The organism is Microbacterium sp. X-17, assembly GCF_039615055.1.
Genome location: NZ_JBDHNI010000002.1, coordinates 777,925 through 834,101, shown reverse-complemented (window position 1 = coordinate 834,101; position 56,177 = coordinate 777,925). Strand labels below are relative to the sequence as shown.

55 protein-coding genes (2 of these 55 only partly in view) are annotated in these 56,177 nt (G+C 71.8%); 25 read left to right on the top strand and 30 right to left on the bottom strand.

What is annotated here, in order from left to right; genetic code table 11:
- On the bottom strand, positions 1–73 hold the start of the coding sequence (nucS, locus tag ABCS02_RS12455) for an endonuclease NucS (RefSeq protein WP_345835958.1). It extends 623 nt beyond the left edge of the window; the window shows 73 of its 696 coding nt (coding positions 1–73); its start codon is at positions 71–73; the stop codon falls past the left edge of the window.
- A gap of 19 nt (positions 74–92) precedes the next feature.
- Complete coding sequence (locus ABCS02_RS12450; RefSeq protein ID WP_345835957.1) at positions 93–1,319, bottom strand: MFS transporter; 1,227 nt, start codon at positions 1,317–1,319, stop codon at positions 93–95.
- A gap of 62 nt (positions 1,320–1,381) precedes the next feature.
- On the opposite strand from ABCS02_RS12450, the gene ABCS02_RS12445 reads away from it, so the two are divergent.
- The 7 genes from ABCS02_RS12445 (at position 1,382) to mnhG (ending at position 8,687) form a co-directional block, all read left to right on the top strand.
- Complete coding sequence (locus ABCS02_RS12445; protein ID WP_345835956.1) at positions 1,382–2,470, top strand: substrate-binding domain-containing protein; 1,089 nt, start codon at positions 1,382–1,384, stop codon at positions 2,468–2,470.
- 62 nt (positions 2,471–2,532) lie between these two features.
- A complete protein-coding gene (locus ABCS02_RS12440) occupies positions 2,533–5,460 on the top strand; it encodes a Na+/H+ antiporter subunit A (protein ID WP_345835955.1) in 2,928 nt (975 codons plus the stop codon).
- Positions 5,457–5,921, top strand: coding sequence for a Na(+)/H(+) antiporter subunit C (locus tag ABCS02_RS12435; RefSeq protein WP_345835954.1), 465 nt, complete (start codon positions 5,457–5,459; stop codon positions 5,919–5,921). The genes ABCS02_RS12440 and ABCS02_RS12435 overlap by 4 nt, the downstream gene beginning before the upstream one ends.
- Positions 5,918–7,501, top strand: a complete 1,584-nt coding sequence (locus ABCS02_RS12430; protein ID WP_345835953.1) for a Na+/H+ antiporter subunit D — start codon at positions 5,918–5,920, stop codon at positions 7,499–7,501. The genes ABCS02_RS12435 and ABCS02_RS12430 overlap by 4 nt, the downstream gene beginning before the upstream one ends.
- Positions 7,498–8,064 (top strand): Na+/H+ antiporter subunit E, encoded by a 567-nt coding sequence (locus ABCS02_RS12425; RefSeq protein ID WP_345835952.1) that lies wholly within the window; start codon positions 7,498–7,500, stop codon positions 8,062–8,064. Before ABCS02_RS12430 ends, ABCS02_RS12425 begins: the two co-directional genes overlap by 4 nt.
- Positions 8,061–8,324 carry a monovalent cation/H+ antiporter complex subunit F gene (locus tag ABCS02_RS12420; RefSeq protein WP_345835951.1) on the top strand — a complete coding sequence of 88 codons (264 nt, stop codon included), beginning with the start codon at positions 8,061–8,063 and terminating at the stop codon, positions 8,322–8,324. Before ABCS02_RS12425 ends, ABCS02_RS12420 begins: the two co-directional genes overlap by 4 nt.
- On the top strand, positions 8,325–8,687 hold the full coding sequence (mnhG, locus tag ABCS02_RS12415) for a monovalent cation/H(+) antiporter subunit G (protein ID WP_345835950.1): 363 nt from the start codon (positions 8,325–8,327) through the stop codon (positions 8,685–8,687). It begins immediately after the preceding gene.
- Between the two features lie 125 nt (positions 8,688–8,812).
- On the opposite strand, the gene ABCS02_RS12410 is transcribed toward mnhG, so the two are convergent.
- The 3 genes from ABCS02_RS12410 to argG form a co-directional block, all read right to left on the bottom strand.
- The gene (locus tag ABCS02_RS12410; RefSeq protein WP_345835949.1) at positions 8,813–10,636 is read right to left on the bottom strand and encodes a YhgE/Pip domain-containing protein; all 1,824 of its coding nucleotides are present in this window, start codon (positions 10,634–10,636) and stop codon (positions 8,813–8,815) included.
- A complete protein-coding gene (locus ABCS02_RS12405; protein WP_345835948.1) occupies positions 10,633–11,241 on the bottom strand; it encodes a hypothetical protein in 609 nt (202 codons plus the stop codon). The genes ABCS02_RS12410 and ABCS02_RS12405 overlap by 4 nt, the downstream gene beginning before the upstream one ends.
- 112 nt (positions 11,242–11,353) lie before the next feature.
- Complete coding sequence (gene argG / locus ABCS02_RS12400) at positions 11,354–12,796, bottom strand: argininosuccinate synthase (protein WP_345835947.1); 1,443 nt, start codon at positions 12,794–12,796, stop codon at positions 11,354–11,356.
- A gap of 59 nt (positions 12,797–12,855) precedes the next feature.
- On the opposite strand from argG, the gene ABCS02_RS12395 reads away from it, so the two are divergent.
- Positions 12,856–13,557, top strand: coding sequence for a hypothetical protein (locus tag ABCS02_RS12395; protein ID WP_345835946.1), 702 nt, complete (start codon positions 12,856–12,858; stop codon positions 13,555–13,557).
- Here ABCS02_RS12395 and ABCS02_RS12390 read toward each other — a convergent pair whose 3' ends face one another.
- A complete protein-coding gene (locus ABCS02_RS12390; protein ID WP_345835945.1) occupies positions 13,558–14,307 on the bottom strand; it encodes a Pr6Pr family membrane protein in 750 nt (249 codons plus the stop codon).
- Positions 14,308–14,395: 88 nt separating this feature from the next.
- Here ABCS02_RS12390 and ABCS02_RS12385 point away from each other — a divergent pair, with 88 nt between their 5' ends.
- Both ABCS02_RS12385 and ABCS02_RS12380 read left to right on the top strand, forming a co-directional pair.
- Entirely contained in the window at positions 14,396–15,682 is a 1,287-nt protein-coding gene (locus tag ABCS02_RS12385) for an adenylosuccinate synthase (RefSeq protein WP_345835944.1), read from the top strand.
- Positions 15,682–16,755 carry a beta-propeller fold lactonase family protein gene (locus tag ABCS02_RS12380; protein WP_345835943.1) on the top strand — a complete coding sequence of 358 codons (1,074 nt, stop codon included), beginning with the start codon at positions 15,682–15,684 and terminating at the stop codon, positions 16,753–16,755. Before ABCS02_RS12385 ends, ABCS02_RS12380 begins: the two co-directional genes overlap by 1 nt.
- A gap of 46 nt (positions 16,756–16,801) precedes the next feature.
- Here ABCS02_RS12380 and ABCS02_RS12375 read toward each other — a convergent pair whose 3' ends face one another.
- On the bottom strand, positions 16,802–17,956 hold the full coding sequence (locus ABCS02_RS12375) for an AI-2E family transporter (RefSeq protein ID WP_345835942.1): 1,155 nt from the start codon (positions 17,954–17,956) through the stop codon (positions 16,802–16,804).
- 9 nt (positions 17,957–17,965) lie between these two features.
- The gene (locus tag ABCS02_RS12370) at positions 17,966–18,943 is read right to left on the bottom strand and encodes an arsenic resistance protein (protein WP_345835941.1); all 978 of its coding nucleotides are present in this window, start codon (positions 18,941–18,943) and stop codon (positions 17,966–17,968) included.
- A 55-nt stretch (positions 18,944–18,998) separates the two neighbouring features.
- Between ABCS02_RS12370 and ABCS02_RS12365 the strand changes: the two genes are divergently transcribed.
- Complete coding sequence (locus ABCS02_RS12365; RefSeq protein WP_345835940.1) at positions 18,999–19,292, top strand: chorismate mutase; 294 nt, start codon at positions 18,999–19,001, stop codon at positions 19,290–19,292.
- A gap of 12 nt (positions 19,293–19,304) precedes the next feature.
- Here ABCS02_RS12365 and ABCS02_RS12360 read toward each other — a convergent pair whose 3' ends face one another.
- From ABCS02_RS12360 to kdpF, 9 genes are all read right to left on the bottom strand, one after another.
- Positions 19,305–20,240, bottom strand: a complete 936-nt coding sequence (locus ABCS02_RS12360) for a hypothetical protein (protein ID WP_345835939.1) — start codon at positions 20,238–20,240, stop codon at positions 19,305–19,307.
- Between the two features lie 22 nt (positions 20,241–20,262).
- On the bottom strand, positions 20,263–20,397 hold the full coding sequence (locus tag ABCS02_RS12355) for a hypothetical protein (RefSeq protein WP_345835938.1): 135 nt from the start codon (positions 20,395–20,397) through the stop codon (positions 20,263–20,265).
- Positions 20,398–20,490: 93 nt separating this feature from the next.
- Positions 20,491–22,809, bottom strand: a complete 2,319-nt coding sequence (purL, locus tag ABCS02_RS12350) for a phosphoribosylformylglycinamidine synthase subunit PurL (protein WP_345835937.1) — start codon at positions 22,807–22,809, stop codon at positions 20,491–20,493.
- Between the two features lie 86 nt (positions 22,810–22,895).
- Positions 22,896–23,576, bottom strand: a complete 681-nt coding sequence (locus tag ABCS02_RS12345; protein WP_345835936.1) for a response regulator transcription factor — start codon at positions 23,574–23,576, stop codon at positions 22,896–22,898.
- Positions 23,573–26,077, bottom strand: coding sequence for a DUF4118 domain-containing protein (locus tag ABCS02_RS12340; RefSeq protein ID WP_345835935.1), 2,505 nt, complete (start codon positions 26,075–26,077; stop codon positions 23,573–23,575). The genes ABCS02_RS12345 and ABCS02_RS12340 overlap by 4 nt, the downstream gene beginning before the upstream one ends.
- A gap of 92 nt (positions 26,078–26,169) precedes the next feature.
- The gene (gene kdpC / locus ABCS02_RS12335) at positions 26,170–26,775 is read right to left on the bottom strand and encodes a K(+)-transporting ATPase subunit C (protein WP_345835934.1); all 606 of its coding nucleotides are present in this window, start codon (positions 26,773–26,775) and stop codon (positions 26,170–26,172) included.
- Between the two features lie 12 nt (positions 26,776–26,787).
- Complete coding sequence (kdpB, locus tag ABCS02_RS12330; RefSeq protein ID WP_345835933.1) at positions 26,788–28,965, bottom strand: potassium-transporting ATPase subunit KdpB; 2,178 nt, start codon at positions 28,963–28,965, stop codon at positions 26,788–26,790.
- A 1-nt stretch (position 28,966) separates the two neighbouring features.
- The gene (kdpA, locus tag ABCS02_RS12325) at positions 28,967–30,649 is read right to left on the bottom strand and encodes a potassium-transporting ATPase subunit KdpA (protein ID WP_345835932.1); all 1,683 of its coding nucleotides are present in this window, start codon (positions 30,647–30,649) and stop codon (positions 28,967–28,969) included.
- Complete coding sequence (kdpF, locus tag ABCS02_RS12320) at positions 30,649–30,738, bottom strand: K(+)-transporting ATPase subunit F (RefSeq protein ID WP_345835931.1); 90 nt, start codon at positions 30,736–30,738, stop codon at positions 30,649–30,651. Before kdpF ends, kdpA begins: the two co-directional genes overlap by 1 nt.
- A gap of 215 nt (positions 30,739–30,953) precedes the next feature.
- On the opposite strand from kdpF, the gene ABCS02_RS12315 reads away from it, so the two are divergent.
- The gene (locus ABCS02_RS12315; RefSeq protein WP_345835930.1) at positions 30,954–31,316 is read left to right on the top strand and encodes a helix-turn-helix domain-containing protein; all 363 of its coding nucleotides are present in this window, start codon (positions 30,954–30,956) and stop codon (positions 31,314–31,316) included.
- A 1-nt stretch (position 31,317) separates the two neighbouring features.
- On the top strand, positions 31,318–32,310 hold the full coding sequence (locus ABCS02_RS12310) for an SRPBCC family protein (protein ID WP_345835929.1): 993 nt from the start codon (positions 31,318–31,320) through the stop codon (positions 32,308–32,310).
- A 278-nt stretch (positions 32,311–32,588) separates the two neighbouring features.
- Here the strand turns inward: ABCS02_RS12310 and sufU are convergent, their stop codons facing one another.
- Genes sufU through ABCS02_RS12290 form a run of 4 tightly spaced genes read right to left on the bottom strand, consistent with a single transcriptional unit; the run spans position 32,589 to position 38,164 of the window.
- On the bottom strand, positions 32,589–33,026 hold the full coding sequence (gene sufU / locus ABCS02_RS12305; RefSeq protein WP_345835928.1) for a Fe-S cluster assembly sulfur transfer protein SufU: 438 nt from the start codon (positions 33,024–33,026) through the stop codon (positions 32,589–32,591).
- The gene (locus tag ABCS02_RS12300; protein ID WP_345835927.1) at positions 33,023–34,309 is read right to left on the bottom strand and encodes a SufS family cysteine desulfurase; all 1,287 of its coding nucleotides are present in this window, start codon (positions 34,307–34,309) and stop codon (positions 33,023–33,025) included. Before ABCS02_RS12300 ends, sufU begins: the two co-directional genes overlap by 4 nt.
- 43 nt (positions 34,310–34,352) lie before the next feature.
- Positions 34,353–36,476 carry an APC family permease gene (locus ABCS02_RS12295; protein ID WP_345835926.1) on the bottom strand — a complete coding sequence of 708 codons (2,124 nt, stop codon included), beginning with the start codon at positions 36,474–36,476 and terminating at the stop codon, positions 34,353–34,355.
- Positions 36,477–36,520: 44 nt separating this feature from the next.
- Positions 36,521–38,164 carry an alpha-amylase family glycosyl hydrolase gene (locus tag ABCS02_RS12290; protein ID WP_345835925.1) on the bottom strand — a complete coding sequence of 548 codons (1,644 nt, stop codon included), beginning with the start codon at positions 38,162–38,164 and terminating at the stop codon, positions 36,521–36,523.
- Between the two features lie 43 nt (positions 38,165–38,207).
- Here ABCS02_RS12290 and ABCS02_RS12285 point away from each other — a divergent pair, with 43 nt between their 5' ends.
- Genes ABCS02_RS12285 through ABCS02_RS12275 form a run of 3 tightly spaced genes read left to right on the top strand, consistent with a single transcriptional unit; the run spans position 38,208 to position 40,310 of the window.
- Entirely contained in the window at positions 38,208–38,738 is a 531-nt protein-coding gene (locus ABCS02_RS12285; RefSeq protein WP_345835924.1) for an adenine phosphoribosyltransferase, read from the top strand.
- Between the two features lie 16 nt (positions 38,739–38,754).
- Positions 38,755–39,840 (top strand): acetamidase/formamidase family protein, encoded by a 1,086-nt coding sequence (locus ABCS02_RS12280; protein ID WP_345835923.1) that lies wholly within the window; start codon positions 38,755–38,757, stop codon positions 39,838–39,840.
- Between the two features lie 5 nt (positions 39,841–39,845).
- Positions 39,846–40,310 (top strand): phage tail protein, encoded by a 465-nt coding sequence (locus ABCS02_RS12275; protein ID WP_345835922.1) that lies wholly within the window; start codon positions 39,846–39,848, stop codon positions 40,308–40,310.
- A 38-nt stretch (positions 40,311–40,348) separates the two neighbouring features.
- On the opposite strand, the gene ABCS02_RS12270 is transcribed toward ABCS02_RS12275, so the two are convergent.
- Genes ABCS02_RS12270 through purS form a run of 3 tightly spaced genes read right to left on the bottom strand, consistent with a single transcriptional unit; the run spans position 40,349 to position 42,230 of the window.
- The gene (locus ABCS02_RS12270; protein WP_345835921.1) at positions 40,349–41,275 is read right to left on the bottom strand and encodes a 2-hydroxyacid dehydrogenase; all 927 of its coding nucleotides are present in this window, start codon (positions 41,273–41,275) and stop codon (positions 40,349–40,351) included.
- A gap of 2 nt (positions 41,276–41,277) precedes the next feature.
- Positions 41,278–41,985 (bottom strand): phosphoribosylformylglycinamidine synthase subunit PurQ, encoded by a 708-nt coding sequence (gene purQ, locus ABCS02_RS12265; RefSeq protein WP_345835920.1) that lies wholly within the window; start codon positions 41,983–41,985, stop codon positions 41,278–41,280.
- Positions 41,982–42,230 carry a phosphoribosylformylglycinamidine synthase subunit PurS gene (gene purS / locus ABCS02_RS12260; protein WP_345835919.1) on the bottom strand — a complete coding sequence of 83 codons (249 nt, stop codon included), beginning with the start codon at positions 42,228–42,230 and terminating at the stop codon, positions 41,982–41,984. The genes purQ and purS overlap by 4 nt, the downstream gene beginning before the upstream one ends.
- 317 nt (positions 42,231–42,547) lie before the next feature.
- Between purS and ABCS02_RS12255 the strand changes: the two genes are divergently transcribed.
- The gene (locus tag ABCS02_RS12255; RefSeq protein ID WP_345835918.1) at positions 42,548–44,008 is read left to right on the top strand and encodes a family 1 glycosylhydrolase; all 1,461 of its coding nucleotides are present in this window, start codon (positions 42,548–42,550) and stop codon (positions 44,006–44,008) included.
- 47 nt (positions 44,009–44,055) lie between these two features.
- Complete coding sequence (locus ABCS02_RS12250) at positions 44,056–45,066, top strand: LacI family DNA-binding transcriptional regulator (protein ID WP_345835917.1); 1,011 nt, start codon at positions 44,056–44,058, stop codon at positions 45,064–45,066.
- Between the two features lie 12 nt (positions 45,067–45,078).
- On the opposite strand, the gene ABCS02_RS12245 is transcribed toward ABCS02_RS12250, so the two are convergent.
- From ABCS02_RS12245 to ABCS02_RS12235, 3 genes are read right to left on the bottom strand one after another with little or no spacing between them, the layout of a single operon-like run.
- Positions 45,079–46,398 carry a solute carrier family 23 protein gene (locus tag ABCS02_RS12245; protein WP_345835916.1) on the bottom strand — a complete coding sequence of 440 codons (1,320 nt, stop codon included), beginning with the start codon at positions 46,396–46,398 and terminating at the stop codon, positions 45,079–45,081.
- 32 nt (positions 46,399–46,430) lie between these two features.
- Positions 46,431–47,339 carry a phosphoribosylaminoimidazolesuccinocarboxamide synthase gene (locus tag ABCS02_RS12240; protein WP_345835915.1) on the bottom strand — a complete coding sequence of 303 codons (909 nt, stop codon included), beginning with the start codon at positions 47,337–47,339 and terminating at the stop codon, positions 46,431–46,433.
- A 24-nt stretch (positions 47,340–47,363) separates the two neighbouring features.
- Positions 47,364–47,723 (bottom strand): TfoX/Sxy family protein, encoded by a 360-nt coding sequence (locus tag ABCS02_RS12235; RefSeq protein ID WP_345835914.1) that lies wholly within the window; start codon positions 47,721–47,723, stop codon positions 47,364–47,366.
- A gap of 86 nt (positions 47,724–47,809) precedes the next feature.
- Here ABCS02_RS12235 and ABCS02_RS12230 point away from each other — a divergent pair, with 86 nt between their 5' ends.
- Positions 47,810–48,433: a PadR family transcriptional regulator gene (locus tag ABCS02_RS12230; protein ID WP_345835913.1), complete on the top strand. Its 624-nt coding sequence runs from the start codon at positions 47,810–47,812 to the stop codon at positions 48,431–48,433.
- Positions 48,430–49,953 carry an MFS transporter gene (locus tag ABCS02_RS12225; protein WP_345835912.1) on the top strand — a complete coding sequence of 508 codons (1,524 nt, stop codon included), beginning with the start codon at positions 48,430–48,432 and terminating at the stop codon, positions 49,951–49,953. Before ABCS02_RS12230 ends, ABCS02_RS12225 begins: the two co-directional genes overlap by 4 nt.
- 7 nt (positions 49,954–49,960) lie before the next feature.
- On the opposite strand, the gene purD is transcribed toward ABCS02_RS12225, so the two are convergent.
- Complete coding sequence (gene purD / locus ABCS02_RS12220) at positions 49,961–51,223, bottom strand: phosphoribosylamine--glycine ligase (RefSeq protein ID WP_345835911.1); 1,263 nt, start codon at positions 51,221–51,223, stop codon at positions 49,961–49,963.
- 69 nt (positions 51,224–51,292) lie between these two features.
- Here purD and ABCS02_RS12215 point away from each other — a divergent pair, with 69 nt between their 5' ends.
- Complete coding sequence (locus ABCS02_RS12215) at positions 51,293–51,646, top strand: sterol carrier family protein (protein ID WP_345835910.1); 354 nt, start codon at positions 51,293–51,295, stop codon at positions 51,644–51,646.
- Positions 51,647–51,725: 79 nt separating this feature from the next.
- A complete protein-coding gene (locus ABCS02_RS12210; RefSeq protein ID WP_345835909.1) occupies positions 51,726–52,061 on the top strand; it encodes a potassium transporter Trk in 336 nt (111 codons plus the stop codon).
- A gap of 3 nt (positions 52,062–52,064) precedes the next feature.
- On the opposite strand, the gene ABCS02_RS12205 is transcribed toward ABCS02_RS12210, so the two are convergent.
- Positions 52,065–52,664: a zinc-binding alcohol dehydrogenase gene (locus tag ABCS02_RS12205; RefSeq protein ID WP_345835908.1), complete on the bottom strand. Its 600-nt coding sequence runs from the start codon at positions 52,662–52,664 to the stop codon at positions 52,065–52,067.
- A 47-nt stretch (positions 52,665–52,711) separates the two neighbouring features.
- Between ABCS02_RS12205 and purM the strand changes: the two genes are divergently transcribed.
- Both purM and purF read left to right on the top strand, forming a co-directional pair.
- Positions 52,712–53,857, top strand: coding sequence for a phosphoribosylformylglycinamidine cyclo-ligase (gene purM, locus ABCS02_RS12200; RefSeq protein WP_345835907.1), 1,146 nt, complete (start codon positions 52,712–52,714; stop codon positions 53,855–53,857).
- Positions 53,858–53,863: 6 nt separating this feature from the next.
- Complete coding sequence (gene purF / locus ABCS02_RS12195) at positions 53,864–55,396, top strand: amidophosphoribosyltransferase (RefSeq protein ID WP_345835906.1); 1,533 nt, start codon at positions 53,864–53,866, stop codon at positions 55,394–55,396.
- Between the two features lie 22 nt (positions 55,397–55,418).
- Here the strand turns inward: purF and ABCS02_RS12190 are convergent, their stop codons facing one another.
- Positions 55,419–55,598: a DUF3073 domain-containing protein gene (locus ABCS02_RS12190; RefSeq protein WP_345835905.1), complete on the bottom strand. Its 180-nt coding sequence runs from the start codon at positions 55,596–55,598 to the stop codon at positions 55,419–55,421.
- A 143-nt stretch (positions 55,599–55,741) separates the two neighbouring features.
- Between ABCS02_RS12190 and ABCS02_RS12185 the strand changes: the two genes are divergently transcribed.
- Positions 55,742–56,177, top strand: partial view of a universal stress protein gene (locus tag ABCS02_RS12185; protein ID WP_345835904.1) — the 5' portion only. The gene runs 92 nt beyond the window's last position; the window shows 436 of its 528 coding nt (coding positions 1–436); the start codon lies at positions 55,742–55,744; its stop codon lies off the right edge, out of view.

The window sequence follows — 56,177 nt, the reverse complement described above, 5'->3', positions numbered from 1 at the left end:
GGGTCGCGAGCGGGAGATGCGCGTTGAGGCGGCCGGTGTAGTCGACGGAGCACCGGGCGATCACGAGACGCACGGCACGAGCCTACCCGCGGTCAGTGGGCGCGGCCCTCGCCGAGGTGCGTGCCGGGGAGCGGGCGGGCGGCGGAGGACGCGAAGCCGGACGCGATCACCAGCGCGACGATGATCAGGAGCGTGTTGAGGAGCCCGATGTGCTCGCTGATCACGCCGAGCAGCGGCGGACCGGCGAGGAACGCGATGTAGCCGATCGTGGATGCCGCGGCGACGCGCGACGCGGCGTGGGCCGGGTCGTCGGCGGCAGCGGACATCCCGAGCGGGAAGCCCATCGAGGCGCCGATCCCCCACAGCAGCGCGCCCGCGAACACGAGCGGGAGGTTCGGCGCGAGCACGAACACGAGGATGCCGGCCGCGGCCGTGCCGGCCAGGACGCGCAGCGTCGCGACGCGGCCGAAGCGGTCCACCATCGGCCCGCCGAAGACGCGCGTCGTGGTCATCGCGACCGAGAACACCGCGAGTGCGGCGGCGCCCAGCGCCTCGCTGGCGCCGTGCCCGTCGACGACGCCGAGCGCGAGCCAGTCGTTCGCGCTGCCCTCCGCGAACGCCATGCCGAGCATGACGACGCCCAGGGTGTAGGTACGGGGCTCACGCCACGCCGACAGCGCGGCGCCCAGCCGCTCGCGCCACGGCCGCGCCGGGGCCTCCGGGTCCATCGTGATCTCCCGCGCGGGGACGTTCGCGAAGGCGATTCCGGCGACCGCGAGGATCACCGCGGCCACGATCGCGGTGTGGGCGAGGACGTTGAGGCCCAGCACGACGGCGAGCGCGCCGAAGCCGGCGCCGATCACGGTGCCCGCGCTGAAGAACGCGTGGAACAGGGGCAGCAGGGTCTTCCCGTACTGCTTCTCGATCGCGGCTCCCTCGACGTTCATCATGACGTCGAGGGAGCCGTTGCCGACCCCGAACAGGAGGAGGCCGCCGAGCACGACCCCGTACGAGTGCGCGGCGTTCGTGCCGACGCCCACGAGCACGACCCCCATGGAGAACACGATCATCGCGCCGAGCATGCTCCGCCGCGCGCCGAAGCGGGCGAGGAGGACCGAGCTCAGCGACAGGCCGGCGATCGACGCGATGCCGGCGAACAGCAGGAGCACGCCGATCTCGGCGTTGCCGACTCCGAGATCCGACTTGATGGCGGGGACGCGCGAGGCCCACGTCGCGATGCTGAGGCCGCTCGCCGCGAAGATCGCGAAGACGGCGATGCGCCAGCGGCCCAGCCGCGCGCGAGCAAGCATCGTCTCCATCGGTCCAGCCTAACGAATCGATTCGGCAGCGGGAACGGGGGCGAGGGCTAGCATCGAGGATCATGAGCTCGCGCCGCCCGACGATCGCGGATGTCGCCCGCCGCGCGGGCGTCGCCCCGTCGACGGCATCGGTCGTCTTCAGCGGGAAGTCCCGGGTCGCGCCGGAGACGCAGGCACGCGTCCGCGAGGCGGCCGCGGAACTCGGCTACACCGGGCCGGACCCGCTGGCGGCGTCGCTCCGCCGCGGACGCTCGGGGATCGTCGCGGTGGTGCTGCACGGCGGCATCGGCAGCGTCTTCCTCGACCCCGTCGCCACGGTCCTCATGGACGGACTCGCGGCGGCCCTCGCCCCGCTCGGCGCGGGCCTGCTCCTGCTGCGGACGGATCCGGCCGACGCACCAGGCGGGAGCGGACCGACCCTCGATTCCGTCCCGATCGACGCCGCCGTCCTGCTGGGCTCGACGCGCCACGCCGCCGTCGACGCGGTGCGCGCTCGCGGCATCCCCGTGGTCGCGATCGAGGGCGAGGCGGAGTCCGACATCCCGACGATCGCGCTCGACAACCGCGAGGCCGAGCGGGAGATCGCGCGTCACCTCGCGGAGTTCGGGCACCGGGACGTCGCGATCGTGACGCTCTCGCTCGGCACCGGGGACGCGCCGGGGTGGATCGCGGCCGGGACCGAGGCGCGGATCGCGATGCCGGTCACAGCGGAGCGTCTCGCCGGAGCGCGCGAGGTCTTCCCCGACGCGCCGGCCTATGCCGCCGGCCTGAGCCTCATCGACGAGGGCCTGCGCGCGGGACGCGCGATCTTCGCCGCGGGGCGGCCGACGGCCGTCATCGCCCAGAGCGACCTGCTGGCCGCCGGCGTCATCCGCGCGGCGGAGGAGGCCGGGCTCCGCGTCCCGCAGGACGTCAGCGTCGCGGGTTTCGACGGCGTCGCCATCGACGGGATCGCGCCCTACCGGTTGACGACCATGGTGCAGCCCGCGGCGGAGCGCGGCCGGGCCGCCGGCGACCTGATCGCCGCTCTCCTGGAGGGCCGGGACGCGCCCTCGATCCGGTTCACGAGCACGTTCCGCGAGGGGAACACGACCGGGCCCGCCCCGCCGGGCGGTGACGAAGCGGAGTCGGCCTCCGAGCCCGGCCGGTAGGATGGACCGGGAAACCCCGATCGCCTGAGCCCGCCCGCGCCCGACGACACCGAGGAGGTCCCGTGCTGGTCCTCCTCGCCGCGTTCGCCCTCCTTCCGCTCCCGCTGCCGTGGCTGTTCCGGTGGCTCGGGCCGCGCGTCTTCTCCCTCGCGGCCGCGCTTCCGGCCCTCGCCTTCGGGTACCTCGCGTGGCAGGGCCCGGCCGTCCTGGCCGGGAACATTCCGTTCGAGTCATACGACTGGATCCCGAGCCTCGGCATCTCGCTCTCGATGCGGATGGGCGACCTGAACTGGATCATGGCGCTCATCGTCACCGGTGTCGGGGCGCTCGTGATGCTCTACTGCCGCTGGTACTTCCGCGGCGCGCGCGACGGCGTCGGCCTGTTCAGCGCCATCCTCCTCGCGTTCGCGGGGGCGATGTACGGGCTGGTGCTCACCGACGACCTCGTCGTGCTGGTCATGTTCTGGGAGATCACGAGCGTCCTCTCGTACCTCCTCATCGGCTACGCGCACACGCGCGGCGCCAGCCGACGAGCGGCGCTCCAGGCGCTCCTGGTCACGAGCCTCGGCGGCCTCGTGATGCTCGTCGGCGTCGTCCTCCTCGTGGTGGTGGTGGGCACGTCGAGCATCTCCGCGATCCTCGCGGCCCCGCCGACCGGGCCCGTCGTGAACGCCGCCCTCGTGCTCCTGCTGGTCGGGGCGCTCAGCAAGTCCGCGATCTTCCCGTTCCACTTCTGGCTGCCCGGCGCCATGGCCGCACCCACGCCGGTGAGCGCGTACCTGCACGCGGCCGCGATGGTGAAGGCCGGGATCTACCTCATCGCGCTCTTCGCGCCGTTCTTCGCGGACGCGGGCGCGTGGCGCCCGATCGTCGTCGTGCTCGGCGGGTTCACGATGCTGCTCGGCGGCATCCAGGCCCTCCGCGAGACCGACCTCAAGCGCCTCCTCGCCTTCGGCACGGTCAGCCAGCTGGGCCTGTTGACCGTCGTGCTCGGGTTCGGCGTCCGCGACACGGCGTTCGCGGGCCTCGCCCTGCTGATCAGCCACGCGCTGTTCAAGTCGGCGCTGTTCCTCGTGGTGGGCGTGATCGACCGCCAGCTCGGGACGCGCGACCTCCGCGAGCTGAGCGGGCTCGGACGCCAGGCGCCCGTCCTCGCGTCGGTCGCCGTCATCTCGGTCGCGTCGATGGCGGGCGTCTTCCCCCTCGTCGGCTTCGTCGCGAAGGAGGGCGTCCTCGCGGCGCTGCTGCACGAGGCCGGGGGCGGCTCGCCGTGGGGGATCGTCGCGTTCGTGGTCGTGGTGGCCGGGTCGGTCCTGACCGTGGCGTACGGCATCCGGTTCCTCTGGGGCGCGTTCTGGACCAAGCGTGACGCGGGCGAGCGGCGTAAGCCGACCCCGTGGCCGAAGCCGGCGGCCGGCTTCCTCGCGGTGCCCGTCGTGCTGGCGTTCGCGACGATCGCGGGCGGCCTCGGGGCCTCGTGGCTCGACACCGCGCTGGCCCCGTACGCGGACGCGGCGCCCGATGCGACGCCGGGCATACCGCCGCCGGCATATCCGTACGACCTCGAGCTCTGGCACGGCCTCGGGGCGGAGCTGTGGATCTCGCTCGGCACCCTTGTCGTCGGTGCGCTCGTGTTCTGGCTCGCGCTCGGCATCCGGTGGGAGGGGCGGCGACGGATCCTGCCGTTCACCGCGGTCGACGCGTACAACGCGGTCGTCCGCGGCCTCGGCCGGCTCGCGGTCGTCACGACGAGCCTCACGCAGCGCGGCTCGCTGCCCCTGTACGTCGGCATCGTCTTCATCGTGTTCGTCGGAGCCGAGGGCACGTCGCTCGTCGCCGGCGGCGAGTGGCGCGCGCAGCTGGACGCCTGGCAGTCGCCCGTCCAGCTCCTCGTGGCGCCCGTCATGATCGTCGCAGGCTGGGTGGCCGTCCGCGCGCGCAAGCGCTACACCGGCGTCGTGCTCGTCTCGGTCACGGGGCTCGGCATGGTCGTGCTGTTCGCGACGAGCGGTGCCCCGGACCTCGCCCTCACCCAGGTGCTCGTCGAGACCGTCACGCTCATCGCGTTCGCGCTCGTGCTGCGGCGCATCCCCTCGCGCCTGGGCGAGCACAACGCTTCCGTGCAGCCGGTCGCGCGCGCCGTGCTCGCGATCGGGGTCGGGATCACGATGGGCTTCATCGCGCTCGTCGCGACGGGCGCGCGCCAGACGGATCCGGTGTCGGTCGACTTCGCGCAGCTCGCGTACGAGTTCGGGTACGGACGCAACGTCGTGAACGTCGCTCTCGTCGATCTCCGGGGGTGGGACACGATGGGCGAGCTCTCCGTCCTCGTCCTCGCCGCCACGGGCGTGGCATCCCTCGTCTTCATCACCGACCGCACCGACTCGCTGTCGCGGCAGACGCGTCCCCTTCCCCGGCAGGGATCGGCGCGCGCCCCCCTCGTCGAGACGGACACGGGCGTCACCCCCCTCTCCGCGCAGAACCGGGAGCGCCCACGCGCGTGGCTCATCGGCGGGCAGCGCGTGCGGCGCGAGGAGCGCTCGATCATCCTCGAGGTGATCGTTCGCGTGCTCTTCCACTCGATCATGCTCGTGTCGCTGTACCTCCTGTTCGCGGGCCACAACCTGCCCGGCGGCGGCTTCGCGGCGGGCCTCGTCGCGGGCATGGGCCTGGTCATGCGGTACATCGCCGGCGGTCGGTACGAGCTCGGGGCGGCGGCGCCGACGGATGCCGGGCGCCTGCTGGGCGTCGGGATGATCCTCGCGGTCGGGTGCGCCGTCGTGCCGCTCTTCTTCGGCGCCGCGCCGCTGACGAGCACGCACCTGGAGGCCGACATTCCGGTGATCGGCCACATCGAGCTCGTGAGCTCGACGATCTTCGACATCGGCGTGTACCTCGTCGTCATCGGCCTGGTCCTCGACGTGCTGCGCACCCTCGGCGCCGAAGTCGACCGGCAGGCCCAGCGCGAGCGCGAGGGGGTGCGCTCGTGACTGTCTCCCTCGTGCTCGTCATCATCATGGCCGTGCTGTTCGCGTGCGGCGTCTACGCGATGCTCGAGCGCAGCCTGACCCGCGTGCTCATCGGCTTCCTGCTCCTGGGGAACGCCGTCAACCTGCTGCTGCTCATCGTGATGGGCGCGCCCGGCAGCGCTCCGTTCTTCGAGGCGCACGGCGCGTCGGACCCGCTGCCGCAGGCGCTCACGCTGACCGCGATCGTCATCACGTTCGCGATCTCCGCGTTCCTCCTCGCGCTCATCTACCGCTCCTGGCAGCTGGGTCGCGCGGACACGGTCGAAGACGACGAGGCCGACCTCGCCGTGCGCGAGCGCGGAATCGAGCCGGAGGAGGTCCTGGAGGGGGAGATCCCGGCGGAGGACGACGACGCCACCACGGACTTCGACGATGTCACCGAGGACGCCTCGGCGGATCGACCCGAGGGGGGTGCCGGATGACGAGTCTCGTCCCCCTGCTGGTCACGCTGCCGCTCCTCGGCGCAGCGGTCGCGCTCGTCGCCGGCCGTCACCGGCGCGCGCAGATCCTCGTGTCCATCGTGACCCTCACGAGCGTGCTCGTGATCTCCGGGATCCTCCTCGCCGCGACCGGCGACGGGCCGCTCGCGGTGTCCGTCGGCGGGTGGCCGATCCCGTTCGGGATCGTCCTGTACGTTGATCGGCTCGCGGCGCTGCTCGTGCTGGTCTCGAGCGTCGTGCTGCTCGCGGTCCTCCTCTTCTCGGTCGGCCAGGGTGCGGCGGACGGCGACGAGGACACGCCGGTGTCGATCTTCCACCCGTCGTACCTGATCCTCGCGGCGGGCATCTTCGACGCGTTCATCGCGGGCGACCTGTTCAACCTCTACGTCGGCTTCGAGATCCTGCTCGTCGCGTCGTACGTCCTCATCACGCTGGGGGCCACGGAGTCGCGGATCCGCGCGGGCGTCGTCTACATCGTCGTGTCGCTCGTGTCGTCGATCCTCTTCCTCGCGGCGATCGCGATGATCTACGGCGCCGTGGGCACCGTGAACATGGCCCAGCTGGCCGAACGCGTCGCCGCGCTGCCCCAGAACGTGCAGCTCGTGCTGCACCTCATGCTGCTGCTGGCGTTCGCGATCAAGGCCGCTGTGTTCCCGCTGTCGTTCTGGCTGCCGGACTCCTACCCGACGGCGCCGGCGCCGGTCACGGCGGTGTTCGCGGGCCTGCTGACGAAAGTCGGCGTCTACGCGATCATCCGGCTGGAGACGCAGATCTTCCCGGACTCCAGCGTCAACACGCTCCTGCTCGTGGTCGGCGGGCTGACCCTCATCGTCGGCGTGCTGGGCGCGCTCGCGCAGGCGGAGCTGAAGCGCATCCTCTCGTTCACGCTCGTGAGCCACGTCGGGTACATGATCTTCGGGCTCGCGATCGCCACCCCGGCTGCGATGGGCGCCACGATCTACTACATGGTCCACCACATCGTGGTGCAGACGACGCTGTTCCTCGTCGTCGGCCTGATCGAGCGAAGAGCGGGGAGCACCTCGATCCTGCGGGTGCGCGGACTCATGCGCGCGGCGCCGGTCATCGCGGTGCTGTACCTCATCGCGGCGCTCAACCTCGGCGGCATCCCGCCGTTCTCCGGCTTCCTCGGCAAGTTCGCGCTCTTCGACGCCGCCGCACAGGTCGGCACGCCGCTCCTCATCGCGCTCATCGTGGCCGGCATCATCACGTCGCTGCTCACCCTGTACGCGCTCATGCGCGCGTGGAACCTCTCGTTCTGGCGCGAGGAGGAGAGCGACCAGGCGGAGAGCGAGACGGAGGCGCGCATCGCGTACCTCGGCGACGCGCCCGCCGCCACCGTCCAGACGCGCCGGCGCGTCATCCCGCGCGTCATGACCGCCGCGACGGCGGGCATGGTCGTGGCCACGGTCGCCCTCACGGTGTTCGCGGGGCCCATCTTCGCCCTGTGCGACGAGATCGGCGCCTCGCTGCTGCAACCGGTGCACCTCGTGCAGCTCGACGACACCGTCGGTGTGACGAACGGCGAGGGGAGCCCGGGATGACCCCGTCGAAGCGCCTCGCCCGGCTGTGGCGGCAGCTCCCGTTCTTCATCTGGCTGGTGCTGCTCTGGATGCTGCTGTGGGGCCAGTTCACGGTGCTCGCGCTCCTCACCGGGGTGGCCGCCGCGATCTTCGTGACGCGTGTGTTCCGCCTGCCGCCGGTCGAGCTATCCGGGCGGGTCAACCTGTGGCACGGCATGCTGTTCGCCGGCGAGTTCGCCGTCGCGCTCGTGCGCGGCTCGCTGACCGTGGCGTGGCAGGTGCTCGACTTCCGGCGCCAGCCTGCGGCGGCGATCATCGCGGTGCCCCTGCGGATCGACGACGACCTGATCATGACGCATACGGCGGTGACGTGCTCCCTCATCCCCGGGTCGCTCGTCCTGGACGCCGACCGGGAGCGGCGCATCCTCTACCTGCACGTGATCGGCGTGCGCTCGGAGCGCGACCTCGACGCGCAGCGGCGCAGTGTGCTGCAGTGGGAACGGCGGGTCGTGCTCGCCGTCGGATCCCGCGCGCAGGTGCGGCAGCTGGCGGAGGACGCCGGCCCGGAGAGGAGCCCGGTATGACCGTCGTGCTCGTGATCATCTACGTCGTCTTCGCCGTGGCGGCTCTCATCACGCTGTGGCGCATCATCGCCGGTCCGTCGATCCTCGATCGCGCCGTCGCCGCCGACGTGCTCCTCACCGAGGTCATGTGCGTGCTCGGGGCGGACATGGTCATCAACCACCACACGCGGACGCTGCCCGTGCTGCTGGTGCTCGCGGCGGTCGCGGTCTTCGGCTCCATCGCGATCGCGCGGTTCGTCGCGCGCAGGGAGGGACGCTAGATGAGCACCGAGAGCTGGCTCGACGGGATCGCCCTCGTCCTCGTGCTGGTGGGCGCGATCCTCTGCCTCACCGCCGCGATCGGGATCGCGCGGTTCCGCGACCTGCCGTCGCGCCTGCACGCGGCGACCAAGCCGCAGGTGCTCGGGTTCATCCTCATCTGCCTCGCCATCGCCCTCGCGCTACGGTCGGCCGAGGTGACCGCGTTCGTCATCCCGATCGTGCTCATCCAGCTCGCGACTGCGCCGCTGTCGGCGCACATGGTGTCGCGACAGGCCTACCGGAACGGGACGCTCGACCGGGACGCGCTGCTCGTCGACGAGCTCGCCGAGGCCCGCGCCCGCGACGAGGCCGCCGGCGACTGACCCGCTCCCCGCCCCGCGAGATCAGGTGATCTCGCGCAATCAGGACGAATGGGGCGGCGATCGTCCTGAATAGGCGAGATCACCTGATCTCGCGCGGTGGTGGGATCTCGCGCGGTGGGGGGCAGTCAGCCGATGAGGCTCGGCTGGAGGTCGCGGAGGGTGCGGTGGCGGGTCATCCGGGCCACGCCGACGGCCGACAGCACCACGGCGGCCAGCGCCCACACGCCCAGCACGATGAGGTCGGGCCAGACGCGGGCGACGCTGCCGCCGTACATGACCTGCCGCAGCGCATCCACGACGAAGCCCATCGGCAGGACGTGATGCAGCCCCGCGAGCGGGGCGGGCAGCGTCTGCCACGGGAAGGTGCCCCCCGCCGTCACGAGCTGCATCACCATGAGCACGAGCCCGAGGAACTGCCCGACCGAGCCCAGCCACACGTTGAGCGCGAGGATGATCGCCGCGTATGTCGCCGAGGCGAGGAGCAGGATGCCCCACGTCGCGAGCGGATGCACGAAGGAGAAGCCCAGGGCGAGCGCGAGCACCCCGAACAGCGCGGTCATCTGCACGCCGCCGAGGAGCGCGGGGGTCGCCCAGCCCGCGAGCGTGACCCGGACGGGCGAGTGGAGCGCGGTCACGGCACGGCGGGAGACCGGCTTCACGATGAGGAAGAGGGCGTAGATGCCGATCCAGCCCGCCAGCGCCGCGAAGAACGGCGCCAGGCCCGCGCCGTAGTTCTGCGCCTGCGTGAGCGCGCTCGCGTTCACGGCGACCGGATCGGCGAGCGTCGTCGCCTGGGCCGCGCGCGTGTCCGCGTCCGTGTTCGGGATGGCGTCGACCCCGGAGTCGAGGCCGTCGCGCAGCTGCGTCGCGCCGGACCGTAGCTGCCCGAGGGCGGAGTTCAGCTGCGCTGCGCCCGAGTCGACCTGAGCGGCGCCGGACGCAGCGGCGGCGGCGCCGTCGGACAGGGATGCCGCGCCGGAGGCGACCTGCTGGGCCCCGGAGTCGAGGGTCGCGATCTGCCCCGCGGCATCCTGGACGCGCCCGTTCACGGCGCGCACGTCGCCGGCTGCCGCATCGAGGCGCGCGAGGACCGTGTCGATCTGCGCCGGACTCAGCCCGGCATCCGTCAGGGCTTGCACGATGTCGGCACGGGCCGTGGGCAGGGCGTCCACGACGGAGGAGGCCGCGGAGGCGATCCGCTGCGCCGCGTCGTCGAGGCGCGCCGTTCCGTCGGCGACCCGCGCGGCCCCGCCCGCGAGCTGGGAGCTGCCGTCGGCGAGCTGCTGCGTGCCGGCGGCGAGCTGCGCGGCGCCCGAGGCGAGCGTGCTGCTGCCGGTCGCGGCCTGGCCGAGGCCGTCGGCGAGCTGTGTCGCGCCGTCGGCGGCGCTCTGCAGCTGGACGCGGATCGTCTGCAGTCCGTTCAGGAGCGTGAGCCCGGCCTGGTTCACGACGGTCTGGGTCACGGTCGTCTGGATCCGCGTGACGGCCTGCGTCCCGATCGTCGAGGCGAGGTAGTTGCTGGCGTCATTCGTGCGCAGGGCGATGTCCGCCTGCCGCGGGCTCGACGTGCCGATCGAGGCGATCGCCGCCGTGAAGTCCGCCGGGATCTCGACGGCGAAGTCGTACGCGCCGGAATCGATGCCGGCTGCCGCGGTGGCGGCATCCACCTCGTTCCAGTCGAACGTGCGGCCCGCGACGAGCTGCTGCGCGACCTCCTGGCCGATGTTGCGCTGCTGGCCATTGAGCTGCGCGCCCTGGTCGTCCACGACGAGCGCGACGGGCACGGCCGACAGGCTCCCGTACGGGTTCTGGTTCGCCCAGAGGTAGAGGCCGCCGTAGAGGACGGGCACCGCCACCAGCGCGACCAGGGCGATGACCGACATGCGCGTCGAGGTGAGCCGTCGCAGCTCGGCCGCGATGATGTGGGGGATCCGGACCGGGAACCTCATGCCTCGACCTCCGCTCCGCCCGCGGCGAGGGCGGACTGCGACGCCCGTCCGGCGATCACGAGCATCGCGAAGCCGCGCTCGGCGAACTCGCCGGCGATGCGCCACCAGACGTCCGGCTCGCCCCCGTGCCGGTCCGGCGAGACCAGGACGAGACCCTGGACCCCCTCGCGCTGTGCCGCGAGCTCGCACAGGAGGCGGATCCGCTGCGCGGGCTCGACCGCGCCGATCGGCGTGCTCGCGACCTCCTCGAGCCCGTGTTCCGTGAGCCAGGTCCGCGAGGCGCGCGGGGTCGGGCGCCGGCCCGCGAACATGAGCTCCTCCGCGACGACGCCCGCCGTGGTGACGTCCGGGTGCGGATCGCACACGTCGGGAGCGTCGATCAGCGCGACGCGGCGGCGCAGGAGCGCGGCATCCGCGGCGTCGTCGATCGTCACGGTGCCGGCATCCGGATGCATCCGCCCCGACGCGATGAGCCCGAGCACGGTCGGCCGCTGCTCGGTCTCCGCGCACGTGAGCGTCGCGCGTCCGGTCTCGTACTCCACGGTGGTCGGGGGGAGCGCGCGCTCGCGTCGCCCCTTGGCCACCGCGGTCAGTCGAACGTGCACGTGACCCTCCTCCTCACCCCTGACGCAGGTATGTCATGAAACCGGGCCTCTTTCGTGACATACGCGCGTTCTCACGGGGAGGGGGCGGGGGCCCGGCGGGATCAGCAGGGGGTCAGTCGGTGCCGGCGTCGAAGGCAGCGCCCTCGGCAGCAGCATCCGTCGCCTCGGCGAGCTCCTCGCCGGCAGCCGACAGGGGCTCCGCGCGCTCGATGATCTCGTCGGACTCGCCCCGTTCGAGGCGGCCCACGAGCGCGCCGGTCGCGCCGCCGATCAGGCCCTTCGCGGCATACTGCTCCAGCCGGGCGCGCGAGTCGGCGATGTCGAGGTTGCGCATCGTGAGCTGCCCGATGCGGTCGGTCGGGCCGAACGCCGCATCGCCGACGCGCTCCATGGAGAGCTTCTCCGGCGCGTAGGAGAGGTTCGCGCTCGTCGTGTCGAGCACCGTGTAGTCCTCGCCGCGACGCAGCCGCAGGGTGACCGAGCCCGAGATCGACGAGCCCACCCACTTCTGGATCGACTCGCGCAGCATGAGCGACTGCGGCTCCAGCCAGCGCCCCTCGTACATGAGGCGGCCGAGCCGGCGGCCCTGCTCGTGATAGGTCGCGAGCGTGTCCTCGTTGAGGATGCCGTTCACGAGCCGCTCGTAGGCGATGAACAGCAGCGCCATGCCGGGCGCCTCGTAGATGCCGCGGCTCTTGGCCTCGATGATGCGGTTCTCGATCTGGTCGCTCATGCCGAGGCCGTGGCGGCCGCCGATCGCGTTCGCGGCGCGGACGAGCTCGACCGGGTCCCCGTATTCGACGCCGTCGATCGCGACCGGGCGACCGGCCTCGAACGTGACGGTGACGTCCTCGGTCGCGATCTCCACCGCCGGATCCCAGAACCGCACGCCCATGATCGGATCGACCGTCTCCAGCGACACGTCGAGGTGCTCGAGCGTCTTCGCCTCGTGCGTCGCGCCCCAGATGTTCGCGTCGGTCGAGTACGCCTTCTCCGCGGCATCCCGGTAGGGGAAGCCGTGTTCGACGAGCCACTGGCTCATCTCGGTGCGGCCGCCGAGCTGCGTCACGAAGTCGCGGTCGAGCCACGGCTTGTAGATGCGCAGGCGCGGGTTGGCGAGCAGGCCGTAGCGGTAGAACCGCTCGATGTCGTTGCCCTTGTAGGTCGAGCCGTCGCCCCAGATGTCGACGCCGTCGTCCTTCATGGCGCGCACGAGCAGCGTGCCGGTGACGGCGCGGCCCAGCGGCGTCGTGTTGAAGTACGTGCGCCCGCCCGAGCGGATGTGGAACGCGCCGCACGCCAGCGCGCCGAAGCCCTCCTCGACGAGCGCCGTCTTGCAGTCCACGAGACGCGAGAGCTCGGCGCCGTACTCGAGCGCGCGCGACGGGATCGAGGCGATGTCGTCCTCGTCGTACTGGCCGAGGTCGCCGGTGTAGGTGCACGGGACGGCGCCCGCGTCGCGCATCCACGCGACGGCCACGGAGGTGTCGAGCCCTCCCGAGAAGGCGATGCCGACGCGCTCGCCGACGGGGAGGGATTCGAGGACTTTGGACATGGCCTCCAGCTTACTGACGCCCCCCTGGCGCCGAACGGCGCCCGCGGGGACGATGAAGCATGAGCACTTCGGGTCATGCCGAGGAGCTCGAGCGATTGCGCGAGCGCCTCTACCGCGACGACGGCCGAGGCCTGACCGCGGCCGAGTTGCGCCGCCTGGAGTCGCTCGAACGGATGGAGCATCCGGATCCGCCGGCGCGGGAGGCGCCGCTCCACCGCCCGGATGCCTCGGCTCGCGCGGCCGCGCGCCGCGCCACCACGGCTCCCGCAGCCCTGGGGCGCGGCGAGCCGGCTGGCGAGACCGGTCCAGCGCGGCGCTGGCGCCGGGCCCGGACCGCGATCGCGGTCGGGCTCGCCGTGGTCGCACTCCTCGCCGCGGGCGTGGGGCTCGGCAACCTGTGGTCCTCGATCCGCGAGGGAGCCGCCTCGGACGCCGCGAGTCTGCCCGAGTTCAGCACGATCCGCACCGACGAAGACCTGATCGCTCCGATCCCCGCAGACCTGTTGCAGCGCATCCAGCCGGCCACGGTCCGATACATCGCGCTGATCGACGGGGTCGCGGTCCGCCTCGCGCTCTCGCCCGACGGGGAGGCGTGTCTGCTCGCGAACGGTCGCGTGCCGGGCGGCTGGGCGCTCGCGTGCGGTGCGAACGGCGTCGTGCTCGACGTCGCCACGCACCACTTCGCCGTGCGTCCCGTGCCGGCCGACGCCGAGATCATCGGATGGCTGAGTCCGAGCGTCGCCCTGATCGCGGGAGGCTGATCAGACGAGCGTCCGGCGTCCGGTCGGCGCCAACGCGCTTCGCGCGCGTGCGGCCCGCCGCCCGCGCCAGCGCCCGACCGCCACGACGATCACACCGAACACCCCGATGAGGATCGCGATCGCGACGACGTAGCCGGACACGCCGAGCGCGCCGCCGGGCACCTTGTCGGGGTACAGGAACGGATACGGGTACCAGGGCGGGATCCCGGTCGTCGGCGAGTAGGTCAACGGCCCGCGGGTCATCGTGTACGCGACCCAGACGAGCGGGAAGACGAGGATGCCGATGACGGTGCCCCACGCCAGCGGGCGGCGCCGCGGCCCGAGAAAGAGGTCGGCGAGCAGGACGAGGGGCGCGACGACGTGCATGATCTCGTTCGCCCACGGCACGATCGCGCCGGCCGGCTCCGGCATGCCCCGCAGAAGCGTGTTGTAGACGACGCCCGTCACGAGCATGTAGGTCGTGACGCACGCGAGCGTCACCGCGAGCGGGCGGGGGTCGTCGCCGTCGCCGTGCCGGCCGACCGTGATCCACCACAGGCCCGCCCACAGCAGGACGACCGCCGCGCCGAGGTTCGACAGGATCGTGAAGTAGCTGAAGAAGTTCCCCGAGGTCACGGCCATGCTGTGGTTCTCGTGCGCGGCGAGGTCGAGGGTGTTCACGAACTGCGTCGTGATGGCGGCGACGATCACGAGCCCCGCGAGAATGCGGAACGACGTCCAGGTCGGCGCCCACCAGCGGGATTGCCTCACGGCCTCACTGTACCCGGGCCCCGGGATGCCTCGCGGCTAGACTGAAAAGCGTCACGGCCGGGTGCCGGGCGCGACCCAGGGAGTGTGCATGCCAGGCATCGTCATCGTGGGCGTCCAGTGGGGCGACGAGGGCAAGGGCAAGGCCACCGACCTCCTGGGCGAGCGCACCGACTGGGTGGTCAAGTTCAACGGCGGCAACAACGCCGGTCACACGGTCGTGATCGGCGACGAGAAGTACGCCTTGCATTTGCTGCCCAGCGGCATCCTGACCCCCGGGGTGAACCCGGTGATCGGCAACGGCGTCGTCATCGACCTCGAGGTGCTGATGTACGAGCTCGACGCGCTGCGCAGCCGCGGGATCGACACGTCGCGCCTGCGCATCAGCGCGAACGCGCACATTATCACGCACTACCACCGGACCCTCGACAAGGTCACCGAGCGCTTCCTCGGAAAGCGTCAGATCGGCACGACCGGGCGCGGCATCGGCCCGGCGTACGCCGACAAGATCAACCGCGTCGGGATCCGTGTGCAGGACCTCTTCGACGAGAACATCCTGCGGCAGAAGATCGAGGGCGCTCTCGACCAGAAGAACCACCTCCTCGTGAAGGTCTACAACCGCCGCGCGATCGCGGTGGAGGAGATCCTCGAGGATCTGCTGTCGTACGTCGAGCGCATCCGCCCGATGGTCTGCGACACCTCCCTCCTGCTGAACGAGGCGCTGGACGCCGGCGACGTGGTCGTGTTCGAGGGTGGTCAGGCGACCATGCTCGACGTGGACCACGGCACGTACCCGTTCGTGACCTCCTCGTCGGCGACCGCGGGCGGCGCGGCGACCGGCTCCGGCGTGGGGCCCCGTCGCCTGGATCGCGTGGTCGGGATCGTCAAGGCATACACGACCCGTGTCGGGTCGGGGCCGTTCCCGACCGAGCTGTTCGACGAGGACGGCGACCGGCTCCGCGCGCGCGGCTTCGAGTTCGGCACCACGACCGGCAGGCCGCGACGCGTCGGCTGGTATGACGCGCCCATCACGCGCTACGCCAACCGCATCAACGGGATCACGGACCTCGTGCTGACGAAGCTCGACATCCTGACGGGCTTCGACCGCATCCCGGTCTGCGTCGCCTACGACGTCGACGGGCGGCGCTTCGACGAGGTCCCGGTCAACCAGTCGGACTTCCACCACGCGCGGCCCATCTACGAGGAGCTTCCCGGCTGGCGGGAGGACATCTCCGGCGCCCGCACGTTCGAGGAGCTGCCGTCGGCGGCGCGCGACTACGTCCTGGCGCTCGAGGAGATGAGCGGGACGCGGATCTCCGTGATCGGGGTCGGCGCCGCCCGCGACGCCGTGATCGTGCGCCACGACCTCGTCGACTGATGCGGTTCTGGGTCGGCGGCTGGACGCCGGAGCTGGAGGGCGGCAGCGCCGACGGCGTCGGCGTGCTCCTGTCCGGGATGCCGGACGAGGAGACCGCGGGCGGCCCGCTCGCCTACGCCGGACTGGCCGCGCCCCGTCGCGAGGGTGAGGCGGACGAGTGGTTCCGCTCGCCGACGTGGCTCGCGGCGCACCCGAGCCTCGACGTCGTGTACGCCTCGCTCGAGAGCTCGGGCCGGGTCGGCGCGTTCCTCCGGACCGGGGAGGGCGTGCTCGAGCCGTTCGGCGAGACGGTCGAGGCCGGCGCGGCCGTGTGCCACCTCCTCGTCGCGCCCGGTGGCGGCTCCCTCGTCGCGTCGTGCTGGGGCGACGGCCGCGTCGTCCGCATCGCGCTCGCGGCGGACGGACGGCCGCTCTCGCCCATCGTCGCCGCGGCCGCGGAGGATCCGCATCCTGGCACGGTCGTTGTGCCCGGCCAGCCGGACCGTATCTCGCGCGCGCACCAGGCTGTGCTGCTCCCGGACGGACGGATCGCGACGACCGACCTCGGCTACGACCTCGTCCGGATCTGGCGCCCGGTCGCCGGCGAGCTCCGGCTCGATCATGAGGTCGTACTGCCCGCGGCATCCGGCCCGCGCCACGCGGTCGTGCACCCGAGCGGGCACCTGCACGTGCTGACGGAGTACACCGGCGAGGTCTTCACGCTCGCACCGGGGCCGGACGGACGATGGTCGGTCATCGGCGGTGTCCCGACCGGCGCGCTGCCCGGCGATACGGCCGCCGAGCTCGCGACCTCTCGCGACGGTGCTTTTCTCTACGCCGGGCTCCGCGGCTCGAACACGCTCGCGGTGCTGCGGGTCCGCGGCGACGGGGCGAGCCTCGAGCCGGCGGCGCTCGTCGACGCCGGCGTCGCCTGGCCCTGGCACCACGTCGTCGTGCGCGACACCCTGCTCGTGTCGGGGCAGCGCTCGAACGAGGTCGTGTCCCTGACCCTCGACCCGCGCACCGGCGTGCCCGGCCGCGTGCGGCACCGGGCCCAGGTGCCGTCGCCGACCTGCGTGCTGCCGGCGCGGTAGCTACGAGATCGCGCGGCGGAGCGTGTCCGCGAGGGCCTCGGCGGGGTTAGAGCTTCGCGTCCTGCCGCGGGATCAGGATCTGCTTGATGATCAGCAGGATCGACGCCGTGATCGGGATCGCGACGAGCGCCCCGAGGAGACCTAGCAGGGTGCCGCCGACGAGCGCGCCGATGATGACGAGCGAGCCCGGCACGGAGATCGTGCGGTTCATGACGCGGGGCGTCAGGACATAGGCCTCGACCTGCATGTAGATCAGGTAGATGATCGCGAAGATCAGGGCCGCCACCGGGTTGGTGAACAGGGCGATCGAGCTCGCGATGATCCAGTACAGCACCGATCCGATGAGGGGGATGAGGGTGATGGCGAACGCCAGGACCGCCATCAGGGCCGGGAACGGCAGACCGAGGAACAGGTGCAGGAAGAACGCGACGACCGAGTTGCAGAACGCCAGGATCACCATGCCCATGAGGTAGCCGCCGACCGAGTCGGTGATCTGCTCCGTCATGGTGCCCACGGTCGGCCGGTTGCGCGCCGGGACGAGCCGCACGAACGACCGCTTGATCGTGGGCAGCGACGCGAGGAAGTAGAGACTCAGGACGAGCACGATGATGATGCCGGAGATCGTCGTGGCGATCGTGGTGCCCACGGCCAGGACGCCGCCGCCGATCGCGGCGATGTTCGACGGGTTGGTCAGGAAGCTCTGAACCTGCGAGAGGATCGTGCCGATCTGGGCGCCGAACGTGCTCTGCGCCCACGCGTAGGTGTCCGAGTGCTGGAAGTCGGAGATCATCGTCGGGATGCCGTTGATGAACTGCGCGATCTGGCTCACGACCGCCGGGATGATGAGCCAGAGGATCGCGACGAGCACGAGCGCGAACGCGGTGTAGACGATCACGATGCCCCACGCGCGCTTCACCTTGCGCCGCTCGAGGAACCGGACCACCGGGTCGAGTCCGAGCGCGGCGAACAGCGCGAAGGCGACGTAGATGATGATGGTCGACAGGTTCGAGAAGGCGATCCCGAGAGCGAAGGCGACGAGGCCGCCGATCGTCAGGAAGAAGCCGACGGAGAAGGGGCTTTCGAGGTTCGCCCAGAACACGCGGCTCTGCGTGCGGGCACCCGCGGCCGCGGGCTCGGAGGCGGCGGTCGCGGGCTCCGGTGCGGCGGCAGATTCCGGCGCAGCGGCGGGCGTGTCGGTCATGGTCACACTCTAGGGGTGGCGGGTCCCGCCGCCGGGGATGATCTTGGGGACGAGCCGTACCAGCGCCACGAGGACCACCAGCTCCACCAGGGTCTGCGTGACCACGACGAGCGGCGCGGGATCGAGGACCGCAGGCAGCGTCAGCACGACCGGCAGCACGACGAGCGAGTTGCGCGTGACGCCCGTGAACACGACGGCCCGGCTCCCCGGGACGTCGACGCGGGCGATCCGTCCGGTCGCCCAGCCGGCGGCGGTCATGACCAGGACGAACGCGACGAAGACGGGGATCACGGCGGCGAGCCGGCCGAGCTGCGCGCCCACCCCGTGGATCTGCGAGCCCACGACGAGAGCGAGCGCCAGCATCGTGAGCGGGACCATCGCGTCGGTCGCGGCCGCGAGGAGGAGCCGTGCGCCGCGCCACCGAGTGGCGGCGACCTGCGTGAGCACCGCCGCGACCAGCGGGACCACGACGATGAGGACGAACGCCTCGAGGAAGGGCGCGGGATCGACCGCCGCGACGAGGTCGGGTCCCGCCATGAGCCACAGCAGCGGCCCGAGGAGCAGGATCTGCAGCACCATGAGCAGCGGCGTCACCGCGAGGAGCCGATCGCGGGCGCCGCCCGCGAGGCCCGTGAACACGATGACGTAGTCGACGCACGGGGTCAGGAGCACGAACAGCACACCCGCAAGGAGCGCGGCATCCGCGGCGACCACGCGCGAGAGCACGAAGACGACGACCGGCGCGACGACGAAGTCGAGCACGAGCACCGCCGCGAGGAAGCGGACGTCCCGAAACGCGGCCGGGAAGCGGCGCGCCGGCACCCCCAGGAATGTCGCGTACAGGACGAGCGCCAGCACGGGGTTCACGGCGCCGGACAGGGCCGGCCCGATCCCCGGCAGCAGGAGCCCCGCGACCCCGCCCCCGAGCAGCGCGACGAGGTAGAGCGGGGCCTGGTTCCGCTCCATCCACCGCACCGCGCGCCGCATCCGCACAGTCTTCCAGAGCGCGCGGGGCGGGTAGGGTCGGAGCGGAGGAGGCGACATGACCCGCGACGAAGACCCCCAGGCGGTGCTGCAGCGCTACCGCGCGAGCATCGACAACATCGACGCCGCGCTCGTCTACCTGCTCGCCGAACGGTTCCGCGCGACCAAGCAGGTCGGGTACCTCAAGGCCGAGCACGGGATGCCGCCGTCCGACCCGGCCCGCGAGGACCGGCAGATCGAGCGCCTCCGCCGCCTCGCGGAGGATGCCGACCTCGACCCGGAGTTCGCGGAGAAGTGGTTCAACTTCGTGGTTGCGGAGGTCATCCGCCACCACGAGGCCGCCCAGAGCTGACCTGCCGCCGGCTCAGCGCTTCGGGTGCACGACGCGGCCCGGGCCCGTGGAGCGAGACGGAACCGGCCACGCGCCGGTCTGCGGTGCGGATGCCGTCGGGGGTGCGGGAGGGGCGGCCTCTCCCGGGGTGGCGGGGGTTGCCGGAGCCGGGGTTGCCGGAACCGGGGTGGCCGGTGCCGCGGTATCCGTCCCGGGCGTCCCGGGGCTGGCGGGGGTCCCGGGGGTGAGCTCGAGGGAGACGCGGTTCTCGAGCACCTCGATCGCGCCGTCCGATAGGGAGATGAGCCCGTCGAGCTCCTCGCGCACGCGCCGGTACGCGAGCTGGCGCTCGGCCGGGGTGGCCGCCTGGTCGATCGCGACCGTGAGGAGCTGCTTGGCCGTGTCGAGGCGCTTGCGCTCCGTCTCGGTGAACGAGGAGTCGCGCACGCGCTTGGCGTCGCGCTCGGCGACGTCGAACGCGACCTCGAAGTCGGTGACCGCGTTGCGGTACTCCACGAACTGGTCGCGGGTGAGGGGCACCTTCGGGGATGCCGGACGGAGTCCGTCGGCGAGCTTCTTCGCGCGGAGGAACGCGGCGGTCAGGGGCTGGCGGCCGTCGCTCATGGCGGGGTACGCGATCAGCTTCGCGACGTCCAGCTCGTAGTCCAGCCAGCGCTTCGTGACGGCGTCGTGCGTCGCGAACAGGCGCTCGAGCTCCTGCGGCTGCGTCAGCGGCCGTTCGGTCGCGGCCGGCGCGGTGCCGGGCGCCGTCAGTCCGCCGGGGTTCGGACGCCCGCGGGCCTCGGCCCGGGCGACCCGGTACTCGCTCTTCGCGCGGAGGATCTCGAGGCGCCGCCGGTGGCGCCGCCGCGCGCCGCCCTCCCAGGCGCGGCCGATCGCCGCCATCCCCGCTCCGAGGGGGAAGACGAGCCACCAGTAGCTGCCCAGGAACTGGAACACGGGTTCCACGAACCCATGCTAACCGCGTGCGTCAGCCGAGGAGCAGGGAGAGAACTGTGGCTCCGCCGCCGACCAGGATCAGTGCGATGATCACGACCCAGGCCACGACCTTCATTCGGCTCTGTCGCCGCGCGGTGAGATCCCCGTACTCGTCGTCGTCCGCCACGTCCCCCAGTGTACGAGCCGTTCCGGTGTCACTCGCGCATGCTTCTCCGGCCCGTGGACTGTGCGCGGGTGACACCGGAGCGGCTCGGGCGGTTCAGCCTCGGGGGACGATCTCGCCGAAGACCGCGGGGAGGGTCGCCGACGACAGGGCGCGCAGCTCGGGCACGGGGATCGTGAACAGGTCCTGCACCTCGAGCGCCGGCTCGGCATCGGGCGCGGCGGCGTCGGTCACGCCGATCCGGAGGACGGGGTAGCCCCGGCCCTCGCAGAGGCCGCGGAACTTCACGTCCTCCTCGCGGGGCACGGTCACGAGCACGCGGCCGGTCGATTCGGAGAACAGCGCGGTCGCGGCATCCACCCCGTCGCGCTCGATGAGCTCGGTCAGCCAGACCCGCGCGCCGACGCCGAAGCGCAGCACCGCGTCGGCCAGCGCCTGCGCGAGGCCGCCCGTGGACAGGTCGTGGGCGCTCGAGACGAGGCCCTGGTCGGATGCTGCGCGCAGGAGCTCGGCGAGCCGGCGCTCCGCCGCGAGGTTCACGCGCGGGGGGCGGCCGCCGAGGTGGTCGTGCACGACCTGCGCCCACGCGGATCCGCTCAGCTCGGTCGCAGTGACGCCGAGGAGGTACAGGTTCTCGCCGGCGTCCTGCCAGCCGCTCGGGATGCGGGTCGCGACGTCGTCGATGATGCCGAGGACGCCGACGACCGGCGTCGGGTGGATCGGGACGTCCGCGGTCTGGTTGTAAAACGACACGTTGCCGCCGGTGACCGGGATGCCGAGCTCGAGGCATCCGTCCGACAGGCCCTCGACCGCCTGCGAGAACTGCCACATGACCTCGGGGTTCTCCGGGCTGCCGAAGTTGAGGCAGTCTGTCACCGCGGTCGGGGTCGCGCCGGTCACGGCGACGTTCCGGTACGCCTCGGCGAGCGCCAGCTTCGCGCCCTCGTACGGGTCGAGCTGGCAGTAGCGGCCGTTGCAGTCCGTCGCGATCGCGAAGCCGAGCCCGGACTCCTCGTCGACGCGCACCATACCGGCATCGTCGGGGAACGCGAGGGCCGTATTCCCGAGCACGTATGTGTCGTACTGGTTCGTGACCCAGGACGGGTCCGCGAGGTTCGGGCTCGCTACGAGCGCCGTGAACTGGGCCCGGAGCGTCTCCGGATCGGTCGCGCGCGGCAGCGTCTCCGCGGACTCCTCGCGCAGCGCGTCGATCCACGTGGGGTAGGCGACGGGCCGGTCGTAGACGGGGCCGTCCACCGCGACGGTGGCGGGGTCGACGTCGACGATCTGCTCGCCGTGCCAGAAGATCTCGAGGCGGCCGTCGCCGGTGACCTCGCCGAGGACGCTCGTCTCGACATCCCACTTCGTCGTCACCGCGAGGAACGCGTCGAGCTTGTCGGGCGCGACGATCGCCATCATGCGCTCCTGCGACTCCGACATGAGGATCTCCTCGGCCGTCAGCGTCGGGTCGCGCAGGAGCACGTTGTCGAGGTCGACGCGCATGCCGCTGCCGCCGTTGGCGGCGAGCTCGCTCGTGGCGCAAGAGATGCCGGCGGCGCCGAGGTCCTGGATCGCCTCGACGAGCTCGTCGCGGTACAGCTCCAGGCAGCACTCGATGAGCACCTTCTCCGCGAACGGATCGCCTACCTGCACGGACGGGCGCTTCGTGGGGCCGCCCTCGGAGAACGTGTCGGACGCGAGGATGGATGCCCCGCCGATGCCGTCGCCGCCGGTCCGCGCGCCGAACAGCACGACCTTGTTGCCCGTGCCGGACGCGTTCGCGAGCTTCAGGTCCTCGTGGCGGAGGACCCCGACGGCGAGCGCGTTGACGAGCGGGTTGCCCTGGTAGACCGCGTCGAACACGGTCTCGCCGCCGATGTTCGGCAGGCCCAGGCAGTTGCCGTAGAACGAGATGCCGGACACGACGCCGTGCACGACGCGTGCCGTGTCCGGGTGATCGATCGCGCCGAAGCGCAGCTGATCCATCACGGCGACCGGGCGCGCGCCCATCGAGATGATGTCGCGGACGATGCCGCCCACGCCGGTCGCGGCACCCTGGAACGGCTCGACGAAGCTCGGGTGGTTGTGCGACTCGACCTTGAAGGTCACCGCCCAGCCCTCGCCGATGTCGACCACGCCGGCGTTCTGGCCCATCCCGACCATGAGCCGGGTCTTCATCTCGTCGGAGACCTTGCGCCCGAACTGGCGGAGGTAGATCTTGCTCGACTTGTAGGAGCAGTGCTCGCTCCACATGACGGAGTACATCGCCAGCTCGCCCGACGTGGGCCGCCGGCCGAGGATCTCGCGGATGCGCGCGTACTCGTCGTCCTTGAGCCCGAGCGCCGCGTACGGCTGCTCCCGCTCCGGCGTCGCTGCGGCGTTCTCGACGGTGTCGATGACAGGGGTGCTGGTCACGCGGCTGGACTCCAGGGATCGAGGATGCCGGGGATGGATCCAGTCTATTCGTGTGGTGTCCGTCCCGGCCGATGCCGTCGACGGGCTCAGGCCTCGTCGACGACGAGGCGATAGCCCATGCCGGCCTCCGTGAGGAGGAAGCGCGGGTGCGCCGGGTCGGGCTCGAGCTTCTTGCGCAGCTGCGAGACGTACAGCCGCAGGTAGCCGGAGTCGCCGACGCTTTCGCTCGCCCAGATCTCCTTGAGGAGCGTCTCGCGCGTGACGAGCGTGCCGGGGTGCCGGGCGAGGAACTCCAGCATCCGCCACTCCGTCGGCGTGAGGCGCACGTGGACGCCCGCGCGCGTCACCTCGTGCGCGGCGAGATCCACGACCGCGTCGCCGAAGCGCACCACCGCGGACTCGGGCGCGTCGCCGATGCGGCGCGCGAGGGCGCGCAGGCGCGCCAGCAGCTCGTCGATCTGGAACGGCTTCGTCACGTAGTCGTCGGCGCCCGCGTCGAGGGCCTCCACCTTGTCGGCGGAGCCCGTGCGGCCGGACACGACCAGGATCGGCGCGCTCGTCCAGCCGCGGAGCGCCTGGATCACCTGTACGCCGTCGAGCTTCGGCATCCCGAGGTCGAGCAGCACGAGGTCGGGATGCCGCGACGCGGCGAGGCTCACGGCGCTCGCGCCGTCGGGAGCCGCGATGACGTCGTAGCCGTGCGCGGCGAGCGTGATGCGCAGCGCGCGGACGAGCTGCGGGTCGTCGTCGGCGACGAGGATCCTCATGCGTCCTCCTCCGACCGTGCGAGCGGGAGGCCGACGACCATCGTGAGGCCGCCGCCAGGCGTGTCCTCCGGGGTGAGCGTGCCGCCCATACCCTCCGCGAACCCGCGGGAGAGTGCGAGCCCGAGCCCCAGCCCGACCGTGTTGTCGGTGTCGCCGTGGCGCTGGAACGGCGCGAACATGCCCTCCCGCCGCTCCGGCGGGACCCCCTCGCCGTGGTCGGCGACGCGGATCTCGGCGCGATCGCCGAGCCGGCTCGTCGACACGTGCACGGGCCGGTCGGGGGGCGAGTGGCGCGCCGCGTTCGCGAGCACGTTCACGAGCACGCGCTGCAGCAGCACGGCATCCGCCTCGACCGCGGGCAGGTCCGCGTCGAGTGCGAGGTCGACGTTGCCGGGGCCGAGGTCGAGCTCGTCGAGCGCTGCGAGGACGACGTCCGCGACATCCGTCGGCGCGAGCGACACGGCGAGGACGCCCGCCTGCACACGGCTCACGTCGAGCAGGTCCGTGACGAGGGTGGACAGGGTCGCGAGGCTCTCGTCCGCGGTCGCGAGGAGCTCGGCGCGATCCTCTTCGGACAACGTGCCGGTGGCGCGGAGGCCGCCGATCGCGGCGACGGCGGCTGCGAGGGGGCGGCGGAGGTCGTGGCTGAGCGCGGAGAGCAGGGCGCTGCGCACCTGGTCGGTCTCGGCGAGGGCATCCGCCTCGCGCGCCGTCGCCTGGAGCTCGCTGTGCTCGAGGGCGGCGCCGAGCTGCGTCACGATCACCTCGAGGAGGCGGCGGCCGGCTGCGTCGAGCTCGCCGCCGTGCAGCTCGAGCGTGGCCCGGGTCGTGCCGTCGCGCCCGACCGGGATCGCGAGGAACTGCCCGTCGGCGTCCGGCTCGCCGTCGGTCGCGAGGACCGTGCCCTCGGCATCCACGAGGCGGATGCCGGCCAGCCCGAACGCCTCGCGGGCGCGGGCGACCAGCGCCGGTACGGCGCGCTCGCCGCGCACGACGCTGCCGGCCACAGTCGCGAGCAGCTCGGCCTCCGCGGCGGCGCGGCGGGCGATGCGCGCGCGGCGCGCGGCCTGGTCCACGATCCAGCTCACGAGCACGGCCGACACGACGTAGAGTCCGAGCGCCACCGCGTGCGGCGGCTTGTCGATCGTGATCGTGAAGATCGGATCCACGAAGAGGAAGTCGAGCGTCAGGCCGGACAGCACCGCGGCGAAGAGAGCCGGCCAGATCCCGCCGATCAGCGCGACGACGATGACGAGCAACTGGTAGGCGAGCACGTCGGAGGTGATCGAGTCGGGGGTGTGGAACGCGAACAGCAGCCACGACAGGAGCGGCCCGCCGACGAGCGCGACCGCGAAGCCGAGTAGGCGCCGTCGCCAGCTGAGCGCGCCGCCGCGCAGCCGCGGCAGGGCGAACCGGTCCCCGGCCGCCTGGTGTGTCACGATGTGCACGTCGATGTCGGATGCCTCGCGGATGACCGTCGCGCTGACGCCCGGCCCGGTGAGGGCCGCGGAGAGCCGGCCGCGGCGGCTGACCCCGAGCACGAGCTGGCTGGCGTTGACGCCGCGGGCGAACTGCACGAGCGTGCGCGCCGTCTCGTCCCCGACGAGCTGGTGGTACGTGCCGCCGAACGACTCCACGAGCTCGCGCTGGTGCACGAGCGCCGCGGGGTTCGCGGTGCGGAGCCCGTCGTGCCCGGAGACGTGCACGGCCAGCAGCTCGCCGCCGGCCGAGCGCGCCGCGATCCGGGCCCCACGGCGGATGAGGGTCTCACCCTCGGTGCCGCCGGTGAGCGCGACCACGACGCGTTCGCGCGCCTGCCAGGCGCCCTCGATCCCGTGCTCCTCGCGATAGAGGTTGAGCGCGCTGTCGACCTCGTCCGCGAGCCAGAGGAGCGCGAGCTCGCGGAGGGCGGTCAGGTTGCCGAGCCGGAAGTAGTTGGAGAGGGCCGCGTCGATCCGCTCGGCCGGGTACACGAGGCCCGCGGAGAGGCGGTCGCGCAGCGCCTGCGGCGCGAGGTCGATCACCTCGATCTGATCCGCCGCGCGGACGAAGGCATCCGGCACCGTCTCGCGCTGCACGACCCCGGTGATCTGCGCGACGACGTCGGCGAGAGACTCGATGTGCTGGACGTTGACGGTCGTGATGACGTCGACCCCCGCGTCGAGCAGGATCTCCACGTCCTGCCAGCGCTTCTGCGTGGGCGATCCGGGGGCGTTCGTGTGGGCGAGCTCGTCGACGAGCGCGAGCTGCGGATGCCGCGCGATCACGGCATCCGTGTCCAGCTCGCTGAGCACGACGCCGCGGTGGTCGAGCTCGCGCCGCGGAACCTGCTCGAGGCCGACGGCCTGCGCGAGCGTCGCGGCGCGCCCGTGTGTCTCGAGGATGCCGATCACGACGTCGGTGCCCTCGTCCCGGAGCCGCCGCCCCTCCTCGAGCATCGTGAACGTCTTCCCGACGCCCGGGGCCGCGCCGAGCAGGACCCGCAACCTCCCCCGCCTCACGGAGCCGCTCCGGTGTCGCTCGCGCACACTTCCGGGGGCGCAGACTGTGCGCGAGTGACACCGGAAGGGCTCATGGGTGGATTGTGCCAGGGTCAGCGGGCATCGAGGGCAAGGTTCAGGGCCAGCACGTTCACACGCGGCTCGCCGAGGAAGCCCAGGTCGCGGGGCTGGATGTGGGACTCCACGAGCTGCCGGACAACGTCGGGCGTGAGGCCGCGCGCGGTGGCGACGCGGTCGACCTGGAGGAGGGCGTTCGCGACGCTGATGTCCGGGTCGAGCCCCGAGGCCGAGGCGGTCACCGCATCCGCGGGGATGTCCGCGATCCGGACGCCGTCGAGGTCCGCGATCGCCTGCTGGCGCTGCCCGATCGCGGCGACGAGGTCGGGGTTGTTCGGACCGAGGTTCGAGCCGCCCGACGCGCCGGCGTCGTACCCGTCGCCCGCGGCGGACGGACGCGACTGGAAGTACTGCGGGAGCGCGTTGCCGCTGGCATCCGTGAACGCCTGCCCGATGAGCGCCGAGCCCACGACCTGCCCGGAGGCGCCGGTGACCGTCGACCCGTTCGCCTGTCCCGGGAAGATGAGCTGGCCGAGTCCGGTGACCACGAGCGTGTAGAGGACGCCGAGGACGAGCGTGAACAGGAGCATCGCGCGGATCGCGACGCCCGTCGTGCGGAGTGTGGTGCGTGCGGTGGACATGCGGATGTCTCCTCAGAATCCTGGGATCAGGGCGACGACGAGGTCGATGAGCTTGATGCCGATGAACGGCGCGACGATGCCGCCGAGCCCGTAGACGAGCAGGTTGCGGCCGAGGATGCTGCTGGCGCCGCCGGCGCGGAACCGCACGCCGCGGAGGGCCAGCGGGATGAGGAGCACGATCACGATCGCGTTGAAGATGATCGCGCTCGTGACCGCGGACGCCGGTGAGTGCAGGCCCATGATGTTCAGCGTGCCCAGGCCCGGGATCGCGACCATGAACATGGCCGGGATGATCGCGAAGTACTTCGCGATGTCGTTCGCGAGGGAGAACGTCGTGAGCGCGCCGCGCGTCATGAGCAGCTGCTTGCCGATGCGCACGATGTCGATGAGCTTCGTCGGGTCGGAGTCGAGGTCGACCATGTTGCCGGCCTCCTTCGCGGCCGACGTGCCCGTGTTCATCGCGACGCCGACGTCCGCCTGCGCGAGCGCGGGGGCGTCGTTCGTGCCGTCGCCGGTCATGGCGACGAGGTTGCCGCCCTCCTGCTCGCGGCGGATGAGCGCGAGCTTGTCCTCTGGCGTCGCCTCGGCGAGGAAGTCGTCCACCCCCGCCTCGGCCGCGATCGCCTTCGCCGTGAGCGGGTTGTCGCCCGTGATCATGATCGTGCGGATGCCCATGGAGCGCAGTTCCGCGAACCGCTCGCGCAGCCCCTGCTTCACGACGTCCTTCAGGTGCACGACCCCCAGCACAACTCCTGCAGTCCCGGGGGTGAGGACCGCCACCACCAGCGGAGTTCCGCCGGACTCGCCGATCGCGTCGGTGGATTGCAGGAGTTGTGTGCGGGTGGGTTCGGGTACCGGCGAGCCCGCGGCCTCCAACCAGGCCAGGACCGCCGAGCCCGCGCCCTTGCGCACCATCGTGCCGTCCGCGAGGTCGACGCCGCTCATGCGCGTCTGCGCCGTGAACGGCACGATGACCGCATCCGTCGGCAGCGTCGCGGTGAAGCCGCCGGCCTCGGCGAGTTCGACCACCGACACGCCCTCCGGCGTCGGGTCGGCGAGCGATGCGAGGGCGGCGGAGCTCGCGAGCTCCGACGGCAGAACGCCGGGGAGGCCCACGAACTCCACCGCGCGGCGGTTGCCGTACGTGATCGTGCCGGTCTTGTCGAGCAGGAGCGTCGTCACGTCGCCGGCGGCCTCCACGGCACGACCCGACATCGCGAGCACGTTGCGCTGCACGAGCCGGTCCATGCCCGCGATGCCGATCGCGGACAGCAGTGCCCCGATCGTCGTCGGGATGAGGCACACGAGGAGCGCGATGAGCACGGGAACGCGCACCGGCTCGGCGACGAACCCGGCGAGCGGGTTCAGGATGAGCACCACCACCACGAACACGATCGACAGGCTCGCGAGCAGGATGCCGAGCGCGATCTCGTTGGGGGTCTTCTGCCGGCTCGCTCCCTCGACGAGCGCGATCATGCGGTCGACGAAGGTCTCGCCGGGCTTGGCCGTGATGCGTACGACGATCCGGTCCGAGAGGACGCGCGTGCCGCCGGTGACCGCGCTCCGGTCGCCGCCGGACTCGCGGATCACGGGCGCGGACTCGCCCGTGATCGCGGACTCGTCGACCGTGGCGATGCCCTGCACGATGTCGCCGTCGCCCGGGATCAGCTGACCCGCCTCGACCACGACGACATCGCCCAGCCGCAGCTCGGCGGACGAGACGTCCTGCAGCTCGACATGCTGGGCGCCGGGGTCGCCGGTCTCGTCGTACCGCGTCACGCGGTGCGCGATCGTGCCCGTGCGGGTGGCGCGCAGGGTCGCGGCCTGCGCCTTGCCGCGGCCCTCGGCGACGGACTCGGCCAGGTTCGCGAACACGACGGTGAGCCAGAGCCAGACGGCGATCCCGATCGTGAAGCCCAGCGGCGCGATGCCCGCGGCGTAGTCGCCGAAGAACGGCTCGGCGATCGCGATCGCGGTCGTAAGCGCGGCGCCGACCCAGACGATCATCATCACCGGGTTGCGCCACTGCGCGGCCGGGTTGAGCTTGCGCAGCGCCCCGGGGAGGGCCGTCCAGAGCTGCGCGGCGCTGAACGCGCGCTGACCCTGCCGCGGGCGGTGAGGGGCCGGTGCGGGCGCCTCGGCGATGACCGGTGCGACGCCGCTGCTGCGGGGGGCGAGGGGGGAGGCCATGTCAGGAGAGTCCTTCCGCGAGAGGTCCGAGGGCGAGGACCGGGAAGTAGGTGAGGGCGGTCACGATCAGTGCCACACCCGCGAGCAGGCCCGCGAACTGCGGCCGGTGGGTCGGCAGCGTGCCGACCGTGGTGACGACCTTGTCCTGCTTCGCGAGCGAGCCGGCGAGGGCGAGGACGAGGACCATCGGGACGAAGCGTCCGAGCAGCATCACGACCGCGAGGGACGAATCGAGCCACGGGGTGTCGGCCGTGAGCCCTGCGAACGCCGAGCCGTTGTTGTTCGCCGCCGACGTGAACGCGTACAGCACTTCGCTGAGGCCGTGCGGACCGGGGTTCAGGATCGAGACGTTCTCGACGTTGTCCTTGACGCCGGGGATCGCGAAGCTCAGCGCGGTTCCGAGCAGCGCGAGCGTCGGGGTGACGAGGATGTAGAGGCTGGCGAGCTTGATCTCGCGCGGCCCGATCCGCTTACCCAGGTACTCGGGCGTCCGGCCGATCAGGAGGCCGCCGACGAACACCGCGATCACTGCGAGGATCAGCATCCCGTACAGCCCCGAGCCCGTGCCGCCCGGGGCGATCTCGCCGAGCATCATGTCGATCATCGGCACCATGCCGCCCAGCGCCGTGTACGAATCGTGCATGGAGTTGACGGCACCGGTGGAGGTGAGCGTCGTCGCGCTCGCGAACAGCGTCGAGCCGAGGATGCCGAAGCGCTGCTCCTTCCCCTCCATCGCGGCGCCGGCGAGCTGCGGGGCCGCCCCCATGCCGGCGGCCTCCAGCCAGCTGACCGCGACGACCGAGGCGACGAAGATGCCGCCCATGACGCTGACGATCGCGTAACCCTGGCGGTCGTCGCCGACCATTCGGCCGAACGCGCGGGGGAGGGCGAACGGGATCGCGAGAAGCATGACGATCTGGAGGACGTTCGTGAACGGGGTCGGGTTCTCGAACGGGTGCGCGGAGTTGGCGTTGAAGAACCCGCCGCCGTTCGTGCCGAGCTCCTTGATGGCTTCCTGGCTGGCGACGGGCCCGCCGGGCAGGCTCTGCGTCGCGCCGGTGAGGGTCGTGACGTCGGTGAAGCCGTTGAAGTTCTGGATCACGCCGGTGCCGATCAGCACCACGGCCAGGATGATCGATGCCGGCAGCAGGACGCGCCAGAGAGACCGGGTGAGGTCGACCCAGAAGTTGCCGATCGTGCCGGATCGGCGGGCGGCGAAGCCGCGGACGAGGGCGATCGCGACGGCCATGCCCACCGCGGCGGACACGAAGTTCTGCACGGCGAAGCCGGCAAGCTGCACCGTGTACCCCATCGTGACCTCGGGCGAGTACGACTGCCAGTTCGTGTTCGTCACGAACGAGATCGCGGTGTTGAAGGAGAGCGGCTCGGACACCGCGGGGAGGCCGAGCGAGTACGGCAGGAACTCCTGCAGGCGCTGCAGGCCGTAGACGATCAGCACGCCCACGACGGAGAAGAGCAGGACACCGCGGAGGTAGGCCTGCCAGGTCTGCTCCGAGCGGGGGTCGACTCCGAGGAGCCGGTACGCTCCGCGCTCGACGGCCATGTCGCGCGGGGACGTGTACACCCGCGCGAGGTAGTTGCCGAGCGGGACGTAAAGGATCGCAAGGATCGCGATGAGTGTCAGCGCCTGGAGGACGCCCATCCAGATGGTGCCCGCATCCATCAGAACTTCTCCGGGCGCACGAGCGCGACCACGAGATAGACGAGGGATGCTGCGGCGAGGATGCCCGCAACGATCGAGAAGACGATCACAGCTTCTCGACCCCCTTGGCGATGAGGGCGACGAGGCCGAAGAGCGCGAGGGTCGCGACGATGAAGACGATGTCCAGCACGGCATCCGATGCAACACCTGTGCGGCGGCTGCGAACGGCGTCCTCACGGAATCCATGCGCCCGCCCGCCGGCCCCTCACGGATCGCTCACGGGGGGCCTTGTGCAGGGGCGCGGACCGCGCTAATTTGCAACCAAATGGTTGTAGAAATGGAACTCAGCGAGACGGAGATCGACCGTGTCTTCCATGCGCTCGCCGCGGCGACGCGCCGCGACATCCTTCGTCGCACGATCGAACGCGAGCAGTCGGTGTCGGCGCTCGCGGCCGACTACGACATGTCGTTCGCGGCGGTCCAGAAGCATGTCGCCGTGCTCGAGGAGGCGCACCTCATCGTCAAGCGCGCGGAGGGCCGCGAGCGGCTCGTCCGGGCGGATCCGGCGATGATCGCCCGCGCCCGGGCGCTGCTGGCCCGCTACGAAGATCTCTGGCGCGCGCGGATCGACCGCCTCGACGCCATCCTCGCCGAAACGCAGAAGAACCCCCCCAACGAAGGAGACTGACATGCCTGTCACCGACGTCACCACCGACGCCGAGGCCCTCACGATGACCCTCGTCGCCGAGTTCGCGGCGCCCGTCGAGCGCGTGTTCGCGGCGTTCACGGATCCGCGCCAGCTCGAGCGCTTCTGGGGTCCCCCTGGATACCCCGCGACGTTCGCGGAGTTCGATTTCGCCGTCGGGGGTCACGCGAATTACTACATGACGAGCCCGAAGGGGGAGCGCTTCGGCGGAGCCTGGCAGTTCCTCGCGATCGACGCGCCGAACGGCTTCGAGGTGCTCGACGAGTTCGCCGACGACGACGGGCAGCCGATCGAGGGCATGCCTGCTTCGCGCATGGTGTTCCATTTCGAGCCGACCGAGTCCGGCACCCGGCTCACGAACACGTCGCATCTGAACTCGGCCACGGCTCTAGAGCAGATCCTCGCGATGGGGGCGGCCGAGGGCTCGAGGATGGCGATGGATCAGCTCGACCGTGTGCTGCAGGGCCTTCGCGAGTACGCGCAGGGCAAGGGCACGCGCACCGAGATCCTCGACGACCAGCACGTGCGCATCACCCGGCTCGTGGAGGGCCCGATCGACCTCGTCTGGCGCGCCTACCACGAGCCGGAGCTCCTGAAGCGGTGGCTCCTCGGCCCGGACGGCTGGGAGATGACGGTCTGCGAGGTCGAGCCGTGGGTCGGCGGCCGCTACCGCTACGCGTGGGCCCCGGTCGGCGACACGGAAGGGCAGCCGTTCGGGTTCGACGGCGAGACCCTGGTTCTGGAGGCACCTCGTCGCGCGGCCACGACCGAGCACATGACTGGGACGGACTACCCGACGACGCTCAACGACCTCAACCTCTACGAGGAGGACGGCGCCACACTCGTCACGACCCTCGTCGAGTACCCCGACCGCGCGACGCGCGACATGGTCCTCGCGACCGGCATGACGGACGGCATGGAGGCCAGCTACGCCCGCCTCGAGGGCCTCATCGCCGACCAGCGCCTGACCGCCTGACCCCCCCCGCCTGCCCCCGCCCCATCCACTCCACCGCCCCCGCCCCATCCACTCCACCCGGGCCGATGCGCGGGTCCGCTCCCGGCTCCCTCGCTCCCCCCCAGCCCACCCCTTGCTCGCGAGGCCACCTGTTCCCAGCGCAGTGAGAGGGGGGTCTCGCGAGGAGGAGGTGGGCTCGGGGAAGGGAGGGAGGGTGCCCGCGGGAGCGTGCCCGGCGGCAACCGGGAAGTGCTGGGCCGGGGGTGCCCGGGGGTGCCGGGCCGGGGGTGCCCTGGGGGTCAGGCGCGGGTCAGGGCGTCCTCCAGGGCGACCCAGGCGAGCATCGCGCACTTGACGCGCGCGGTGTAGCGGGAGACGCCGGACAGGGCGGCGGCGTCGCCGAACTCCTCCTCGTCGAGGGGGATGGCGCCGCGGGAGCGCAGCGCCTCGCGGAAGCGGTCGATCATCGCGGATGCCTCATCCCGAGGCATCCCCTCGGCCAGCTCCGCGAGCATGGAGGCGGATGCCTGCGAGATCGAGCAGCCCGCGCCCTCCCAGGTCACGTCGCGGATGACGTCGCCCTCGACGCGGACCCGCAGGGTGACGTCGTCGCCGCAGATCGGGTTGCGCTGGTGGGAGCTCGCGGCGCCCTCGCCGTCCGGCGCGAGACCCAGGCCGCGCGGGTGCTTCGCGTGGTCGAGGATGAGCTCCTGGTAGAGCGACTCCAACCCGTTCATGCGTCCGCCCCGAAGAAGGCGCGCACGCCGGAGACCGCGTCGAGGAAGACGTCGACATCGTCCTCGGTCGTGTAGAGCGCGGCCGAGGCGCGGACGGATGCCGTCAGACCGAACCGGCGGTGGAGCGGCTGGGCGCAGTGGTGGCCCACGCGCACCGCGACGCCGCGCGCATCGAGGAACTGCCCCACGTCGTGCGCGTGCACGCCGGCGACGTCGAAGGCGACGAGCGCGACGCGGTCGGCGGCATCCGTGTCGCCGAGCATCCGCACGCCGGGGAGGTCGCGGAGGCCGTCGCGGAGCCGGCGCTCCAGGGCCCGCTCGTGCGCGTGCACGGCGTCGCGGCCGACCGCGTCGAGGTAGCGAGCCGCCGTCGCGAGTGCGACCGCCTGCGACACCGGCTGCGTGCCCGCCTCGAACCGCTGCGGCGGCGGGAGGTACTCCGCCGCGTCGAGCGTGACGGTGGTGATCATGGAGCCGCCGGTGAGGAACGGCGGCAGGGCCTCGAGCACCTCGGCGCGGCCGTAGAGGCCCCCGATCCCGTAGGGTCCGAGCATCTTGTGACCGGAGAACACCGCGAGGTCGACGCCGAGCGCGGGCAGGTCGAGCGGAAGGTGCGGGGCCGACTGGCATGCATCGAGCACGGTGAGCGCGCCGACGGCGCGGGCCAGCGCGACGAGCTCCGCGACCGGGTTCACGATCCCCAGCACGTTCGACACGTGCGCGAACGCGAGGATGCGCGTGCGCTCACCGATCAGGTCCGCCGCGGCGGCGAGGTCGAGCCGGCCGTCGTCGAGGACGGGGATGTGGCGCAGGATGGCGCCGGTGCGGGCCGCGAGCTCCTGCCACGGGATGAGGTTGGCGTGGTGCTCCGCCTCGGTCGTGACGATCTCGTCCCCCGGCCGCAGCGCGAGCCGGGCGGCCGCGGCGCCGCCGCGCCCGAGCGAGGCGTTGCCGAGCCCGTACGCGATGAGGTTGAGGCCCTCGGTGGCACCGTGCGTCCAGACGAGGTCGTCGGGACCGGTGCCGACGAAGGCCGCGACCGTCGCGCGGGCGTCCTCGAACAGCTCGGTCGCCTCCGCGGCGAGGGTGTGCGCGCCGCGGTGCACGGCCGAGTTCGTCCGGGTCAGGAAGTCGAGTTCCGCGTCGAGCACGACCTGCGGCCGCTGGCTCGTCGCCCCGGAGTCGAGGTAGACGAGCGGATGCCCGTTGACCTGGGTGCCGAGGATCGGGAAGTCCGACCGCAGGGCAGCGGCATCCAGCGTGCGCGGAACGGCAGTGCTCATGCCTTCCAGGCTACGCGTCGCCGCCTGCCCCGGGGTCGGAGCGTCAGCTGTCGAAGCGGACCGGCGGCGGGGGCGGGGGCGCGGCGCGCGGGTGATCGGGGAGGCGCGCGACACCGGCGCGATCCTGTCCGAGCAGCGGCCGCGAGCGGCGTCCGTAGATGAGCTCGGAGGAGTCGAGCAGCCAGGGCACGAGCGTGATGGAGACGCCGTGGATCAGCATGAGCTGCTGCGCGATCCGGCGCGCTCGCTGGTTATGGAGGAAGCTCTCCCACCAGTGGCCCACGATGTACTGCGGCAGGTAGACGGTCACGACCGACGAGCCGTGCGTCTCGCGGTAGTGCCGGATGAACTCGGCGAGAGGCCCGACATAGCTGCGGTACGGCGAGTCGACGATCACGAGGGGGATGGGGATCTCGTGTGTACGCCACTCGTTCTCGAGGGCCTTCACGTCCTCCTTCGTCACCGCGATGTGCACCGCGAGAGTCTTCTCATGGCGCGCCGCCAGCGCGTAGTCCAGGGCCTTCATGACGGGCTTCTGCAGCCGATTGACGAGGACGATCGCGAGGTCGCCGGCCGAGCCGAAGTGCACCGTGTCGTCCACGGTGATCTCATGCTCGACGTCGCGGTAGTACCGCTTCACGCCGATCATCAGCATCGACAGGATCGGGATCGCGAGGAACACGATCCACGCGCCGTGCGTGAACTTGGTGATCGTCACGACGACGAGGACCACGATCGTCATGGCGGCGCCGGCGGCGTTGATGATCATGCCGGAGGTGATCGAGCGCCGCATGAAGCGTCCGCTCTGCTGACTGCGGGCGTTCGGCGGCAGGCTCCGGAACTTGTTGAGCTCCCGTTTCCAGTGCCGGACCATTCCGATCTGTCCGAGCGAGAACGAGACGAACACGCCGATGATGTACAGCTGGATCAGGTTCGTCAGGTTCGCCTGGTAGATCAGCAGGATGACGATCGCGCCGATCCCCAGCAGCACCATGCCGTTCGAGTAGACGAGACGGTCGCCGCGGGTGTTGAGCGCCTTCGGCGCGTAGCCGTCGCGTGCGAGCACCGCACCCAGCAGGGGAAAGCCGTTGAACGCGGTGTTGGCCGCGAGCAGAAGGACCGTGGCCGTTGCGGCCTGGATGATGAAGAACGGGATCGAGTTCGCCCCGAACACCGCCGACGCCACCTGCGCCATGAGGCTCGGCTGCGGGTTGTTGACGCAATCGAACCCGATCAGCGCGCACGGGTCCTCCGCGTAGTGCACACCGCTGACCAGCGCGATCACGGTCAGGCCGGAGAACAGCAGGATGGCGACCGACCCCATCGCCACGAGAGTCTTCTGCGCGTTGCGGATCTTCGGCCGGCGGAACGCCTGCACCCCGTTCGACACCGCCTCGACGCCCGTGAGTGCGGAGCATCCGCTCGCGAACGCGCGGAGGACGAGAAGGATGACAGCCGCTTGCGCGAGGCTCTCGCCCTGCACCTGATACTGCGCGCTCGAGGCCACCGGCGCGTTGCCGAGCAGCATCTCGATGAACCCGACCACGATCATGACGGCGACCGAGCCGATGAAGACGTACGTCGGGATCGCGAAGGCGCGGGACGCCTCGCGGACGCCGCGCAGGTTGACGAGCACGATGAGGACCACGAAGCCGATCGCGAGCCAGACGCGCCACGGGTTCAGGAACGGCAGCGCGGAGATGATGTTGTCGACGCCGGATGCGATCGACACGGCGACCGTCAGCACGTAGTCCACGAGGAGCGCCGCAGCCACCACGACACCGGACACCTCGCCAAGGTTGGCGCGGGCGACCTCGTAGTCCCCGCCACCGGAGGGGTAGGCGCGGATCAGCTGTCGGTACGACAGCACCACGACCACGAGCAGGAGGACGACCGCCGCGGCGACCCAGGGGCTGAACGCGAGGAACGCGAGGCCCCCGGCCAGCAGGATCATCAGCATCTCCTGCGGTGCGTACGCGACCGACGACAGCGCGTCGGAGGCGAAGATGGGCAGCGCGAGGCGCTTGCGGAGGAGGTGCTCGTCGGCGTTGGTGGAGGCGAGCGGATCCCCGATCAGGATGCGTTTCGCGATCGGCGTCTGCTCGATCTCGGACTCGCGACTGTCACTGGTCACGGCGGGCGACACTACGCCTTTCTCTTCGGCCATCGCAACATACGACGGGTGGACGGTGGGTATCGGATTCCGGCAGGTCAGGTGGGGAGCAGCCAGACGGTGGTGTCGGGCGCGAGCACGCCCACGACCCCGGGCTCGCTCGCGACGAGGATCTCGCCCGCCGGAAGCGGCACCGGCGTCGTCCCGGTATTGGCCACGACCGTGACATTCCCGTTGCGGAATGCCACGACGTCCTCGCCGAGACCGTCGATCCATTCCAGCTCGCCGATGCCGAGCTCGTGGCGGTGGCGTTCGGCGAGGAGGCGGGTGTAGAGGGAGAGCGTGGATGCCGGATCCTCGCGCTGCGTCGCGCGCGCGAGGTCGGCCCACTCCGGCGGCTGCGGGAGCCAGGAGGCGCCGGTCTCGCTGAACCCGTACGCGGGGGCGTCGGCGGTCCAGGGGAGGGGCACCCGGCATCCGTCCCGGCCGTAGCGCTCGTGCGCCGTGCGGAACCATGTCGGGTCCTGGCGGTCGGCGTCCGGGATGTCGATGACCTCGGTGAGCCCGAGCTCCTCGCCCTGGTAGAGGTACGCGCCGCCGGGAAGAGCGAGCATGAGCGCGGTCGCCGCGCGGCCGCGCCGCAGGCCGAGCGTCGGGTTCGGCCGCTCGAGCGTGTTCGGGCCGATGCCCCACCCCTGCGGGATCGGCTCGGTCAGCGCGAGGCGCGTCGCGTGGCGGATGACGTCGTGGTTGGACAGCACCCACGTGCTGGGGGCGCCGACGGCGGCATACGCGCGGAGCGACTCGGCAATGACGGCGCGGAGCTCGGCGGCATCCCAGTCCGTCTGCAGGTAGTGGAAGTTGAACGCCTGCTGCATCTCGCCGGGGCGGACCCAGAGCGCGGTCGCCTCGATCGTCGGGAGCCACGCCTCAGCGCACAGGGCGCGGTCGCCCGGGTAGGACGAGACGAGCTCGTGCCAGTCGCGATAGATCTCGTGCACCTCGGGCTGTCCCCAGTACGGCACGTCGTCGAGCCCGCCGCCCATCGAGTCGGCGTCGCGCGGCGGGGTGTAGTCGGGGAGGCCCGCCTTCTTCACGAGCCCGTGGGCGACGTCGACGCGGAACCCGTCGACCCCTCGATCGAGCCAGAAGCGCAGGATGCGGCGGAACTCCTCGCGGACCTCGGGGTTCGTCCAGTCGAAGTCGGGCTGCGTGGCGTCGAAGAGGTGCAGGTACCACTGGCCGGGCGTCCCGTCGGGCTCCGTCACCCGGGTCCAGGCGGGGCCGCCGAACACTGACTCCCAGTTGTTCGGGGCGAGCGATCCGTCCGCCCCGCGGCCGTCGCGGAAGAGGTAGCGGGCGCGCTCGCTGCTGCCCGGCCCCGCGGCCAGGGCCGCCTGGAACCACGCGTGCTGGTCCGACGAGTGGTTCGGGACGAGGTCGACCACGACCCGGATGCCGCGCGCTTGCGCGGCGGCCAGCAGGTCGTCGGCATCGGCGAGGGTGCCGAAGACCGGGTCGACGTCGCAGTAGTCGGCCACGTCGTATCCCGCGTCGTTCTGCGGGGAGCGGTAGAAGGGGCTCAGCCAGATCGCGTCGACGCCGAGCTCTGCCAGGGCGTCGAGCCGGCTCGTGATGCCGGGGAGGTCGCCGACCCCGTTGCCCGTCGCGTCCGCGAACGATCGCGGATAGATCTGGTAGATCACGGCACTGCGCCACCACGGCGAAGTCGGGACGGTCACCCACCCACCCTACGGGCAGGCGGCCGGCCGATAAGGTCGTCTCGTGCCGACCCCCGACGCCGCCGCGCTCGCGCGCGCCGAGTCACTCATCGCGGTCACGCCCGACTATCCGCAGCCCGGCGTCCTGTTCCGCGACATCGCGCCGCTCCTCGCCGACGCGGCGGCCCTCCGCACGGTCGTGGATGCTCTGACCGCGCCGTTCGCGGGCCGGTTCGACGTCGTCGCCGGGGTCGAGGCGCGCGGCTTCCTCCTCGCCGGCGCCGCGGCGATCGCGACCGGCGCGGGCCTGGTTCCGATCCGCAAGGCCGGCAAGCTGCCCCGGCCCGCGGCATCCGTCGCCTACGCGCTCGAGTACGGCGAGGCCGTGCTCGAGATGCACGACGACATCGCCCCCGGCACGCGCGTGCTGCTCGTCGACGACGTGCTCGCGACCGGCGGCACGCTCGGCGCGGCGCGTGAACTCCTCGCCCGGGTGCAGGGCGACGTGGTGGGGACGGCCGTGCTGCTGGAGCTCGACCTCGGCGGCCGCGGCATCCTGGGCGACGAGGCCCTCCACGCGGTCTTCCGCCTCTGACCTACCGGGGAGAACGATGGCGTTCGAGATCCTGCAGCCGGGCACCGGCGAGATCCCCGGCGACCACTACCTGCGGTCGACACCCGCCACCGTCCGCTGGGGGCGGCTCCCCTGCGGGACCGATGCCGCGGTGCTGTCGATCGCCGCGGGCGACACCGTCACGATCGACACCGTGAGCCACGAGGGGCTGCTCGAGGACCAGGGCGGAGACCCGATCGCCTACTTCGCGGGTCACGGGGTCGCGGCATCTGCGGTGCTGTCGGACGCCGTGGAGATCGCGACTGGGGTGACGCGCAATCCGTCCGCCGACGGGCCGCACGTCGTGACGGGCCCGATCCGGGTCGCGGGCGCCGAGCCGGGCGACCTGCTGAAGATCACGGTCGAGCGGCTGGTGCCGCGGGTGCCGTACGGCGTGATCTCCAGCCGGCACGGGAAGGGAGCGCTCGCGGGCGAGCTGCCCCGCGGCGAGCACGATGTGAGCGTCTTCGCGCCGGTCGAGGACCGCGACGGACGCCTCGTCGGGCTGTTGCCGCTGGTCGAGGGCGGCCCGCGGGTCGTGGAGATCCCGCTCGCGCCGTTCCTCGGGATGATGGGCGTCGCGGTCGCCGGCTCGGAGCATCCGCACTCCGTGCCGCCCGGGCCGCACGGCGGCAACCTCGACATCAACCTCCTCACCGAGGGTGCGGTCCTCTACCTGCCGGTGCAGGTCCCCGGCGCGCTCGCCTACGTCGGCGATCCGCATTTCGCCCAGGGCGACGGGGAGGTCGCGCTCACCGCGTTCGAGGCGCCGCTGCGGGCGACGCTGCGCTTCGACGTGGTGCCGCGCGCCGAGGCGCGGGCGGCCTTCGGGGAGGTGACCGGCCCGCTCGTGGCCACCGGCGAGTACCTCGTGCCGACCGGGATGGATCCCGACCTCGACGAGGCCGTGCGTGCCTGCGTGCGCGCGGCGCTGTCCCTGCTGCGCGCGCGGTGGGGGATGGACGAGCACCTCGCGTACGCGTACCTCTCGGCCGCGGTCGACATCGACATCTCGCAGGTGGTCGACATCGTGTGCGGCGTGCACGCTCGCATCCGCGTCGCCGATTTCCCGCCGCTATTCTGACGAGCATGTCGTACACCGTGGATTTCGTGAACGTCTCGACCCAGGGTCTCGAGTCGTCGCCGGTCGCCGATGCGCTCGCGGGGCTGCGAGCCAACGAGGCGCGCTACTTCAAGAACAAGTACGACCACGAGTTCGTGGTCGAGGACGCGGCTGACGCGCAGGACACGATCGACTGGGTGCACCGCATCCTGAAGGAGGAGCGCGACCTCGTCATCGCCGCGCCGCCGCTGGAGGCCGCCCGGTTCGAGGCGGGCGGCATCCGTTTCGCGTACGTGTTCTACGCCGACGGCCTGTCGATCAACGTCATGTACACGATCGAGGATGCCGGGAAGCGCGCGGTCGGCTTCAAGCTCTCCGACGGCATGGAGGTCCCGGCCGAGCTCGCCGAGCGCTTCAAGTTCGCGCGCCAGCGCTCGAAGCTCGCCGGCACCATCCGCGGCTCCTACTTCACGATCAAGCAGGAGTGGTAGCCCCGGGCTGATCCGCCCCCGGAGCAGCCCGCGGCGGCTCAGGCGCCGGGGCCGAGCACGAGGTTCAGGGGCGGCCGGCCGGCCAGCATCCGGTTGATCTGCTCGCGCACGAGGCGGGCGATGCGCGGGGTCATGGCGGCGGAGGCGCCGCCCACGTGCGGCAGCTGGATCACGCCCGGCAGCGACCACAGCGGATGCCCGGCGGGCAGCGGCTCGGGGTCGACCACGTCCAGGGCGGCGCGGATGCGGCCGCGGCGCACGTGCTCCACCAGCGCGTCCGTGTCGACCGCGGAGCCCCGGCCCACGTTCACCACCAGCGCGCCCTCCGGCAGCGCGGTGAGCGCCGCATCGTCGAGCACGTGCCGGGTCGCGTCGCCGCCGGGGAGCGCGAGCACGACGACGTCGGCGCGGGGCAGCAGCTCCGGGAGCTCGTCGACGCCGTGCACGAGGGTGCCGCCCTCGAACCGGGCGCGCGACGCCACGATCGTGAGGTCGACCTCGAACGGCGCGAGGCGCGCGGCGATCGCGCGGCCCACGCCCCCGTGCCCGATCAGGAGCACCCGGCTATCGGCGAGGCTGCGCGTGAAGCCGGTCTTCCACCGGCCCTCGCGGGCGGCGTCGAGGAACCGCGGCAGCTCCCGCTGCGCCGCGAGGACGAGCGTGAGCGCCAGCTCCGCCGTCGAGGTCTCGTGCACCGACGACGCGTTCGCGAACGGGATGCCGGACGGGAGCGACCGCTCGACCCCCTCGTATCCGATCGACTGGCTCTGCGCGAGGCGGATCTGCACGCTCGCGAGGTTCGCCAGCATCCCGGATGCCCGGAGGTACGGCAGCACGACGATGTCGAGCCGGGGCCGCGGCGCCGGTCCGTCCAGGTCCCACTCGAGGAGCTCGACGCCCGACGGGAGCCCCGTGAGCTCGTCGCCGAGCCGGGACGGAGCCGTGACGACGAGACGCGCGGCCACGGTCAGGCGGCGGCGCGGACGACGTTCGCGATCGCGGAGGTGAAGAAGCCCAGGCCGTCGACGCCCGACTTCATCGCCGCCGGGGTGTCGGGGCCGAAGCCCGGCTCCGTCGCGTGCTCGGGATGCGGCATGAGCCCCACCACGTTGCCGCGCTCGTTCGTGACGCCCGCGATGTCGTCGATCGACCCGTTCGGGTTGACGCCCACGTAGCGGAACGCGACGAGGCCCTCGCCGTCGATGCGCTTCAGGGTCTCGTCCGAGCAGATGTAGCCGCCATCACCGTTCTTCAGCGGGATGACGATCTCCTGGCCCTCGGTGAAGTCGCTCGTCCACGCGGTCGTGGCGTTCTCGACGCGCAGGCGCTGGTCGCGGCGGATGAACTGCTGGTGCGCGTTGCGGATGAGACCGCCCGGCAGGAGGTGCGCCTCGACGAGCGTCTGGAAACCGTTGCAGATGCCGAGCACCGGCATCCCGCGCTCGGCCGCGTCCTTCACCTCGGACATGATCGGCGACAGCGCCGCGATCGCGCCGGCACGCAGGTAGTCGCCGTAGCTGAAGCCGCCCGGCAGGACGAGCGCGTCCACGTCTTCGAGGTCGTGCGCCGCGTGCCACAGGGGCACGGGCTCCGCCCCCGCGATGCGGACCGCGCGCTGCGCGTCGCGGTCGTCGAGCGAGCCGGGGAAGGTGACGACGCCGATGCGCACCGTCACGGAAGCACCTCGATGCCGACCACGTTCTCGATCACGGAGTTCGACAGGACGTCGGCCGCGACCTGCTCGATGCGCGCGAGCACGGCCGCGTCGACCTCGCCGTTCACGGTGAGCTCGAACCGCTTGCCGATCCGCACGCCGTCGACGATGTCGACCCCGAGCCGGGCGAGGGCGCCGCCGACGGCCTTCCCCTGCGGGTCGAGGAGCTCGGCCTTGGGCATGACGTCGACGACGATGGTGGGCACCCTCCCGATTGTAGGCCCGTCCCGCGTCCCGCCTCCCCCGGCCTCCCCCCGCCCCCACCCTCACCCTCGCCCCCGGCCCCGCCCCGGTCTCGCGTCCCCGGCCTTCGCCCCCACCCCGCGATAACGCCCTTGTGTCACGTTCTTACGGCGTGTCTGTGACACAAGCGCGTTCTCAGGGATGAGGCGGCGCGGCCGCCGCGGCAGGAGGGGGCCTGACGGCCGCGGCCACGGGGCGTCACGGACCAGGGAGCGGGGATGCGGCGGCTTGACAGGTGTGGGAGCGGTCCCATAGCGTGACAGCGCGAGGTGAAACCGGCATGACATCGACGTCTCGAGCCTTTCCCGCGGACTTCCTGTTCGGCGCGGCGACGGCCGCGTTCCAGATCGAGGGTGCCGCTCACGCGGACGGACGCCGCGACTCCGTGTGGGACGCGTTCTGCCGCGTGCCCGGCGCGGTCGTCGGCGGGCACGACGGCGCCGTGGCGTGCGACCACTACCACCGCTACCGCGAGGACGTCGCGCTCATGCGCGAGATCGGCCTCGAGACCTATCGCTTCTCCACGTCCTGGGCGCGGATCCGGCCGGACGGCGGCCTCGTGAACCCGAAGGGCCTCGACTTCTACCGCCGGCTCGTGGACGAGCTCCTCGGCGCCGGCATCCGCCCGTGGCTCACCCTCTACCACTGGGACCTCCCGCAGGCGCTGCAGGAGCGCGGCGGCTGGACCGTGCGGGAGACCGCGGACCGGTTCACCGAGTACGCGCTCGACGTGCACGACGCCCTCGGCGATCGCGTCGCGGTGTGGACGACCCTGAACGAGCCGTGGTGCGCGGCGTTCCTCGGCTATACCGCGGGCGCGCACGCGCCGGGCCGCCGCAGCGCGGCCGAGGGGATGCTGGCGGCGCACCACCTCCTCCTGGGGCACGGTCAGGCGGTGCGCGCCCTCCGCGCACGCGACCGGTCGCTCGAGCTCGGCATCACGATCAACCTCACCGTCGCCGATCCGGTGGATGCCGCGGACCCGGCCGACGCGGATGCGGCACGGCGCATCGACGGGCAGTTCAACCGCTGGTTCCTCGACCCGCTCTTCCGTGGGGCTTACCCCGCGGACGTCCTCGACGACTTCCGAACGGTGGATGCGGCGGCCGTGGCGCTGCTCGAGGAGGCCGTGCGGGACGGCGACCTCGAGACGATCGCGGCACCCCTCGACACGCTGGGCGTGAACTACTACCACGGCGAGTACGTCGGCGGTCACGCGCCCGCGGTCGCTCCACCGAGCACCGATGCGCCGACCCCGCGACCGCCGGGCTCGCCGTTCCCGTCCCACGAGGGCGTCTTCTGGCACGAGCGGGGACTCGCGCGCACGAGCCAGAACTGGGAGGTGCAGCCGGAGGGTCTCACCCGCATCCTCCGACGCGTCGCCACCGAGTACGCGGGCGGCGTCCCGCTTTACGTGACCGAGAACGGGGCCGCGTACGACGACGTGCTCGTCGCATCGGAGGACGGGGGATTCCGCGTCGCGGACGCCGATCGGGACGCGTTCTTGCGTGCACACCTCGACGCCGTCCTCGACGCGATCGAGGAGGGCGTCGACGTGCGCGGGTACTTCGCCTGGTCGCTGCTCGACAACTTCGAGTGGGCCTGGGGATACGCCAAGCGATTCGGGATCGTGCACGTCGATTTCTCCACCCAGAGACGCACGCTGAAGGACAGTGCGATCGGCTACAGTCGCATCATCGCGGAGCGCGTCGTGCCCGAAGCGGCGCCCGTGGGCTCATAGCTTCCGCCAGTGGTGCCGAATCCCACCGGAGGGGAGAGGACGAAGAAGTGAGCGGCGACCTGCGCGCCAACATCACGATCGAGGAGGTCGCGGCCTCCGCCGGCGTGTCCCGTTCCACCGTCTCCCGCGTCGTGAACGGCTCGACCGCCGTCAGCCCGGCCGCCCTCGAGGCCGTGCATCGCGCGATCCAGGAACTCAACTACGTGCCCAACCGCGCCGCGCGCTCCCTCGCCCGGCGCCGTACGCTCGCGGTCGCGCTCGTCGTTCCGGAGGACACCGGCCGGTTCTTCGGCGACCCGTTCTTCGCGTCCGTCGTCTCCGGCGTCCACGCCCGGCTGCGCCGGTCGGAGTACGTCCTCACACTCTTCATCGCGAGCGACGACCCGGGCGACAAGATGACGAGCTACCTCAGCTCCGGCAGCATCGACGGCGCCATCATCGTGTCGCACCACGCGAGCGACACGTTCGTGGATCGGATCGCGTCCGCCGTGCCGGTCGTGTGGGGCGGACGCCCGGTGCACGAGAGCTCCCGCGACTATGTCGTCGACGTCGACAACGCGGCAGCGGCCCGCACGGCGACCGAGTACCTGATCGGCCGCGGATGCCGTCGCATCGCCATGATCGCCGGTCCCGCCTCGATGCCGGCGGGGGTCGACAGGCTGACCGGGTTCCGCACCGTGCTCGAGGATGCCGGCCTCGCGCCCGCCGCGATCGAGGACGGCCTCTTCACGCACGCGGGCGGTGCCGACGCGATGCGGCGGATCCTCGCGACGGGCGCCGAGTTCGATGCCGTCTTCGCCTCGAGCGACCTCATGGCGCGAGGCGCTCTGGGCGTGCTGGCCGCCGCCGGACTCCGGGTGCCCGACGACGTCGCCGTCATGGGCTTCGACGACTCCTCCGCCGCGACATCCGCGGAGCCGCACCTCACGACGATGCGTCAGCCGTCGTTCGCGCAGGGCGAGGCGATGGCGGCGACCCTCGTCGACCTCCTCGAGGGCCGTTCCCCCGCGCGGAGCACGATCATGCCGACCGAGCTCGTCGTCCGCGAGAGCGCGTAGCAGACCGTCCCGTCAGCCGGCGGTCTCGCGCGGCGCGCGGACGTCGTCGGCGCCCGTCTTCCGCCAGCGGGCGATGAGGTTCCCGCCGTGGTAGACGGCGAGGGCGGCGGCCGCGCCGAGCACGATCGCGCCGAGCTGGATGTCGCCCCACACCATCGTGAAGCCGGCGATCGCGATCACGAGCGACACCGCGGCGGTGTACTGGTTGACCGGACGGGAGAAGTCGACGCGGTTGTCGACCCAGATCTTGATGCCGATGATGCCGATGAGCCCGTAGAGCGCCGTGGTCACGCCGCCGAGCACGCCCGGCGGCACGGTGTTGAACACGGCCCCGACCTTCGGGGAGAGGCTCAGGAGGATCGCGACCGTGCCGGCGATCCAGTACGCGGCCGTCGAGTACACGCGCGTGGCCGCCATGACCCCGATGTTCTCGCCGTACGTGGTGGTTCCGGAGCCGCCGAAGGCACCCGCGAGCGTGGTCGCGAGGCCGTCCGCCAGCAGCGCGCGCCCCGTGGAGCGGTTCACGGAGGCGTCCGTCATGGTCGCCACTCCCCGCACGTGTCCGACGTTCTCGGCGACCAGCACGAGCACGACGGGCAGGAACATCGCGATGACCGACCACGTGCCCGGCTTCGTGAAGTCCGCCAGCTGGAAGGTCGGGAGCCCGATCCACGCGGCATCCGCGATGGGCTGGAAGTCGATGAGCGACGCGCCCGTGGCGACCTGGATCAGCACGGTGGCGAGGTAGCCCACCAGCACGCCGAGCACGATCGAGATCCGCCCGAGGAATCCGCGGAACAGCACGCTGAACAGGATGACCGCGACGAGCGTGATCGTGCCCGTGAGCGGCTGCCGCTGGAAGTTCTGCCACGCCGCGGGGGCGAGGTTGAAGCCGATCAGCGCCACGATCGCGCCGGCGACGACGGGCGGCATGAGCCGGTCGATCCAGCCCGTGCCGACGACCTGCACGAGGACGCCCACCGCGGCGAGCAGGATGCCGACCGCGGCGATCCCGGCGAGGGCCGAGCCGGTGCCCGCCGTGGCGGTCGCCGCGGTGACGGGGGCGATGAAGGCGAAGGACGAGCCGAGGTAGCTGGGGAGCCGGTTCCGCGTGATGACGAGGAACAGCAGCGTCCCGATGCCGGAGAACAGCAGTGTCGTCGACACCGGGAACCCGGTGAGGATCGGCACGAGGAACGTCGCGCCGAACATCGCGATGACGTGCTGGACGCCGATCGCGATCGTCGCGGGCCAGTTCAGTCGCTCGTCCGGGCGCACGACGGCGCCGGGCGCGACCGTGCGCCCGTTCCCGTGGATCCGCCAGATCGGCACGTGACCGTCCCCCTCTCGATCGTTCGGCGCGCTCAGGCCGTGAGGCGCTCGAGCAGTTCGGCGTAGCGGGCGCGCGTGCGGTCGATGACGTCCGCGGGGAGCTCCGGGGGCTCGCCCTGCTTGTCCCAATGGGCCGCGAGCCAGTCGCGCACGATCTGCTTGTCGAAGCTCGCCATCCGCTCGTCCGGCGTCGTGCCGGTGCGCCACGCCTCCGCGTCCCAGTACCGGGAGGAGTCGCTCGTGAGCACCTCATCGGCCAGCCGGAGCACGCCCTCGGCGTCGCGACCGAACTCGAACTTCGTGTCGGCCAGGATCAGGCCGCGCGCCTCGGCGGCTGCGGCCGCGCGCCGGTACACCTCCAGCGAGAGGTCGCGGAGCTCGGCGGCATCCGCGGCGCCGACGATCTCGGCCGTGCGCTCGAACGTGATGTTCTCGTCGTGCTCGCCGACCGGCGCTTTGAACGCCGGCGTGAACAGGGGCTCCGGGAGCCGGTCGCCGTTGCGCAGCCCCGAAGGCAGCGGGATGCCGCAGACCGTCCCGGCGGCGGTGTACTCGGCCCAGCCCGAGCCGGTGAGGTAGCCGCGCACGACGCACTCGATCGGCAGCATGTCGAGCCGGCGCACGACCATCGCGCGTCCGCGCACGGCGGCCGGGATGATCGACCGGGCGTCGTCGCCCGCCAGCTCGTGGTCGGCGGCGAGATGGTTCGGGATGCCGGGGCCGCCGTCGGCGCCGGCGAGCCGGTCGAACCACCAGAGGCTCAGCGTCGTGAGGAGCTCGCCCTTGCCCGGGATGCCGGGCGAGAGCACGTGGTCGAACGCGCTCACGCGGTCGCTCGCGACCACGAGCATCCGCTCGTCCGCCTCGTCGTCGCGGACGTAGAGGTCGCGGACCTTGCCGGAGTAGACATGCCGCCAGCCGGGCAGTTCGAGGGCGTTCATCCGCCCATTATCCCGAGGGCGCGGTCACGGCGTGATCTCGTCGAGGAAGGCGTACGCCTCCGCCGTGAGCGGCGCCCACTGCTCGGGACGGTCCTGCTCGACGCGGAGCCATTCGCGCATCTCGCGCCCCCGCATGACCATGCGGGCGGCGACGCCCTCGGCGGCGAGCGCGTCGATGCGGGATGCCGGGAGCTTGAGCATCAGGTCGCCGGCGAACCCGACGAACGCGAAGACCTTCCCGCGGATGCGCAGCCCGTCGGAGCCGAACATGCGCCCGATGTCGACGCCGTCGAGGGGAAGGTACTCCTCGGCGATCGGGTCGAAGAGCAGGTGGCCCTGTCGCCGGGCCTCTTCGCGAGCGGCGCGGGGGTCGATGTCGGTCATGGCGGGCACTCTATCCCCGGGGATGCCCTGGACACGAGCGTCGAGTCCGGATATAGTCCGTGTGGACTAATCGAAACGGAGTAACCATGTCGATCGATCGCCTCACGCCCCTCGGCGTCGGCGTGCTCGCGCTGCTGCATGAGGGCGACATGCACCCGTACGAGATGATGCGGGTCATGCGCGCGCGCCGGGACGACCGGCGCTTCCGGGTGACGAACGGCACGGTCTACCACACGGTCGCGCGGCTGGAACGGGCGGGACTCATCGCCGAGGTCGGGGTCGACCGCGAGGGCAACCGCCCGGAGCGGACGACGTACACCCTGACGCCCGCGGGGTCGGAGACGGTCCTGGACTGGGTGCGGCGCGAGCTGCCGCGGGCCGATCGGCCGGCGGAGTTCCGGGTCGCGCTCGCCGAGGCGCACAACCTCCCGCGCGACGAGGTGGCAGCTCTCCTGTCCGCGCGACGCGTGCTGCTCCAGGCCGAGCTGCTGCGGCTGCGCGACGACCTCTCCGGTGCGGGCCTCCGTCGCGTCCCGGAGCAGTTCCTCGTGGAGGCGCTCCGTCACGACGCCCTGCTGACCGCCGACCTCGAATGGCTCGACGCCTTCATCGACGGGCTCGCCACGGGCGCCGTCGCCTGGGGCATCGACGAGCTTCCCCCCGACTTCTCCCCTCACGATCCCGCACGGAAGGACGCGTCTCGCTCATGACCTCGCAGACCTCGGCTCCCCCGGAGCTGAAGCACAGTCCCTGGGCCGGTCTCGGCGCCCTCGTGATCGGCTTCTTCATGATCCTCGTCGACACGACGATCGTGTCGGTCGCCAATCCGGCCATCAAGGCCGCCCTCGATCCCTCGACCACCGATCTCGACAACGTCGTGTGGGTCACGAGCGCCTACCTGCTGGCGTACGCGGTGCCCCTGCTCATCATGGGGCGGCTCGGCGATCGGTTCGGGCCGAAGAACATCTACCTCATCGGCCTCGCGATCTTCACGCTGGCCTCGCTCGGCTGTGGCCTCTCCACGAGCCTCGGGCTGCTGATCGCGATGCGCGCCGTGCAGGGCCTGGGCGCCGCCGCGATGACGCCGCAGACCATGGCGGTCATCACGCGGACCTTCCCGCCGGACCGTCGGGGAGCGGCGATGGGCCTCTGGGGCGCGACCTCGGGCGTGGCGCTGCTCGTGGGCCCACTCGCCGGCGGCTTCCTCGTCGACGGCCTCGGCTGGGAGTGGATCTTCTTCGTCAACGTCCCCGTGGGCATCGTCGGCTTCGTGATGGCGATGATCTACGTCCCCAAGCTCCAGACGCATCCGCACCGGTTCGACATCCTCGGCGTCATCCTGAGCGCGATCGCGCTGTTCCTCATCGTCTTCGGACTCCAGGAGGGGCAGAAGTACGACTGGGGCGAGATCTGGGGGCCGATCTCGGTGTGGGCCCTGATCATCGCCGGCATCGTCGTGCTGGGGCTGTTCCTCTGGCAGCAGGCGGTCACGAAGAACGAGGCGCTCGTGCCGCTCGGGCTCTTCAAGGACCGGAACTTCGCCGCCGCCAACATCGGCATCTCGACCGTCAGCTTCGCGTTCACGAGCATGGCGCTGCCGCTCATGTTCTACGTCCAGCTCGCACGTGGCCTCACGCCGACCGAGGCGGCGCTCCTCCTGATCCCGATGGCGGTGCTCGTCGGGGTGCTCGCGCCGTTCGCGGGGCGCCTCCTCGACCGGGTGGACGCGCGCCTAATCCTCGTGCCGGGGATGACGCTGTCCGCGATCGCCCTGCTCTGGTACTCGCTGCTGATGACGCCGGACACCCCGATCTGGATGCTGCTGTTCCCCTCCGCGCTTCTGGGCATCGGCGGCGCCGGCATGTGGGGTCCGCTCGCGACGACGGCGACACGCAGCCTCTCGCCGCGCCAGGCGGGTGCCGGCGCCGGGATCTACAACACGACGCGCACGGTCGGGTCCGTCATGGGGTCGGCCGCGATCGCCGCCTTCATGCAGGCGCGCCTCGAGGCGAACCTCCCCGGGGCGGGGAGCTCCACGCAGGGCGGGTTCGGCGCCGGGCAGCTGCCGGCGTTCGTGATCCCGGGCTTCTCGACCGCGATGTCGCAGACCGTGCTGCTGTCCGCGTCCGTGCTCCTGATCGGCATCGTGGCGGCGCTGTTCATGCGCCACGCCAGCGCGCGGGCGGCCGAGGCGCGGCTCGCGGCGGCGGCCGCCGCCTCCGCTGACTGAGGCCGGGCTACTGGAGCGCGGCGATGTCGCGCCGGTACTGCCCGCCCTCGAGCTCGATCAGCTCCAGGGCGCGATACGCGCGGGCGCGGCTCTCTTCGAGGTCCGCGCCCGTGCCGACGACGCCCAGCACGCGGCCTCCGGTCGAGACGAGGTCGGCGCCGTCTGTCGCGGTCGCGGCGTGCGCGATGTGCACGCCCTCGATCGCCTCGGCGTCCGCGAGCCCGCGAAGGGGGCGGCCGACCACGGGACGCTCGGGGTAGCCCTCGCTTGCCAGCACGACCACGACGGCGGCATCGTCGCGGAACGTCGCCCGCGCGTGGTCCTCGAGCGTGCCGGATGCCGCGGCGAGCAGCAGGCCGGAGAGCGGCTCGCGAAGCCGGGGCAGCACGACCTGCGTCTCGGGGTCGCCGAACCGCGCGTTGAACTCGATCACCTTGACGCCCGTGGCCGTGAGCACGAGCCCGGCGTAGAGCAGCCCCACGAACGGGGTGCCCGCCGCGTCGAGGTGGCGGACGACCGGCTCCGCGACCTCGCGCGACACGAGGTCGACGAAGGCCTCCTCCGAGCCGAAGCGGTCCGCGAGCCAGGGGAGCGGCGAGTACGCCCCCATGCCGCCCGTGTTGGGACCTTCGTCCGCGTCGCGCAGGCGCTTGTAGTCCTGCGCTGGCGAGAGCGGCAGCACCCGGTCGCCGTCGGACAGGAAGAAGAGCGAGACCTCCGGCCCGTCGAGGAACTCCTCCACGAGCACGGGTCCGTTCGGCAGGTACGCCGCGGCGTGCGCGAGGGCCGCCTCCCGGTCCGGGGTGACGATGACGCCCTTTCCGGACGCGAGCCCGTCGGCTTTCACGACATACGGCGCGCCGAGCTCGTCGAGCGCTTCGGCGACGGCGTCGAGCGACGCGGCGTGCAGGGCCCGCCCGGTGGGCACGCCCGCCGCATCCATCACGTGCTTCGCGAACGCCTTCGAGCCCTCGAGTCGCGCGGCGGCCTTCCCCGGTCCGAACACCGGGATGCCGCGCTCGCGCACCGCGTCGGCGACGCCGGCGACGAGCGGCGCCTCGGGGCCGATCACGACGAGGTCGACCGCGTGTTCCTTGGCGAACTCGGTGACCGCGACCGGGTCGAGCGGGTCGAGGTCGACGAGCTCCGCGTCGCGCGCGATCCCCGCGTTGCCGGGCGCGGCGAAGATCTCGTGCGAGACCTCCTCCGAGCGGAGGGCGAGGATGACGGCGTGCTCGCGTGCACCCGAGCCGAGGACGAGGATTCTCACCCCGACAGCCTACCCAGCGCCCCTAGGGTGACCGGAGCGGCTCGGAGGGGTCGCGGGTAGCGTGGGGGCATGCCTCCCCGGATCTCGACCGACGCCGGGCGCGCGGCCCTTGCGGAGGTCGCCGCGGGGGAGGCGCCCCGGGCCGCGACGGCGACGGCTGTGCGCTATCTCCTGCAGTTGCTCGCGGAGAAGGCGCCGGGGCACACGGTCGAGGTGCGCGTCCCGCCGTTCGGCGCCGTGCAGGTGCTGGAGGGCCCGCGCCACACCCGGGGCACGCCGCCGAACGTCGTGGAGACGGATGCCGCGACCTGGATCGCCCTCGCGACCGGCCGGGAGCAGTGGGCGGATGCCGCGGCCGACGGCCGCATCCACGCCTCCGGCACCCGCGCGGACATCTCCGACCTGCTGCCCCTCCGCCCCTGACCGGCGGTCAGTCGGCGAGAGGGGTCGACTCGGGCTTCCGTCCGGCGCGACCGCCCTCGCGCGGTGAGAGAATGTATTGATGTCCGAACAGCCGCGTACTCCCCGCCCCGACGTCGTCGACGAGATCGAGGTCGTCGAGGTTCGGCGTTCCCCGCGCTACGGAGTGTTCCTCGGACTCGGGGTCGCCCTCGGGGTCCTCGTCGCGGCGATCCTCACGTTCACGGTCAGCGGGAACGACCAGAGTGCAACGGGCATCGTCTACTCGGACGCGCAGGTCTTCGGCTTCCTCGCCCTCATCTGCGGGGCGATCGGCCTCGGGCTGGGCGGCGCGCTCGCGATCGTCCTCGATCGCACCGTCGGCCGGCGCCGGCGGCGCTTCAGCGCCGACCACGCGCGGGTCACGCCGGGGTCGTAGCGCTCAGGCCAGCTCCGCGATGATCGGATGGATCGCGGAGTCGAACTGCGCGGCATCCCCGCGCAGTCCGTCCGTGACGGCGACCGTCAGGGCGCCGATCCACCACACGCCGCGCTGGGCGAGCGGCAGCACCTGGACGTTCAGCTCGAACGCGTGCGCGGGGCGGCCGACCTGGCGCTCGTGCTCGGCGATCGCGCTCGCGTAGGCGCGGTACGACGCCCCGGTCGAGGCGGATGCCAGCTTCCGATACGCCTGGTGTTCGGCGTCCGCGTAGGCGAGGGCGTCCTGCGCGTGCGGCGCGATCGCGCTGCGCAGCTCGGCCGCGGCGCCCTCGGGGAGCGCGAGCAGCGTGTCGAACCCGTCGACGAGCTCGAGCGGGACGGGCGAGGGATGCGCCTGCGGCTCGATCGTCATGGCCCACAGCTCCGCCCACTCGGACTCGAGCCGGTCCTGCTCGGCGGCGTCGCGCGCGATCGACGGGATCGGAAGGCCGCGGACGGTGGGGAGGTCCGCCGGCGTGCGCAGGCCCAGGACGTGGCGCAGATAGAGCGCCACGAGCACGGGTCTGCTCGCATCCTCGCGAATCACCCATGCTCCGCGCATGCCGCCATTGTAGAACCGCCCTCCCCGGCCCCCGGTAGGCTGTCGTGGTGGTCTCGTCCGCCCCCACGCCGCAGCCAGCCTCCCCCGCCGATCCCTACGCCGCCGCAGGCGTGGATACGGCCGCGGGAGATCTCGCGGTCGAGCTCATGAAGTCCGCCGTCCGCCGCACGCACGGCCCGGAGGTCCTCGGCGGCGTCGGCGGGTTCGCCGGGCTGTACGACGCGTCCACCCTGCGGGACTACGCGCACCCGCTGCTGGCGACCAGCACCGACGGCGTCGGCACGAAGGTCGCGATCGCGCAGGCGATCGACAAGCACGACACGATCGGGCTCGACCTCGTCGGGATGGTCGTGGACGACATCGTCGTCGTGGGCGCCCGCCCCCTCTTCTTCACGGACTACATCGCGTGCGGTCGTGTGGTCCCGGAGCGGATCGCCGAGATCGTCGGCGGCATCGCGCGGGGCTGCGCGGAGACGGGCACGGCGCTCGTCGGCGGCGAGACCGCCGAGCACCCGGGTCTCCTCGGCCCCGACGACTACGACGTGGCGGGCGCCGCGACGGGCGTGGTCGAGGCGGATGCCGTCCTCGGCGCCGACCGCGTGCGTCCGGGCGACGTCGTGCTCGCGCTCGCGTCGAGCGGACTGCACTCGAACGGGTACTCGCTCGTGCGCCGCATCCTCGCCGACGCCGGGACGGCCTATACGGATACCGCCCCTGAGCTCGGCGCGAGCTGGGGCGAGGCCCTGCTCGAGCCCACCCGGCTGTACACGAGCCCGCTCCTGCGCCTGCTCGGCGACGGGGCCGCGGGCCCGGGGATCCACGCGCTCAGCCATGTGACCGGCGGCGGCATCGCGGCGAACCTCGCGCGCGTCCTGCCGGAGGGCACGTGGGCCGAGATCGACCGGTCGACGTGGTCGCCGGCACCGGTCTTCCGGGTCCTCGCGGACCTCGGCGGCATCGACCTGGCGGCGACCGAGGGCACCTGGAATCTCGGGATCGGCTTTCTCGCGGTGGTCGCGCCGGAGCGCGCGGCCGCGGTGCAGACCGCACTCGTGCGCGAGGGGATCGCGACCTGGCAGGCGGGAATCGTGGGGGAGGGCGCGCGCCCGGACGGCGACTTCGTCGCGGGCGCAAAGGGAGTCGACGGCGGCGCGGTGCGTCTCGTGGGCGCATACGCGGATGGAGCGAGCTAGAAAGTCATGTGCGGCATCGTCGGCATGGTCGGGCAGGGTCCGGTCAACCAGGAGATCTACGACGCTCTCCTCCTCCTCCAGCACCGCGGTCAGGACTCGACCGGCATCGCGACCGCCGAGCCGAACGGCGTCTTCCACCAGCACAAGGCGCGCGGCATGGTGCGCGAGGCCTTCCGCACGCGCGACATGCGCACTCTTCTCGGGACGATCGGGCTCGGCCACTGCCGGTACGCGACGAAGGGCACGGCCTCCAGCGAGGAGGAGGCGCAGCCGTTCTACGTGAACGCGCCGTACGGCATCGTCCTCGTCCACAACGGGAACCTCACCAACACGCGGGAGCTCACGGACGAGCTCTTCCACCGCGACCGTCGCCACCTCAACACGAGCTCCGACACCGAGCTGCTCGTCAACGTCCTCGCCAACGAGCTGCAGACGTCCGTCACCGGGCTGGGCTCCCACCCGTCAGAGGCTCCGTGCGCCGACGGAGACGGCGTGGGGCGGGGCGCGTGGGGACGGCTCGACGCCGACCAGGTCTTCGAGGCCGTCACGCGCGTCCACGAGCGGGTGGAGGGCTCGTACGCGGCGATCGCGCTCATCGCGGGCTACGGGCTGCTGGCCTTCCGCGACCCCTTCGGCATCCGTCCGCTCATCCTCGGCACCCGCAAGGATCCGTCCGGCGAGACCGATCGCTACGAGTGGATCGTCTCGTCCGAGTCGCTCGTGATGGAGAATGCGGGCTTCGAGGTCGTTCGCGACCTGCTCCCCGGTGAGGCGGTCTTCATCGACCTCGACGGGCACCTGCACACCCGGCAGTGCGCGGTGGATCCGAAGCTCTTCCCCTGCTCGTTCGAGTACGTGTACCTCGCTCGGCCGGACTCGGTGATGAACGGCATCTCGGTCTACGAGGCGCGCCTGCGGATGGGCGAGCGTCTCGCCGAGACGATCGCGCAGCACACGCCGGAGGGCTTCATCGACGTCGTGATGCCGATCCCGGACTCGTCGCGGCCGGCGGCGATGCAGGTGGCGCGGAAGCTCGGTCTCGAGTACCGCGAGGGTTTCTACAAGAACCGCTACGTCGGCCGGACGTTCATCATGCCCGGCCAGTCGGTGCGCAAGAAGAGCGTGCGGCAGAAGCTCAACGCGATGTCGAGCGAGTTCAAGGGCAAGAACGTGCTGCTCATCGACGACTCGATCGTCCGCGGCACGACGAGCCGCGAGATCATCCAGATGGCGCGGGATGCCGGCGCCAAGTCCGTGACGTTCGCCTCGGCCGCACCGCCCGTGCGCTTCCCCCACGTGTACGGCATCAACATGCCCTCGCGGCATGAGCTCGTCGCCCACGGGCGGACGATCCCGGAGATCGCGGAGGAGCTCGGCTGCGACTACCTCGTCTACCAGGAGGTCGACGACCTGCGGGACGCGATCCTCGAGGGCTCCGACATCGAGGACCTCGACATGAGCTGCTTCGACGGCCGTTACGTCACCGGCACGGTGACGGAGGAGTACCTGGAGTGGGTCGAGGGCACCCAGACGTCCTGAGACGGGCGCCGCGAGGGGGAGGCTAGGCCTTCTCGTCTTCCTCGTCGGCGTACATGTCGGCCCACTTGTCCTCGAACTCGTCGACAGCCGTGCTCGAATGGCCGAGCTCCTGCTCGAGCGCCGCATAGTTGACGCTCGGGCTGTAGGACTTCAGCTCGCGAGCGATCTTCGTGTGCTTCGCCTTCTGACGGCCACGCCCCATGCGAGACCCCCTCATTTCCGGCCTGCGGGTTCAGGATGACCCGTCTGTTCGCGTGCCCGGCGTGAACCGGGAAGAGTAGCATTCAGAATAACACGGCGCTCCTCCGCGCAGGCGGAGGCAAGGATCGCGGAAGGGCGGCGAACATGTCCGATCCGGCATCTTCCGAGAATCGTCCGGACGAGCCGCAGGGCTGCGTGATCGTCGGCGTCATTCCGGAGCAGCCGGAGCGCGTCGTCCGCGAGGCCGCGCGCTACGCCGCGCTGCTGCGGGCGCCTCTCGTGGTCGTCTCGGTCGACGTGACGCGGTTCGTCGCCGCGGAGGATCCGGACGGATACGTCCGCACCGCTCCGATCGACGTCGCGATCACGGGCGCGGTCGAGGATCTCGCGGACGTCGAGGCGGCCGTTTCCACGGCGCTCGCCGGGGTCGACGTCGAGTGGACGGTCCGGCAGCTCGTGGGCGATCCGGCGATGGCGATCAAGCAGCTCGCGGACCGCACGAACGCGCGTCTGCTCGTGGTCGGCACGCGCCGCCGCGGCTTCGGCGAGTCGGTCCGCGAGTTCTTCACCGGGTCGGTCG

Coding starts and splice junctions, on each gene's coding strand:
- ABCS02_RS12310 (WP_345835929.1), top strand. CDS start 31,318: ATGCCTGTCACCGACGTCACCACCGACGCCGAGGCCCTCACGATGACC.
- ABCS02_RS12205 (WP_345835908.1), bottom strand. CDS start 52,664: ATGCGCGGAGCATGGGTGATTCGCGAGGATGCGAGCAGACCCGTGCTC.
- ABCS02_RS12225 (WP_345835912.1), top strand. CDS start 48,430: ATGACCTCGCAGACCTCGGCTCCCCCGGAGCTGAAGCACAGTCCCTGG.
- ABCS02_RS12230 (WP_345835913.1), top strand. CDS start 47,810: ATGTCGATCGATCGCCTCACGCCCCTCGGCGTCGGCGTGCTCGCGCTG.
- argG (WP_345835947.1), bottom strand. CDS start 12,796: ATGTCCAAAGTCCTCGAATCCCTCCCCGTCGGCGAGCGCGTCGGCATC.
- ABCS02_RS12445 (WP_345835956.1), top strand. CDS start 1,382: ATGAGCTCGCGCCGCCCGACGATCGCGGATGTCGCCCGCCGCGCGGGC.
- ABCS02_RS12450 (WP_345835957.1), bottom strand. CDS start 1,319: ATGGAGACGATGCTTGCTCGCGCGCGGCTGGGCCGCTGGCGCATCGCC.
- sufU (WP_345835928.1), bottom strand. CDS start 33,026: ATGAACGGGTTGGAGTCGCTCTACCAGGAGCTCATCCTCGACCACGCG.
- ABCS02_RS12410 (WP_345835949.1), bottom strand. CDS start 10,636: ATGAGGTTCCCGGTCCGGATCCCCCACATCATCGCGGCCGAGCTGCGA.
- ABCS02_RS12430 (WP_345835953.1), top strand. CDS start 5,918: ATGACGAGTCTCGTCCCCCTGCTGGTCACGCTGCCGCTCCTCGGCGCA.
- ABCS02_RS12345 (WP_345835936.1), bottom strand. CDS start 23,576: ATGAGGATCCTCGTCGCCGACGACGACCCGCAGCTCGTCCGCGCGCTG.
- ABCS02_RS12425 (WP_345835952.1), top strand. CDS start 7,498: ATGACCCCGTCGAAGCGCCTCGCCCGGCTGTGGCGGCAGCTCCCGTTC.
- purF (WP_345835906.1), top strand. CDS start 53,864: ATGTGCGGCATCGTCGGCATGGTCGGGCAGGGTCCGGTCAACCAGGAG.
- ABCS02_RS12280 (WP_345835923.1), top strand. CDS start 38,755: ATGGCGTTCGAGATCCTGCAGCCGGGCACCGGCGAGATCCCCGGCGAC.
- ABCS02_RS12295 (WP_345835926.1), bottom strand. CDS start 36,476: ATGGCCGAAGAGAAAGGCGTAGTGTCGCCCGCCGTGACCAGTGACAGT.
- ABCS02_RS12365 (WP_345835940.1), top strand. CDS start 18,999: ATGACCCGCGACGAAGACCCCCAGGCGGTGCTGCAGCGCTACCGCGCG.
- ABCS02_RS12190 (WP_345835905.1), bottom strand. CDS start 55,598: ATGGGGCGTGGCCGTCAGAAGGCGAAGCACACGAAGATCGCTCGCGAG.
- ABCS02_RS12215 (WP_345835910.1), top strand. CDS start 51,293: ATGCCTCCCCGGATCTCGACCGACGCCGGGCGCGCGGCCCTTGCGGAG.
- ABCS02_RS12375 (WP_345835942.1), bottom strand. CDS start 17,956: ATGACCGACACGCCCGCCGCTGCGCCGGAATCTGCCGCCGCACCGGAG.
- ABCS02_RS12255 (WP_345835918.1), top strand. CDS start 42,548: ATGACATCGACGTCTCGAGCCTTTCCCGCGGACTTCCTGTTCGGCGCG.
- kdpB (WP_345835933.1), bottom strand. CDS start 28,965: ATGGCCTCCCCCCTCGCCCCCCGCAGCAGCGGCGTCGCACCGGTCATC.
- mnhG (WP_345835950.1), top strand. CDS start 8,325: ATGAGCACCGAGAGCTGGCTCGACGGGATCGCCCTCGTCCTCGTGCTG.
- ABCS02_RS12275 (WP_345835922.1), top strand. CDS start 39,846: ATGTCGTACACCGTGGATTTCGTGAACGTCTCGACCCAGGGTCTCGAG.
- kdpC (WP_345835934.1), bottom strand. CDS start 26,775: ATGTCCACCGCACGCACCACACTCCGCACGACGGGCGTCGCGATCCGC.
- ABCS02_RS12240 (WP_345835915.1), bottom strand. CDS start 47,339: ATGAACGCCCTCGAACTGCCCGGCTGGCGGCATGTCTACTCCGGCAAG.
- ABCS02_RS12370 (WP_345835941.1), bottom strand. CDS start 18,943: ATGCGGCGCGCGGTGCGGTGGATGGAGCGGAACCAGGCCCCGCTCTAC.
- ABCS02_RS12385 (WP_345835944.1), top strand. CDS start 14,396: ATGCCAGGCATCGTCATCGTGGGCGTCCAGTGGGGCGACGAGGGCAAG.
- ABCS02_RS12315 (WP_345835930.1), top strand. CDS start 30,954: ATGGTTGTAGAAATGGAACTCAGCGAGACGGAGATCGACCGTGTCTTC.
- ABCS02_RS12420 (WP_345835951.1), top strand. CDS start 8,061: ATGACCGTCGTGCTCGTGATCATCTACGTCGTCTTCGCCGTGGCGGCT.
- ABCS02_RS12235 (WP_345835914.1), bottom strand. CDS start 47,723: ATGACCGACATCGACCCCCGCGCCGCTCGCGAAGAGGCCCGGCGACAG.
- ABCS02_RS12380 (WP_345835943.1), top strand. CDS start 15,682: ATGCGGTTCTGGGTCGGCGGCTGGACGCCGGAGCTGGAGGGCGGCAGC.
- ABCS02_RS12395 (WP_345835946.1), top strand. CDS start 12,856: ATGAGCACTTCGGGTCATGCCGAGGAGCTCGAGCGATTGCGCGAGCGC.
- ABCS02_RS12300 (WP_345835927.1), bottom strand. CDS start 34,309: ATGAGCACTGCCGTTCCGCGCACGCTGGATGCCGCTGCCCTGCGGTCG.
- kdpA (WP_345835932.1), bottom strand. CDS start 30,649: ATGGATGCGGGCACCATCTGGATGGGCGTCCTCCAGGCGCTGACACTC.
- ABCS02_RS12210 (WP_345835909.1), top strand. CDS start 51,726: ATGTCCGAACAGCCGCGTACTCCCCGCCCCGACGTCGTCGACGAGATC.